Origin of the sequence: Aquirhabdus parva, from assembly GCF_003351745.1 — a bacterium.
GTDB lineage: Bacteria > Pseudomonadota > Gammaproteobacteria > Pseudomonadales > Moraxellaceae > Aquirhabdus > Aquirhabdus parva.
The window spans coordinates 691,252-748,922 of the sequence record NZ_CP031222.1; the positions used below are offsets into that span (position 1 = coordinate 691,252).

Genomic DNA, 57,671 nt, shown 5'->3' on the forward strand with positions numbered 1-57,671 from the left:
GCACGTGCTTCTGTTGCGGGGATTAAAGCAACCCCTGAGTTGGTGAATGATCCTGTGGCGTTCCAGAAGTTCATTGATGCACAGAATCAGTTGCAAGGTTCATTATCTCGTTTGATGGCTGTGACCGAAAACTATCCGGACCTCAAAGCCAACCAGAATTTCCTCGACTTGTCTTCGCAATTAGAAGGTACGGAGAATCGCATTACTGTGGCACGTAACCGTTATATCTCTACGGTGCAGGACTACAATGTGACCGTACGTCAGTTCCCGTCCAACCTGACCGCAAAAGTGACCGGTATGCACACCAAACCCAACTTCAGTGTTGCCAATGAAGCGCAGGTTTCACAAGCCCCTACGGTTAGTTTTAGCGGATCATAACGCATGAATGCTCGCGCTTTTGCGACCTCATCCCTGATGCGGCTTTATTTGCTGTTGCTCGTCATGTTTGTGAGTATGATCGGGCAGTCGAATGCATGGGCTGCTGAAGATGATGCTGATGCCGTTATTGCAACTCAAGTCGCTAAAACAACGGCATTAAAGCCGCTTAAAGAGTTGGTTGCGACGCCATTAGCGACCACAGCTGCCAGCGCACCAGTGGCCTCCACTGCAAGTACACCTGCGGCAGTTGATGCTGGAGGTGGTTTTTTAACACTGCCTACGCTTAATGCTCCTGTGATTGATCAGGCTGGTGCACTGAGTGCTGCAGAGAATCAGCAGATTAGTGACAAGTTGCGTGCAATTCATAGCGCTGGTCGTGCCCAGGTTGGTTTGATTCTGGTCAAAACGACCCAAGGCGAAACCATTTTTGATTACGCTGGTCGGGTGTTCTCTGCTTGGAAGCTGGGGGATGCCGCGCGCGATAATGGCTTGCTGATCGTTGTTGCCGTGCAAGATCGTAAGATGCAGATTTTAACTGGTTATGGTCTAGAGGGCATAATCCCTGATGTCATCGCTTCTCGAATCATCCGCGAACAAATCACCCCGCAGTTTAAAACGGGCAATTATGCGGCGGGTTTGAATGCGGGCATTGACCGCATTGATGGTATTTTGCAACAAGATCCAGAGACCGCAAAAGCCGCGGCAGATCAATTAAAAGCGGAACAGCAAGCAATACGCTCTGGGCAACAAGGCAATGTCGTTTCGGGCAGTCTGATTTTAATCTTGTTGGTTTTGGTGGTGGTCGGTCAGTTTACGCAAATGATCTTTGGTCGAGTGCTTAATTCCACCGGACTTGCCGCAGCAGGTGTCGGCGTTGGTCTCTTTTCCGGTCTGGGGCTAGCGAGCAGTTTGTTGCTGGGCGGTGGGGTATTTATTTTACTCCTTGTCGGCATTTTACCGTTTTTGAATATTCTACTGAGCATGAGCGGTCGAGGCGGCGGAGGTTCAGGTGGAGGCGGTTATGGTGGAGGCGGTGGTTCATTTGGCGGTGGAGGCGCATCGGGCTCATGGTAACTGATGTTTTACAGACAAAATTAGATCCGAATCATGCTGTAGAGACGACCAGTTTTGTGCGTTGGTTAAAGCAGCTGTTTTACTTTCGTTGGCAAGAACGCCATCAGTTTGATGCTGCTGCACGATCAGCGATTGAACAGGCGGTCAAAGCTGCAGAGGCAGGTCATGCGGGCGAGATTAAGGTCGTGATTGAGGGGCATCTCCCTTTAAATACGGCCTTATTCCAAGGAGCAACAGGTCGTGCACGGGACTTGTTTGCATCGCTGGGGGTCTGGGATACCGAACTCAATAGTGGTGTATTGTTGTATATCAATCTTTGTGAACATCGCGTAGAAATTGTGGCCGATCGCGGCATCAATGCCAAAATTGCGCCTGATCGTTGGCTGACGATTTGCGAACGAATCACAGCTAAGCTTGGGGATAATAAACATGAGCATGGCGTGGTTTTAGGTATCGAGTTGATCGGTCACACCTTGCTTGAGTTTTATACTGTCCTTGATTCTGAAGCGGGGAATGAGCTTAGTGATGCAGCACTTTTTTTATAAAAAATAATCTGTATAAAATTTAGACATTTGATCATAATTTGCGATATTTATACCAACCAAATGGTATAAAAATAAGCTATAGTTCGATTAGTGTGATTTGTGTCACATATCTGTGGTAAATGGCGACGTCGACTGAGCTATTTCTGTTGTTTTTTAAACATATTTTTCTTTATTCCTTGTAAATCTTTATTCAGAGGTTGATGTTTCGTCATGTCCAAACTTAACTTAAGTGAATTGACTAGTATTGATGGTTTTGTTGCTGCTGCAGTTGTTGATAGTGAAAGTGGTCTTGCGTTGGCAGTTGCTGGTTCAGGAGTTGATTTAGAACTGGCTGCCGCTGGTAATACCGAAGTTGTTCGTGCGAAGCGTAAAGTTGCAAGTGCACTGAAACTGAATGATAGCATCGAAGACATTTTGATCACTCTTGGTAAGCAATATCACCTGATTCGCCCACTGGAGCGCAATGACAAGCTGTTCATCTACGTGGTACTTGATCGTAGCAAATCAAATCTTGCAATGGCGCGCCATGAATTGAAATCTTTTGAAAAAGAACTCGATTTTTCTTAATTCAATGTAAGTCAAGCAGTGAGCGTTTACTCACTGCTTTCTCCTTAAAAATTTTTCTAGTGACACTTCAAGATGAATATGCCGCAAAGTTCAGTGGATATATCAATCGTTGGTCTCAGTGTGGGGACGACCGTTACGATTCGAAATTGTCTTCGTCAGATTATTCCAAGCCATTTCGACTTGCGCTGGGTCAATCTTGCAGAGCCGACTGTTGATTTATTGATTGTGCATAGCGCATTTGCAGAGTCTGCGAATGTGTCAAAGATGCTCTCTGGGCGTCAGATTCCTAAACTAAAAATTTCTACCGAATTCGGGCAAGATGGCGTCTTTAGAAATGAAACGTTGTATTTACCGATTGCAGAATTAACTCCGCTCCAAGAGTGGCTCTATACCAAGCTCCCTAAGTTATCTTCATTGCCCGTTAGTCATTTTCTTTCGCAAAAAACTGATCAATTGATTAATCAACAGATTGATTTTTCTCTATTTGAAAAAATACATGATAAAGAAGCGGGACCAACAAAAATCCTCAGTGCAGATGGTTTGATCGGGATCGTCAATACGCGCAAAGAGCAGATATGGTTAACCAAAACAGAATCGCAAACCAATAAAGTTGATCATACTTGGCAAGTGACGTATTCGACCAATAAAGATGGCCGTGAAGTTATTGATTTTCCTAATGATTTACGCCAGTGGATTTGGCAAACCTTATGGCAGGCTGATCGTTTACTCACGCTTGCTTCACCAGAAGACTATATTCATTTGAAGTTTTGGCCTCATCCAAAGGTATCAGATCGAAAAGATACCTTACGTATGGCTGCATATTTCGAGCATGGGTATAAAGTGCGTGAGGTGGCTGAGAAAAGTCAGATTTCTTTGCCGCGCGTTCAGCATTTTGCTTCTTCATTGATTGCCGCAAACCTTGCGAAGCATTCTCTTGCCGAGTTCAGTCATTCATCAGTTGCACGGGGAGGAATGTCTGGTCGCGAAGCTTTGGGTTTACGCGGATTTTTTTCTAAATTACGACTTCGTTTAGGATTGTAGTCTTTTTTTGATGAAGATAAATTAAATATGCAACAGTACAAAATCGTATTTAGTGGTCCCATGGGCGCTGGTAAATCGCAAGCGATTGCCAGCTTATCGGATATTTCCGTTCTAACGACTGAAGTGACCAATACCGATCAGGAAGCACACCAGAAGATGCTGACGACAGTTGGCATTGATTACGGAGAGATCACTTTAGATTCGCATACCAAAATCGGGCTCTACGGTACGCCAGGTCAGCAGCGTTTTAGCTTCATTTGGCCGATTATCGCGCAAGGTGCTTTGAGTGTAGTCATTCTCATTGACCATACGGCGGCAAATCCACTGGATGATCTGCAACATTATATTCAAGCCTTTGAGGGAAAAATAAATCATCTTGTCATCGGTGTGACCCATGTTGATGAGATGCTTGAGCGTCCAGTTGCAATCTATCGGGAATGGCTGGAGAAGAACGAGCTCAACTATCCTTTGTTTACAGTGGATGCCAGACATCGTGAAGATGTTTTATTATTAGTTGAAGTGATTATTGCTTCTTTTGAAGCACGCATGAATGTTAAAGATGGGGAGTTGTTATCGTGAATGGGTTAAATGTTCCCTTGGGGAGAAAAGCCCCTCAGGTTCTGGTTCAGGCGGCGCATATTGAAATTAATGCGCTACTGAATGATCTACAAGGCATTGATAGTGTATTACTCGCGTCTACCGATGGCTTTGAGCTCACGTCAGTTCATAAAAAGCCTGACTTCGAGGCCGGTAAGTTTGCGGCGGTGAGTAGTTCGATTCTGGCACTGGTAAAGGCTTTTTTAACTGAGATCAATTTGGTCGGTTGTCAGTCGATTACACTGGATGCAGAAAACGGGAAGGCCCTGATTGTTTCAATCCCTGCGGTCGATCATCCTATGGTGATGGTGGTTATTACGGACAGTACTGTCTTGCTCGGCAACTTACTTCATAGAATTAAAGTCAGCTCACAGAAGATTGCTCAACTTGAACGGCAATATAGCGCTTGAACGCAAGCGCAATTTTTCTGGTTTGATAGAGAAGATGATTTTGTTTATTATTTAAGCAAATATTAGATTTATATTGCCAAAGAATCTCTGTACGGCTACTATCGAATTGTAAATAATATGTAAATTAATAAAAATGGTTCGCAAGCCCCTACTGAGCAGGGAGTATCAGTATCATGAATACCCTAGTGACACAAGCTGACGATAAATCTGCCGTACAGCCTTCATATTCCAAGATTTTAGAGCTAACTCCTCACACGGGTTGGGCTGCGGAGTTTTGGCAGTCTTTGACGCCGCTTAAAGATCAAGTTGCTAATCATCCTTTTTTTCAAGATATCGCCGATGGCAAAATGACCCATGAAGGGTTTAAATACGCATTGCTGAATCTTTATCCATTGGTCGGGCATTTTCCTTCTTATATGGCGCTGAACTTGGCCAAAGCGATTCGTTTTGAACAACCCGGCGTGCTTGAAGCACGTAATTGGCTGATCCGTAACATCAAAACAGAAGAGCGCCATTTGTTTTGGTATCGTGACTGGGCTGAAGGTTTTGGTGTCCCGATTTCTGCGCTCAATCACGTCACTCCGCCACCTGCAATGAATGCAGTCAACCATTTCTTATGGAATATCAATACCTACGGTACATTGGCTGAGGGTATTGCAGCGACTAATCTTGCGATTGAATGGGCCACAGGAGATTGGACCATCAAAGTCTTCAAAGGGATGCAGGCTTATGCAAATAAAGCCGGAATGACGATTGATACCCGTACACTGGCTTGGCTACGTGCGCATGCACAGTATGATGATGAGCATCCGCACGAAGCGATGGAGTTAGTGAAGCGTCTGTGTGATCACGATCCTGTACAACAAGAAAAAGCCCGTCATGCGGCTGAACAGGGTTTAGGCTATTACCATCTCGCAATTGACCATTGCTATGGCGCCATTTAACTATCTTGGCCGAGTAGATGCATACACTCATTGAGCTTCAGGTTATTCTCGCAAGCGATTTAACATCATCTGATCATCAGGCTATTCGAGATTTATGCACGCGTGCATACGGAGAGGATGTTTGGTGTGACTACGACTACCTGAATTCGGCCTATCATGTGATTGGACGGGATGGTGTAAATATTGTGTCACATGCACTCTGGGTTGACCGCTTTTTAGTGGTGGGGCAAGGGGTACCTCTTAAAACGGCTTATGTCGAATATGTTGCCACTGAGCCCACCCGACAAGGACAAGGTCTGGCCTCGCAATTACTCAAGTTTCTGATCGACTATATCCAAAATGATGAGCTGCAGTTCATTGAACCACAGGTCACCACTTCGCGTTATCAATTGGCCGCTTTATACCCTGAGGACTCAGAATTTTATGCACGTTTAGGCTGGGAGCTTTGGCAAGGGGATCTTTTTATACGCCAAGATCAACAGTTGATTGCCACACCCGATGATGAGGTGATGATTCATCGCTTGGTGACGACGCCTAACCTTTCATTAGCCGATAGTCTTTCTGCTGAGTGGCGCATTGGTGAGCTTTGGTAGTTAGTATGTGCACCATTCGGTCAATTTAACGCTATCATAGCGTTATTCATCTTGCTGTATTTTTGCCTATGCAACCCCCTGATCTTCTATTCCTCGGTTTCTTTGCCTTCTGTGCCGGATTGATTGATTCGGTGGTTGGCGGAGGTGGCCTCATTCAAATTCCTGCGCTGTTCAATGCGCTACCGAACGCCTTGCCTGCCACGATTTTTGGCACCAATAAAATCGCCGCAATTTCTGGGACGCTCTCTGCTGCATGGTCTTATGTGCGCCGTGTAAAGTTACCGTGGGCTCTGATTATCCCGGCAATGCTGGCTGCATTTGTCATGTCATTCACCGGTGCGGCGATCGTGTCTTTGATCCCAAAGTCCATTATGCAGCCGGTGGTTTTTGTTTTGCTGATCGTCATGGCGATCTATACTTTTCATAAAAAGGAATTTGGTTTATTACATACCCATTTAGTCGTGGGACGGCGAGAGAAACTACTGGGGGTTTTGTCAGGTGGCGCGATTGGTTTATATGACGGGGTGTTCGGTCCGGGGACAGGCAGTTTTCTGATTTTTTTATTCATTCGACTATTTTCATTTGATTTTCTGCATGCTTCCGCCGCGTCCAAGTTGGTCAATGTGGCAACCAACGCCGCGGCACTCTTATATTTTGTCCCAACGGGGCATGTGCTGTGGCAGATTGCACTCATCATGGCGGTGTGTAATATCATGGGCTCTCTAACGGGTACGCGACTCGCCCTGAAGCATGGGGCAGGTTTTGTGCGGGTGTTGTTTTTAGTCTTGCTGATCGGTCTGATTGGTAAGATGGGGTGGGGGATGTTGAGATAGTGGCTCCTTGGTATCTATAAGATACGCGTTTGGAAAACAGAATCGATTTTGAGTTGATGATTGCGTATGTAGCGAGACAAAGCCCAGCATGACTGGGCTTTGTCTTATAGTACGACGCTTTCGAACGGGTTTAGAAACCAGATGCTGGGCTTGTCCAGATATTCCGGAAGAAGGAGTCGATGTAGCCGACTGTGATTTTTCCGGCATTGGCTGACGTTGTAGCGGGTGGTGTGACAGTTACTTGCGTATATCCGAGTGGAATATTCGTCAGACTGTGACCCCCTCCGGCTGTTCCACTGACTGACAGGTATAAGTTGCTCGGAAGTAAGTTATTACTGGTGATCAGTGTCGTATTGGCAGAGGGCACAGTCCAACTTACGGTAAGTGGTGTACCACTTGTTGCAGAAGTAGATAGTGCGGGTGATACACTCATCGCGCTTGGGAAAATGGTTGTTGTAAGATCGGTCGAGGTGAGAGGGGGCGCAAACAGTTGGACGGGGTATGTTGCCAATATTGTTGTTTGTGTACCCGTTACATTATAAAGCGTCACCGTATAGTTTGCGGGCAGGTTAGATAGGTTAATTTGCCCGATATGAGCATCATCCATGGCATATACATTGCTATAGCAGTTCGTTGCAGGCTTGGTATTTGTACCGGCATAACTGCTGACATCGCCGTTGGCAAGCGTTAGGCTGGTTGAGCTGCCATTTTGGAAGAATAGCAGGTTGGAATCGATGCCTAGACCCGTAACTGTTGCATAGCTAATCGGCAAGGGGTTATTGCTACTGTCTTTAAACGCACCGTTATCGGTAATGTCCAATTGTAGACCGCTGCAGAGAGTATTGTTGTTGTCGCCTTCAAATGCCTTCAAATCAATCTTGGCTCTTTGCTGATTGCCTAAAATACGCCAAGAGCCAGCGCTCGTTTTATAAATAATATAGTTGTAGCGGCCTGTCGGTTTATTATTTTGTATGGCTGTGAAGCTCACCAGATATGGACTACTTGCACCTGCTGGCAGTGTTGCAAAGGAGGGTGTGCTGGCTAATACAATGTCAGTAAAAGCCAATGCTCCTCCAGTGACTTGAGTATTACTTATGGTTTTTTGCAGATATGCGGAGAGTGATACGCCGTCTTGTACAAAATTGCTTTGATCAAAAAACGCCAATAATGATGGGGATGTTGGAGTGGGTTGATTGGCAAATATCGCGGCTAAACTATTCAAAAAAGAAGCGATAGATTGCTGGTCACTGAGACTAGCGCTGCCTACTGTAGACAAGGGGGTTGTAGGGGGCGCATTGAGCGTACCACTGATCGAATTACCATTTAGCGCATTAGTGATGACTTCGGTTTTGCTCAGCGGATCAATATTGACGTGAACTGCATCGATCAATGCATCCAGCCCCGTGTGATTAACGGTAAAGGCTTGATGGAGTAAGTCAGGATTGGTTGAGGTGATGCCTAATCCAGAAAAGAGTGGCTGCAGCAGCGTATTTAGTGATTGAACGCCACTGGTGAGCGCGGTCGAGGTCAAGGCCGCAGCAAAACCGCCATTAGCAAACACGCTATGGGGATCATTGCCAAGAATATTCCCTACAACGACATCGGTGAGAGGTGTGACATTGACGGTAGCATTACCATTGGCGTAATCCGCAAAGGTGACCGCGGAATGTAAATAGTAAGTGGTTCCACCGATTTGATAACTGACTTCAATCATCCATGGTGTCGCAAACCCCTCGACTTGATCTACGGTAAATGCAAAATGTCCTTGGCTATCTACCGTAGTGCTTGCTGTTTTGGCGGGGCCAGAAGAGTCTTTGAGCGTCACCGTGGCATTCATGGCATTGGTTATGGGGCCGTTTGCAGTCGCTGCAGTGCCACTGATTAGACTGGTTTGCAAGACACTCAGGTTATTCGAGTTAGAGCCATCGCCACAGGCAGTTAAAGAGAGCGTGAGGACGCTTAGCGCTGCAATTGATCGTAAATTTAACATGATGGAGGTTCTCTATTCTGTAAGGTTATTCGGTCATTTGATCAACGGAGCTTTGGTTACAAATGACTGGTAATGGCGATAGAGGAAATATAGGTCGCAGGAGCAGAGAGTGCGGGCATCGGTGCCAAGGCGCCGTTAGAGCCGATGGAATAAACTGAGATGTTGCTGCTACCGGTATCAGTGACATAAGCAAATTTATCGGTCGGGTCTACGGCAATGGAATAAGGCGCATTGCCGACTACGGCCACAGGGGTTGAGATTGGGGATAATGCGCCATTCGAACCAATCGAGTATTCAAAGACGCCCGCAGATGTTGCCGCGTATAGGTACTGACCTGCAGGGTCGATGGTGATGCCATAGGCCCCTGTTGCTGTCATTGGAGAGGTGGCAACGGGTGATAATGTGCCGTTCGTAGTAATGGCATATTCAGAGATGAGGGAGTTACCCGTCACCAGATACACGTATTGTCCTTTGGGGTTCACAGCAATGGCGTTGGGTCGAGCTCCGGATAGATCCAGCGTGGTCAGGAGTGACAATGCGCCATTGGTTCCAATGGCATATTCTGAAATCGAATCATTGTCGCTGGCGCCATTAGCGGCATAGGCGTATTGACCTGTAGAATCAATGGCGAGTGCTGAGGGATATTCACCTGCTGGAGAGCTGGATGTTGCCGAGGGCGTTGTAGACAGAGCACCATTACTACCGATGCTATAGCTGAAGATCGTTCCCGTTGTATTGTCTGCCACAAAAGCATATTGACCCGTTGGGTCTGTTGCAATGGCGAACCCATAAGCCGATGTTGGCAACAGTAGTGTAGACGCTAAAGTAAAGGCGCCATTGTTGCCAATACTATAGTTATAGATACTACTATTGGTTGGATTGACTAAATACGCATGCCCTACCGTCGGGGCTGGAGTCGTTGTACTGTCTGAACCGCTACCACACGCTGCTAAAAACAGCGGTATGGTTAAACTCGCCAAAAGCGTTATTTTCTTGATCATTTCATTCATCCCCCCAGCGTAAAAAAGATCTAGCAGACACACTCTTAGCCGTTATTGAAGGCATCTTGAGAGGTAATCTGTATTTGAGTTTGGCAATGCATGCCAAAACTTGAGCATCCATTGTCGATGGGCTCATGCTAGAGAGGCTTTAAACGTGTACTTTGAGGGATGTGTTGCTCGATGGTTTTTTTTTAGGATGAGATTGTAAGTCTTCTAATTATCTTCACCTTCCCAATATTCCATGGTTTGAGACTGATCATAGCCTTCTTGAACCAAGCGAACCTGAATACGCCCACTGTCGGTATAGAGGGTCACTTCATGTGGGTTTTTCTCTCCAATGATGAGATAGCGGCAGGTTTTATCGCTGTGATTGATCAGTGTATGCCCTGCTTTTTGACCCGCAGGAAAGCAGACATAGTCTTCTTTTGAAAGCTCGAATGTTTTGTCGCCAAGGCGGAGAGTAAGGCTGCCTTCAAGAATATAAAGGTGCTCTTCTTCGAGCATATGGTAATGCGCAGGACCCGATTGTTTGCCTGGCTCAAGCTCCTCAAGACAGACGCCGACATGCGCCCCACCGCCAAATTTATCGAGTCGTTTGAAGCGGCTGGCAAAGCGTTGCCCATGAGAAAATTCCTCCCAAGGCGCTTCATCTGTAGAAAACGGCTCAAAAATGCCCTCGGCATTGATCGAAGAGTTTCTGTCTGCCACTGCGGTAATCTCCATCAATCTCAATCAAGGTTATAGTTTGACTTTAAATTTCATTTTGAATGGAAAGTCCATCGCACATGGCTGCCCAGAACAAAGCGCAGGCTTATATTTTGTTTTTAGTAGGACAAATGCGATGGGGTTTGTCATTTCTGGATCGGGAATTTGATAAAACTTAACGCTTTGTCCATCACCCTTTGCATCGACACTGACTGCTGCAAACAAATCACCGCTGGCCAGCACGGCACTTTGAATTCTGACAATATCATTCATAAGCGGTTTCATGCCATTTATGGGATAAGGCGGCTCATCTTGATCTCCCAGCTTTTCATACTGATTTTTTACAGAAGCAACTTCATTTGGCGTTAAATCCGCATAGCGCTTATTGAAGTCAATATCACCTATTGCAGTGACTGCAGGGATATTGGATCCTGTTGTCGGTGTTTCTTGATGTAAGGTGTATTGATCAGCAGCATTTGCCATCATGTTGATTGAGGCGGTGATGAGAAATAGAAATAAATAGGATCGAAGCAAAATAAAATCCTTTAAAAAAAGTAAAGATGGATATCAATGAGTAACAATTGTTTTGGATTAATACGCTTATATCGTACGAGAATAACCTAAATTTTCCATTAGGTTAAGTTGATTGCTTGGAATCTCGTGATGAGGATCAAGGATGGAAGCTAGCCGAGTTCTAATTCACAAAAAAAGACATGTCTTTTAATGATTTTATATTAATGTATCGGATGGTATGAAAATATGGAGTTTGATGATGAAAGCAGTTGGATATAGTCAGTCTTTACCGATCGATCATCCAGAGTCGTTATTGGATATCGAGCTGCCTGAACCACCCATTGGGGATTATGATTTATTGGTTGAGGTTCGTGCGGTATCGGTAAATCCCGTGGATACCAAGGTGCGCAAAAATGCACAACCACCCTCTGGCGAGTACAAAGTGCTGGGCTGGGATGCAACGGGTATCGTTAAAGCGGTGGGTCCTAAAGTCACGTTATTTAAACCGAATGATCGCGTGTGGTACGCAGGCTCGATTGCTCGTGCGGGCAGTAATAGTGAACATCATGTGGTTGATGAGCGTATCGTTGGTCGCTTGCCTCATAGTCTTGATTTTGCGGCGGCTGCGGCATTGCCATTGACCAGTATTACGGCATGGGAGTTGTTATTTGAGCGTCTGCAAGTGGTGGAGGGCAAGGCCGATCGCGGTCAAACACTCTTGATTATTGGTGCTGCGGGCGGTGTGGGTTCCATCTTGACGCAATTGGCAAGGCAACTTACCGGTCTTACCGTGATAGGCACGGCTTCGCGTCCAGAGACCGCAGAGTGGGTTAAAGCACTGGGCGCTCATCATGTCATCGACCACAGCAAACCGTTGTCTGAAGAATTAAAGCGCATAGGCATTCCGGAGGTGACTTTTGTCGCAAGCCTGACGCAAACCGATCAGCACTATGAGCAAATTGTCGCTGCTTTGGCACCACAAGGGCGTCTAGCACTCATTGATGATCCCGCAAAGCCTTTGGATATTATGCAACTGAAAAGGAAGTCGATTTCACTGCATTGGGAACTGATGTTCACCCGTCCGATATTTCATACCCCTGATATGATTGAGCAGCATCATTTGCTCAACCGCGTATCTGATCTGATTGATCAAGGCGTGCTAAAAACCACTTTGGGTGAAAATTTTGGCAAGATCAATGCTGAAAATTTACGCCGTGCCCATGCTTTCATCGAAAGTGGGCAGGCAAAAGGCAAGATTGTTCTTGAAGGGTTCTGATCTTGGTTTTATAGCCGTTGCATCAACTTGCAGCTTGGGGCTCGGTGCGATTATTGACGGCCTGTGAGCTGATATCACTGGCAGACCCTGCGATTGCCGACTGATAAGTGAGCGCACCATTCGTTCCGATGGTGTAGACCGAAATATTGGCTGAGTCTGTATTAGTGACATAAACGGATTGGTTGGAAGGATCAACCGCAATGGTATAGGGTGCCGTGCCAGTGGCGAGAGCTACGGGTGTCGACACTTCTGTCAATCCGCCATCCGAAGCAATACTGTATTGATGTATGCCTGTTGTTGTGACGACATAGGCATACTGTCCATTCGGGCTTATCGCCAAATCATAAGCGCCTACGGTGGATACAGGCGACTCGGCAGTAGATGCTAGGGAGAGCGTGCCATCGGTACTACTGATTGCATACGTTGAGATCAGTGTATTTCCGGTCAGGACATAGACCACTTGTTTGGTCGGATTGCTGACGATGGCATTGGGAGCGGTATTGGATAAGCTTAGAGTGCTATTGAGGCTCAATGTCCCTGTGCTATCTAGGGTGTATTCCGTAATTGAGTTATTGCTTGTACCGCTATTCGCGACATAGACAAAGCGACCTGTGGCATCAATGGTGAGTCCGATAGGATTTGCACCACTTGGTGAGTTAAGTGTGGCGACTGGAGCGGTGGACAATGCTCCTGCATCGTCAATGGTATAGGTGCTGAGTGCGCCTGTTGTATTGTTAGCAACCAGCAGGTATTTACCCGCTATATCTGATGCCAGAGAAAAGTCTGTGCCCGTGGTAGGCAGTGCAAGGGTTGATAGCAACGTGAGTGTATTCTCCGTCGTACTGCTGCTTCCTGTACTCGAATTATTTTGACGAATACTATAATCGTAGATACTGTTATTTGCAGGACTGACAAAGTAGGCATGGCCAATTGTTGTTGTTTTTGTACAGGCGGCAATAAAGAGCGGGATAGATAAGCTCACAACTAATGCAAGTTTTCTCATAGAATTCTTTCCTTACCCAGCATATTTTGATCAGAATAAGCTCCATCATAGTGGTGTTTTACATCCAGATTTTGAGTACCTCGTTATTGGATCGTATTTTTTTGCAACTGCTTTGTTATGGCTATAAAAAAACCTCGCTGTTTGCGAGGTTTTTTTGACATCATTCTTTGATTAGTAGAGTACGCGTACGCGCATGGTGCCTTCTACACTTTGCAGTTTTTCAAATGCCCGTGCAGAGTCATCATCATCTACATCCATCACGAGGTACCCGATGTCACCCTTAGTCATCAAGCTTTGTGCAGAGATATTAATGTTGTTCTGCGCAAACAAGGTGTTGACCGCAGACAATACGCCGGGGACGTTCTTGTGGATATGCAGCAGACGATGTGTGCCTTCTTGCTTCGGAATCGAAACTTCTGGGAAGTTAACCGAAGTGATGGTTGCGCCGCTATCAGAGTAGCGTACAAACTTGTCAGCAACTTCCAGACCGATGTTGGCCTGCGCTTCGAGGGTTGAGCCTCCGATATGCGGAGTCAAAATCACGTTGTCGTACTTACGCAGTGGAGACAAGAATTCTTCGTCGTTTGCTTTTGGCTCTTTCGGGAAGACGTCGATCGCAGCGCCGCCCAGATGACCACTTTCAATGGCTGCAGCCAAGTCATCAATCACCACACAAGTACCGCGTGCTGCATTGATGAAAATTGAGCCTTTTTTCATTTTGGCAAATTGTTCTGCGGCCATCATGTTATTGGTCGATGGTAATTGTGGGACGTGCAGTGAAACCACATCAGCGGTAGATAACAACTCATCCATGCTGCCCACTTGACGCGCATTACCCAAGGGCAATTTGGTGACCACGTCAAAGTAAATCACTTTCATACCCAGTGATTCAGCCAGAACAGACAATTGAGAACCAATAGAACCGTAACCGACCAAACCTAAAGTCTTGCCACGGGCTTCGTATGAGCCTTCAGCTGATTTTGACCAGCCGCCGCGATGCACCAAGGCATTTTTTTCAGGAATGCCGCGCAGTAATAGAATTAGTTGACCGAGTACCAGTTCAGCGACTGAGCGGGTATTCGAATACGGTGCGTTAAATACAGGTACGCCACGTGCGAGTGCTGCATCTAAATCAACTTGGTTGGTTCCAATACAGAAACAGCCAATAGAGGTCAGTTTGTTAGCGGCATCAAGGACTTTTTCAGTCACGTTGGTGCGGGAGCGAATACCCAAGAAATGCACATCTTTGATCGCTTCAATCAGCGCATCTTCGTCCAGCGCAGTTTTACGATAGTCAATGTTGGTGTAGCCATTTGCATGGAGCTCATCGAGGGCGGTCTGGTGAACGCCTTCGAGAAGCAAGAAACGGATTTTATCTTTTTCCAAAGAAAACTGCTGACTCATGATGTGCTCTCAAAATTAACGCAATTGGTGCTTCGCCACAAAATAGGCGGCTATGGTAACATATTACAATCTTTTATTGCTTGACCGTCCTTATAGGTTTTCATACATGAATGCGCCACAAAACAGCTTAACAACCCCAGTTTTACCGCCAGAGTTGATCACCCGTTTGCAGCAAGCTGTGGGCGAGGCGCGTGTGCACTTGGACAGCGATACCTTGAAAACTTGGGGTAAGGACTGGACCAAGCATTTCGAGCCCAATCCATCGGTCGTGGTTTTCCCAGCGAATACGCTTGAAGTACAAGCAGTGGTGAAGTTGGCCAACGAGTTTGGCATTGCCATTACCCCTAGTGGCGGTCGTACAGGCTTGTCAGCGGGTGCGGTTGCAGCCAATGGCGAGATCGTGGTTAGTCTTGATCGCATGAATAAAGTGATTGATTTCTTGCCTGCGGATCGTATGGTGCGGATTCAGGCGGGTGTAGTGACTGAACAATTACAGCAATTTGCCGAAGAGCAAGGTTTGTACTATCCCGTAGATTTCGCGTCAGCCGGTTCCAGCCAGATCGGCGGCAATATCGGTACCAATGCTGGCGGAATTAAAGTCATCAAATACGGTATGACCCGTCAGTGGGTTCTAGGCATGACGGTTGTGACGGGCAAAGGTGATATCCTTCGTTTGAATAAAGGCATGATCAAAAATGCTACTGGCTATGATTTACGTCATCTGATGATTGGTGCGGAAGGTACACTGGGTATCGTTTGTGAAGTGGACATCAAACTGGAACGTCAGCCGCAGGATTTACGTGTCTTAGTTCTGGGTGTGCCCGAATTTGCTGCGGTGATGCACATTTTACAAGCCTTCCAAAATCGTCTGGATCTGACTGCATTTGAGTTCTTTAATGAACTCGCGATTCAAAAAGTCATTGCTCACACCGGTATTCCGCGTCCGTTTGAGTCTGCATGTCCATTCTACGTATTACTTGAGTTTGAAGGTAAGTTTGAAGCGGTGGTAGATGATGCAATGCAGACCTTTGAGCATTGTATGGAGCAGGGGTGGGTGATTGATGGCGTGATGAGTCAAAATCAGAGTCAAGCCGCGACGTTGTGGCGTTTGCGCGAAGACATTAGCGAAACCATTGCGGCATTTACGCCGTATAAGAATGACATCTCGGTCTTGATTACCCATGTGCCTGCATTTATCGCGGATATAGACGCGATTGTGACCGAGTTTTATCCAGACTTTGAGATTTGCTGGTTTGGTCATATTGGTGATGGCAATTTGCATTTGAATATCTTGAAGCCTGCCAATCTGACTAAAGACGAATTCTTTGAGAAGTGTAAAGTCGTCAATAAGCATGTTTTTGAAACTGTGCAGAAATATGATGGCTCGATCTCTGCTGAACACGGGGTCGGCATGACCAAGAAAGACTATCTGCATTACACGCGTGATGAAGTGGAAATTGAATATCTACGTGAAATCAAAAAGGTCTTCGATCCGAAAGGGATTATGAATCCTGGGAAGATTTTTTAAGTTGCTTAATGCCTGCCCGTGTTGCGGCCATTTTGTTTTTGTCAATTATGGTTCATACGATATTTGCCCCATTTGTTTCTGGGAGGATGATTGGACTCAACTTCAATATCCGTTTACTGATGGCGGTACAAATCAAGTGAGTTTGGCTGTTGCCCAAATTAACTATGTTCAGTTCGCGGCATGTAGATTTGACCTGATTAAAAATGTGCGTATCCCTTTGGGAAATGAGTATTTAGATGATCGATGGTTTCCACTTTGGGCAAAAGCCATTAAGTGGAAAGGCTTTGAGATTGATCATGAGCAAAGTAGTTTAGAGCCAGATGTTTCCCCGCAATTCATCCCGTATTGGTTAAATAATTGAATTTAGGTCACTTAAATGAAACCCACTAAAATCGTCTGTGTTGGCCGCAACTATGCAGATCATGCCAAAGAACTTGGTAATGCGGTACCGAACCCTTTATCTGAGCCACCTATTCTTTTCATCAAGCCCCCAAGCAGCTTAATTGGTTTAGATGAGGGTATTACTTGGAAAGATGGACTGGGTGAGTGTCATTTTGAGTGTGAACTCTCAATCCAAATTGGACAGACGCTAAAAGATGCGGATGAAGTACAAGCCCGCGCAGCCATTTCAGGTGTGACTCTAGGATTGGATCTCACCTTACGGGATTTGCAAAATAGCCTCAAGAAACAAGGCTATCCTTGGGAGCGGGCCAAAGCTTTTGATGGCTCGTGCGTGCTTGGCGATTGGCTGGCACCGGATTTCATCACCGACTATAAGAATGCAAGTTATACCTTTAAAGTCAACGGCGAGACCCGCCAAACCGGTGAAACCTCACATATGCTGTTTGATGTGATTGGGCTGATTGCCCATATCAGCCATACCTTTACGCTAGAAAAAGGCGATGTCGTGATGACGGGTACACCGGCAGGTGTAGCGGCTCTGCACGCCGGTGATCAGTTGGAAATGACACTCGATACCCAGCTTGGCGCAGTTAGCTGGAAGACGTTTGTTCGCTAGTTGCTGATGTATTCTGAGCTCTGGCTTCACTAACGGCATCATAGACACTGCGTGGGTCATAGCAGGATGCTGGGATCTCTGGGAAATTAGCACGTTGTAAAATATCACGCAGTGGATCTTTGACACGTGCTAAGAGTAGCTTTACTTCCTTTTTCTGCATCGCATCGGCAAAGTCGCGGAGTGCTTCCAGACTGGTGCTGTCGAGGTTGGGTGACTCTTCAAAGCTGATAATCACGATTTGAGTGGCGGGTAAATTGAGCACTTGATCGTGTATCATGCCAAAGATACGTTCGGCATTGGCAAAGAAGAGCGATGATTCTGGACGTGCGATCAGCACATTCGGGAGAGTCTTTGCGTCAGGATGACGTTTAATATCCACATAATCACGAGTGTCCCCCAGTTCCCCAAGCCACGCCACCCGTGACTCTGATAAGTTGCGTAGCATCATGATTAGACTGACGCCAATCGCTGCCAGCAATCCATCCAAAACACCCAATACCAATACTGCAACGAGGGCTGAGATGACAATAATTCGATCCCGGTGCCACAGGAAATAGGGGCGGAATGTCTGCCAGCTAATGTTATGACTGACGGCATGTATCACGATTGCTGCGAGTACAGGTTCTGGTGTGTGCTCAATCCAAGGTAATAACGTCAGCACGAGAATCAACACGACGATGGCGGCAATCCAACCAGACCAACGACTTTGTGCGCCCGCCGATTCATTGGCGGATGTCGCGGAATATCCTGCACCAACAGGCATGCCCTGAAATAAACCCGAAGCAATATTAGCAATGCCAAACGCCATCAAGTCTCGATTAGGTGCAGAAGGGTCGCCATGTTGAATGGCAAAGGTACGAATGGCACCATAAGACTCGGCATATAGAATCATCACCATGGCAACCGCAAGCTCCCCAAGTCGAAGCCATTCTGTACGAGTGAGGTCTGGAATAGTCGGCATGCTGAGGCTTAGATTAATCGTACCGACAGCAGCAACGCCATGTGATGTGGTAAAACCAGAAACATCCAATGCAATCCCTGCTGCAATCACAATCAGTGCCCCGGGAACCGCGCGCCATGTCGCTAAAACTTTGAGTAGAGTCAATGCGACAACAGCGATCAATAAGCCCGTCAGATTCCACTGTGGAGAGGCGATGATTAAATCATTCACATAACGAAAAATATCAGAATGAGTTGGGTGAATGGCGATGATATTGGGAAACTGTTTAATCACAATCGTAATCGCCAAACCCACGGCAAAACCACGAAGGACGGGTTTGGCAATGAAGTTTGAAGCTTCGCCGAGTTTCGCAACCGACGCAAGGATAAAGAAAACGCCCGTCAGAATGACCAGTCCGCTGGCCAGTAAAAGACGCAGGGATAGATCTGGGCCAGCCATAGAGCTAACTGCCGCAACCAAAACGGCTGCAGATGACGACGTCGCTGAGACAATTGCAAAACGACTTGTCCCGATGAATCCATAACAAAGGAGCCCAATCAACAACGCAATGACACCCGCTTGAGGCGGCATGCCTGCAATGCCGGAATATGCCACCGCTTCTGGCAGCAGTAATCCTGCAATGGAAAGGCCAGCGACAAGATCGGCGAGACGTGAGGGGTTCGCTGCGAGGCTTTGAGTGGGGTTAGTCATGATATGCGTGGGCTATCCATTGAGGGGTTGTTCTTGTTGTGATCAATATAAATGAAAACGCCGACATCTTAAAAGTTGTCGGCGTTTTTTTCAGAACGAACGTTTTACGGCTTAATCTGGATTTGATTAAGAGCAAGCCTTGTTATGGTCAGGACGTGCACCAGCGGCTTTCGCAGCTGCTTCAGTCATATATTGACCCTGTTTGGTTTTGCCATACCAGTGTGAACCTTGGCAATGGTAGACGTTTGAATCGGTGTTGACCCATACTTGTCCAGCGCCGCCGCCAGCAGCGACCGCACCAGCAGTTACTGCAGCAGCAGGGGCAGCTTTAGCCGCTACGGTTGCTGGTGCAGGCGCTGCGGCTGGCGCAGGGGCTGCTGCAGGTTCCGTTGGTTTTTTACCGAATAATGAGAAGCCTTTCTTTTCAGGTGCTGGCGCTGCGGCGGCAGGTGCTGTCGTGGTTGTCGTTGCGGCAGTGGTTGCACCAGCTGTTGCGTACCAATCTTTGACGCCTTTATGTCCACGACATGCGCCTTTTTTGTTTGCGCCTGTGTAGTAAGTGCCATCATTACATAGACCTGTTGCACCTGCTGGAGCAGGGCCCGTTGCTGCAACTGACGTTGTTGTGGTCACAGTCGTTTTCTTCGGTAGTGCTACAGGTGCAGCGGTTGTGGTCACTGCGGCAGCTGCGGTACCTGTGCCGTACCAGTCTTTGACGCCTTTATGTCCACGGCATGCCCCTTTTTTTGCGGTGCCATTGTAGTATGATCCGTCGTTACAGAGGCCGGTTGAACCTGTTGGGGCGGTTGCTGGCGCGGCAACATCCGCTGCGTAAACACCTGTGGTCATGAGGCCAAGCATAAGTGCTGCAGATGCGAATAATGCTTTCATATGAGTTCTCGCTTTAAGTCAAATTGATTATCAAAAAATTAAGGACAGCTATAATTAACATTGGCGGAAGACGAAAGCATTGACGTGCTTGGTCATCATGACCATATCGAGATCCTAGCGCGATAATAGCTTGATGTGATTTATTTTTGTTTATGATTTACAAATAATAATGTTTGATAAATGTTCGAATTGTGCAGAAAAGTCATGATCGATACCAGCGTTCGATACCTGCCTGATGCAAGCTCATTCGTGATAATTCATCGGGTACCCAATGCTCATAGTCTGCAGTCGCGCGCATGAGAAAGTCCAGAATGGTCCAGTGCTGGCGCAGCACACGACGTAATCGATGGGGCAGCATCGGATGAAACAAGCCAAAGCGCTGGAAAAACTGGCGCGGATTCTTACGCAACCAAAGCCATGACCCCATCTCTAACGTGTAGGGAAGGAGTAGGGAACCATTGACTGTATTGGCCTTATCATACAAATAGTCCCACAGGTCACCGTGGGTAGTGTAGTGAATACTTTGTGGCTCAATTTTATAAAAATCATGCAGTGGATAATTCTGATTGAACAAGTCACAGAGTGCGACGGCTTCAGCAAGATGAGGCGGTGGCATCCGGTGTGCAGCATAGGGAAACCATAAGCGATCATTCGCGCCAAAGCCGGAATGAAGATCCATTGCCATCATGAAGTTGGCTTTTTGATGAGCCTGCATCACGCTGTCAATCAGTGCTTGGCTCTCCGGTGCCAAAGTACGACCGCGGTACCAAGGCAAGAAGCGACTGACTTTTTGCCCTGCGAGAGGCCAGACATAGGGCTCTTGCGCATCAATAGGGGCATTCCGCATCAGATCGATCCCTTTTGAGGTCGCCCGTGTTCCTTGCTGCAAGCCCGTGACATTAATCAACGGGATACTGACGATCCGCATTTTTTTGAGACGGTCTTGTAGTGAGCTATCCCAAGCAAGACAACTGAGCGTATGTTCAAGCCATGCCAAGAGGACTTGTGATCCGATGCGCTCGTTGCCATGAATACCCGCATAGAGTCCCAGAGTGGGCACTTGTTCTTCTTCGCTGCCAATGCTGAGTTCCCAGATCGGCAAACCATCGACCTCTGCCAAAATGCGTGAACGGACAAGAGGATGGGTACGAATAACGTCAAGTTGGGAGAGTTCAGCAATTTCAAACATGCTTGTGTCCAGCGCAATACAACGTTTAAAAAAAGGGTGATGTCGATACTAAACTCCAATATGACAATATACGATGACAAGATCATGAATGTTCATAAAAAAAAGACTGAGCTAAATCATTAACTCAGTCTTTTCGGTTTTCGTTAGGAGTCACTGTTGGGTTTTATTTGGTTTAGCTAACCCGTAAACCAAATAAAGCCATGGCCTCGACAGGCCCAAAACGATACGCCGTATTACAGAATTGACAATCCATTTCAATTTCATCATCCGTTGCCAAGATTTCTTCGACGGCCGCTTGGCCAACTTGGATCAGTGCTTCAATACAGCGCTCTCGAGAACAGGTGCAGCCAAATTGCAGGGGTTCTGATTCGGGTAGACGTACATCTTCCTCATGATAGAGACGGTGCAAAATTTCGCTTGCTGGCAGCTCAATCAGTTCTTTAGGGGTCATCGTCTGGGTGAGTATGGTGAGGCGAGGCCATAAATCCTCATCAACGTGCTCCTGTTCTTCATCGGAGGTGCGCGGGAGGAGCTGAATGAGAAGACCAGCGGCATGTTGACCATCACAGGCGAGAGAAATCTGGGTAGGGACTTGAGCCGACAAATCATAATACTGAGCCAAGCAAGCGGCGATCGTCTGCTCTTCAAGGGGCACTATCCCTTGATAGCGTTCGCCATCCTTGGGCTCGATATTGATAAATAAAACAGCATCCGTGAGTGCAGCAAGTGCATCGGCGCTGGTATGTAGGTGACTTAAATCAGCTTCGCTATCCCAATCAGCCAATCCGCGTAGTTCACCTTGATCGGTACATTCAGCCATGACCCATTTGAGGTCACCGCTCCCTTGAGCTTGCAAGCTCAAACGACCACTAAACTTTAATGTGGTCGCTAGAAGTGCTGCGGCCGCCAACATTTCACCCAGCATCAGTGCGATGGCGTTGGGGTATGTGCGCTGCTGCAAGATGGTCTCAAGGGCTGTATTGATATGAACAATATCGCCACGCACTGGACTGTTATCAATATAAAAACGTTGGCGATGATCGGTTGACGTCATTGGCTTCTCAAAAAATAACTGATTTAAGCGATTTAAATGGGGATGAATCCCGAAATTATCAAGATCCATCCTCGTGCGATGACCGTGGTTTATGCCCCTTTATTGGACTCTCGACGTGCGACACTGATCCGATCAGTGCGCTCGTGATGTTCAGCCGAGGCTTTTTTGCGGGCTTCACGCGCATCGCTGTCAAATAATCCTTCGAGTTCAACCATTGAAGCGCGTGCAGACTCGATGATCTTGCTTTCATCGTTATACACGGCTTGTTGTCTCTCCAGGAGCTCTTCATCGTAATCTCTGAAGATTTCGATGCTTTCTGTTGCGTCTTCTTCTTCAAAACCGAGTGCGATTAAGGATGCATGCGCCATACCGAGCGATGAGAGATAGGTTTCCCGCCATACCATGTCAACGCCGGCTTCACGTAAGCGATAGTAGTGCGTCCGATCACGCGCACGTGCAATAATTTTGACATCAGGATAGGTGCGACTGATGTATTTTGCCGTCGCAATGGATTCTTCCACATTGTCCAGTGCCAAAATAAAGAGTTTGGCATGTGCAATTCCTGCCGCCCGCAGGATTTCTGGATTATTGGGATTGCCATAATAAACGGAGTTACCAAATTTACGCACAAAATCAACTTGACGGACATCACTCTCCACGGCTGTAAATTCAATTTTATGGATGCGTAATATCCGGCCGACAATCTGACCGACTCGACCAAAACCAGCAATAATCACCTGATGCTCATTGCTGGGAATTTCATCATATTCCCGCCCCGGTTGTGCTTTGGCAAATTGCGGTTCGAGGAATTTTTCAAGTATAAGAAAGGCCAATGGCGTTAGTGCCATCGATAGCGTTACGATCAAAATCAACGGTTCTGCAATCTCTGGCGCAAGAACCTTTTGTGATACGGCAGTGTTAAAGACCACAAAGGCAAATTCACCACCTTGTGCGAGTGCCACACCTAGGCGAATACTGGTTGCGACCCGATTTCCCATTAAACGCGCAATGGATACCAGCGTTGCAAACTTAAAGAGCATTAAACCTAATGCTCCCCCAATAATAAGGACGGGTTCGGCGATAATGAGATTGAGGTTGGTACTCATACCCACCGACATAAAGAATAGTCCCAGTAATAAGCCTTTAAAAGGCAAAATACTGGCTTCAATTTCATGACGATATTCTGAGTCGGCTAAGAGTACGCCCGTAAGGAAGGCACCAAGAGCCATACTGATATTCAGTTGATCCATCAACAACGCAACGCCCAGAATAAAAAACAAGGCTACAGCGGTCAGAAGTTCATTTGCGCCACTGCTCACAATCAGTCGGAATAGAGGGCGCACAATAAAGCGACTGGCGATCACGAGACCCACAAAGACACTGATGACTTTGGCAAAATAAACTAGGTTAAACCCTTCTCCATCATCATGAAGCCCCGAGGTGCTGAGCAGAGGCAGTAGAGCAAGTAGTGGAATCACCGCAATATCTTGAAAAAGCAGAATGGCAAAGGCATCTCGCCCATGTGCACTGGCGAGTTGGTGCTTTTCACTCAGGAGTTGTAAAACGAAGGCTGTAGAAGACAGTGCGAAGCCAAAACCGATAATAAAGCTGGTACTCAGCTGACTTTTCAGGTTGATGCCAAAAAGGCTGCTATTTTTACCGCCAAAAATAAACCACACCACAAGCATTAAAATCGCGCCTGTCACCAAAACTTGTAAGCCACCTAGCACAAAGATGGGTTTACGTAGTGCCCAGAGTCTTGATGGTTGCAGCTCAAGCCCGATTAGAAAGAGCAGCATGACCACGCCATATTCGGCAAAATGCATGACGGCTTCAGTATTCCCCGCAACATTAAATCCACTGGGGCCCAGCACCACACCCGTGAGCAAATAGCCCAAGACAGTCGCGAGTCCAAAACGGCGACCCAATGGAACCAGTAAGATAGCGGCGCCTAAAAAAATGGTGGCTTGCACAAGAAGTGTCATGTATAGGCAACTCCAAAAAATCTAACGCAAATAAGAGTATTTATTAATCCTCTTTAATGATAACAAGTGTCATGCCAGCAGATTGTGGCGAAATGAAAAACGCTACAAAAAATAATAAGAATGAATAGTGTTTTCGAATGTTTAGAATGCAACTATGTTCAAAGTGGACTGGCATTTTTGATCTTATCAAAATCATGTTATATTTTTATAAAGATCAAATTTATTCTGATGCTAGAGCAATGCGAGTCAAGGACAGGCCAATTTTTTAAATAGGAATGCATGTCTTTAATGCAGTCAAATATATCGAGTGTCAGTTACTGATGAAAGAATCTGTATTACCAAGTGCGATCATCCATTCCAAATTTTTGATGTGGATTGCGCTGATTATTATCATGTTATTGGGCATTTCTTATGTGGGTTTTAAAGCCAATAAGCAACATGCTGCAAGTGCTTCGTCTCAAGACCTGACTGCCGCCGCCAGCGTGAGTAGTCCCCCCATGGTTACGCCTGCTGATCGAATATTATCGACCTTACCGCAATTAAATGTATTGGTGCCCGTTTTATACAGCACACAAATGATCTTGCCACAAATTAGTGTTCAAGATGGCAGTGCGTTATGGCAGCCTAATCAACAGCAGTTAACGATTGTGCAGGGGACTGTTCTTGCGGGTGTGGATTTGAGTGAGCTGACCCGTGCAAATCTAAACTTGTCAGCACCGGCCAGTTTACAGCTCCCCCTTGCTGAAATGATTTCGGTACATCTGGACGATGTCTCCACCTATGACATCAAAACAGGACAGAAATCAGCTGTACAGCTTGGGACTTCCATGACTGAGTCTCAATTGGAGGAGGTGCGTCAACAAATGAAGCACAATGCGTGTATGTCAGGTATTTTGCAAAATAGCAGTGAAAGTACTCGCAAAGAGGTTGAGGTGTTACTGAAGTCGATGAATATCGATATGACGGTTAATGTGACTAACCCACTGCCATGTGAAGGAACATGATGAATCGGACTGGCTTAGGACAGTTCCATTGGATCAACATCGAGTGATGCCCGTATGCCTCGTCGTTCAGGAAGGTGCATCATAGCGGGCCACCAGGGTTCGATCAGATGATGTAGTAATCTACGATGTGCACATTGAATTAAAACGTGACCCCGAAAAACGCCCGCCCGCTTCTCCATTGGTGCCGGAATAGGACCCCAAATTTCGAGTCCATTGGGGTCGTGGGGGGTGGAGATCATTTGTCCAGTTTGTTGTTGATATTCTTCTATGCCCATTTTAAATGCATGTATCGCGGCTTTTAGAAAGGCTTCCGTTTTTTCAGCATTGGGTGATTCCGCCCGAATTAGAACCGCATGTCGATAGGGCGGTAGTCTTGCTGATTTTCGATCTTGTAGCATCTCTTGGGCAAACTGCCCATAGCCTTGCCGAATGAGCGTCAGTAGCAGAGGATTTTCTGGATAACGGGTCTGAATCAAGACCTGTCCTGTTTTAGTACCACGCCCTGCACGTCCTGCAACCTGTAAGATTAACTGTGCCATACGTTCAGGGGCACGAAAATCCACACTTAAAAAACCACCATCTACATCGACGATGGCTACTAAGGTAACGTTCGGGAAGTGATGTCCTTTGGCCAGCATTTGGGTGCCGAGTAAGATTGCTGCACCGGTTTGATTGGCGCGTTGATATATTTTATCCCAACTCCCTACGCGACTCGTTGTATCGCGATCTACGCGAATAATCGGGTGATCGGGGAAGTGACCTATTAAAGTCTCTTCAAGCCTTGCAGTTCCGGCGCCTGTCGGGATCAAATTGACTGACTTACACGCAGGGCATTCGGTTGGCAAGCGACTTTGATATCCACAATGGTGGCAATGTAAATGCTGTCTCGGAGTGTAGTGCACTGTTAAGTGCGCATCACATCGTGGACAATCCGCTTGCCAACCACAGGCATCGCACAGTAAAACGGGTGCAAACCCCCGCCTATTGAGAAAAACCAAGACTTGCTCATCTGCTTTCAGCCGTGTTGCTATGGCATCTAAAAGAGGCTGGCTAAGGCCATTCTCTCTTTTTTTATTGCGTAAATCGATTAAGTGAATTCGCGCAAACTCGGCATTTCCAGCTCTTTCGTTTAAGTGCAAATGCAACAGCTTCTTTTCAGCAGCCAGATGGAGACTTTCAAGAGATGGTGTTGCTGAGCCCAGCAGGACTGGACATTTTTGATCAAATCCGCGCTTTAAAGCGACATCACGGGCATGATAGCGAAAGGTATCCTGTTGCTTATAGGAGAGGTCATGCTCTTCATCAATGATGATTAAGCCTAAATGAGGCATTGGTGTGAACACAGCCGAGCGGGTTCCGATCACAATGTTGGCGTGTCCAGTATAAGCCGCTTGCCACGCCTGTAGACGCGCCACATCACTCATATTGGAGTGCAACATGACGATTTCTGCATGAAAACGTGCTTTAAAACGATTAATCGTTTGCGGAGTTAAGCCAATTTCCGGTACCAGAACGAGAACTTGTTGTCCTGCCTCCAGTACAGGCTGCATGGCCTGTAAGTAGACTTCTGTTTTACCGCTCCCCGTCAGCCCATTTAGGAGCACGCCTTGAAATCTACCTAAAACAGCATGAATTTGGTCTATTGCATATTGCTGTTCAGGGTTGGCAAGTAATGGCATGTGTGCAAGATTCACTGGATGCTTGATCAGTTCCCGCGGTTGCATGAATGATTCGACCAGACCGCGTTTTTCTAACAACAGTAATGATGCGCGTTCAACACCCATCAGAATCAGGATGCTTTCCGGTGCACCGCGCTGATCGTGGAGATTGAGAATGTCGAATGTTTTACGTTGCTTTGGTGATCGCGATAGTTCTGCTGAATTTGCATCGGGTGCTACACGCCAATATTGGGTGAGTAAGTCAAGATGGCGCCCTTGCCTGAGTAGTGCTGGTAATGCAGCACTTAAGACTTCTCCTAAAGGATAGTGATAATAGCCTGCTGCCCAAATGAGTAAGTCTAATGTCGTTGCAGGAATAATCGGTTTGAACTCGATGACTTCCAAAATCGATTTTATTTTGTGCTCAGTAACGAAGGATTCATCCGTTTCATTTTCTTCTGAATTAAATGGCCTGGTTTGCATCACGATACCAATCAGCTCACGTGATCCAAAAGGCACACGCACACGGCAACCTGCCGTAGGCACTTGAGTGTCAGCAGGAAGTGCATAGTCAAAAAGTTCAAAGAGAGGTACAGGTACTGCAACCTGCACCAAAATAGTGCTCATAGGAATGTGGTGAAATCAGAACGCCAAGTAAGGGGTATTTTAGTCCGCGAGTTCTAAAATACCATCCATTTCCACGAGTGCACCACGGGGCAGGCTTGCCACACCGAGAGCTGCACGCGCCGGGTAGGGTTCGGTAAAATATTCACCCATAATTTGGTTGACGAGTTGGAAGTTTGCCAGATCAATCAGAAAGATATTGATTTTAGCAATATCCGCAAGTGAACCACCAGCAGCTTCAGATACTGCTTGCACATTGTCAAAAACGCGGCGAATTTGTGCTTCAATCCCCTCAACCAACTGCATGGTTTCAGGGTCTAGACCAATTTGACCCGACAAATAGACAGTGTTACCCGTTTGGATTGCCTGTGAGTATGTTCCGATAGCGGCTGGAGCAAGAGAGGTATGGATAACTCGACGCATAATCATGAGTCCTGATCGAAAAAAGAATGATGTAATGAGAACAGAAAAAGAATTCTTTTGAATGATACAGCATTGCACCGCAATCTGATGAGACTAAGGTGATGAAAGTGGGGTGATTCGTATTAGAAAAGCTACAGAGACTTGTTAGCCAATTGTGATCGTTGTGTTATGCCAAATTGCTTACTATCTCGAGTTACAAATAAATATTCAATAAAAATTAAATATTAACAGTGACTTGTTGGTATGAAGTGTTTTTTTGCATCAAAATGTGTGGGGTTGCTTAAAGTGATCTGAGCAATTATAGTCAAGTCATAAGTACTTGCTCCGATTCACTGTCTAAGTGTCGCTATCGACAAAGAACGATTATTTTTTGGGGAATAATCGACAGTTGCTGGATGGGCAAGATGCATTTTTCCTTTTAGATAGACGACTTCTTTTCCGGTTTCTTTTTTGATTACATGTTGTTGTTAGCATGTTTTTTGCTTGCTTGTGTGTTCTAAACAAAAGTAAGTAAAAATTAGTCTGGTTTTCAAATAGGTGGGTTACATCAATGATTCTTGTTCCTGTGATTATGTCTGGTGGTGCGGGTACTCGCTTATGGCCTGTATCTCGTGAGGGATATCCTAAACCGTTTATGAAGCTTGCAGATGGGCAGAGTCTCCTGATGAAGACTTATCAGCGTGCAGCTTCAGTTATGAGTACAGACTATTTAGTGACTGTAACTAACCGCGATTATTTCTTTGAAAGCAAAGATAATTTGTCACAAGTTAATTCTAAAGTTCAGTCTACTTTTTTACTTGAACCTTTTGGACGTAATACAGCACCAGCGATTGCTTTAGCAGCATTGGATATTTTAGAGAAGCAGGGACCCGAAGCAATATTACTGGTGATGTCTGCGGATCATTTGATTAAAGATGGTCAGCGTTTTGAAGATGCAGTTGCTGCTGCCGCGACTCTCGCAAGTCAAGGTTATTTGGTCACTTTTGGCATTACACCAACCGCACCAGAGACTGGTTTTGGTTATATTGAATGTGGTGATGTGCTTGGTGTGGGTTATTCTGTTGCGCGCTTTGTTGAAAAACCCGCCTTTGAAAAGGCACAACAATTGCTGGCCAGTGGTAATCATCTGTGGAATGCGGGTATTTTCTGTTTCCAAGCGGGAACTTTCTTGAGTGAGCTTGAAAAGACAGCACCGGAGATTGTAACTATTGCACAAGCCTGCCGTGCTCAGCTTGGCGACGGCGCGGTAACGTCTATGCAGGACTATTCAGCGGATATTTTTGCAAAGTTTCCCGATATTTCAATTGATTATGCATTGCTTGAACGTTCAGATAAGGTTGCGGTTATTCCATGCGATTTTGGCTGGAGCGATATTGGATCTTGGCAGGCCGTGAGTGAGTTGACTGTTGCAGATGAGACATTGAATCGTACAGTGGGGCAATCCGTGATTGTGGATTCACGTAATGTCTATGTACAGAGTCATGATCGCTTGGTTGCGGCAGTTGGGGTGCAGGATTTAGTTATTGTTGATACGCCAGATGCATTATTGGTTGTCCATGCCGATAAAACGCAAGACGTACGTAAGGTTGTCGCGCAGCTCAAAGCTTTAGGGCACGATGCATTTAAATTGCATCGTACCGTAGCAAGACCTTGGGGGACTTATACCATCCTTGAGGAAAGTTCACGTTTCAAAATTAAGCGAATTGAAGTGAAGCCTGGAGCGAGTTTAAGTTTACAAATGCATCATCATCGTAGTGAGCATTGGATTGTAGTGAGTGGAACAGCACAAGTGACCAATGGGGATAAGACGTTGCTCTTGGGTGCGAATGAGTCAACTTATATTCCAGCTGGAAATCGACATCGTCTTGAAAATCCTGGAGTACTTCAGCTCATTATGATTGAGGTACAAAGCGGGGAATATTTGGGTGAAGATGATATAGTGCGTTTTCAAGATAATTATGGACGTTGCTAATTTATGCAAGCTAATCATATTGATTCGGTGGATACAGTGGTTATTCAACGGTCGTTTTTTGAACGACTGGTTGCTTGGCTGAGGGGGAATTTTCTTTTAGCGCTTGTTGTTATCCTGCCAACATTTATATCAATTGTTTACTATGGGCTTATTGCATCCGATGTTTATATTTCAACATCGGAATATGTCGTTAGGAGTCCTCAAAAGCAACAGTCCTCTTCTGGTATTGGTGCTTTACTTCAAGGAGCGGGATTCTCCAAAGCTCAAGATGATGTCTATTCTGTGCATGATTACATGCTCTCACGCGATGCCATGTTTACCCTAGACCGCAGTATGGATTTAAAGAAAGTCTATGGTAGTAAAAATATAGATATCTTCAATCGTTTTGGGGGTTTAAGTGCAGAAAATTCTTTTGAATCATTGTATAAGTATTATTCCAAAAAAGTAACTATCGATTTGGATACAGTGTCGTCAATCTCGACTTTGGAGGTTAGAGCTTATACTGCCGAAGATGCTTGGCGTATCAACGAGCAGCTTATCGAGTTGAGTGAGGCACTAGTCAATAAAATGAATGACCGTGGGCGTATTGACTCTGTCAGATCAGCTCAGTCAGAAGTTGATAGTGCTCGTCAAGCTGCCGTTGCTGCTGCGAAAGCTTTATCTGTGTATCGTAATAATCAGGGTATTTTTGATACAGATAAACAATCTGCATTGCAATTAGAACAAGTCTCAAAGTTACAAGATCAATTAGTTACTACAATTACTCAGTTAAATCAGATAAAGGCTCTTGCTCCTAAGAACCCCCAAATACCTGTTCTTGAAAATCAAAAGGCAACACTCCTAAGTGAAATTTCCAGACAAACGTCAGGTGTGTCAGGTGGGCAGCGGTCTCTTTCTACGAAATCCCCTGAGTATGATCAATTACAGTTTAATTATGATGTCGCAGGTAAACAACTTGCAGCGTCTCTAGCAAATTTGGAAGTTGCCAAGAATGACTCTCAACGTAAACAGCTCTATGTTGAGCGTATAGTTCAGCCTAACAAGCCTGATAAAGCCATGGAGCCGAGAAGGATTCGTAATGTTTTTGCGACATTTGCTTTGGGCTTAATTGTTTGGGGTGTTCTTTCTATGCTGTTCGCCGGTATTTTGGAGCATCAGGATTGAAACTAAATCAATCAAACAATAAATTGATTGTTAAACCCTCTCTTATTAAATCCTTGGTGATTCAAAAGAGGGTAATTCATGCTTTGTTGATGCGTGAGATTCTGACTCGATATGGGCGTCATAACATCGGTTTTTTATGGTTATTTGTAGAGCCGATGTTATTTACGCTGGGTGTGACTGCGCTTTGGACGTTGTCTAAGGTCTCGCATGGTTCAAATCAACTTCCGATCGTAGCTTTTGCGATCACTGGTTATTCTTCTGTTTTACTTTGGCGGAATATGCCGAGCCGTACTGCGGCAGCCGTAGAGCCTAATCTTTCCTTGATGTACCATCGAAATGTTAAAGTCATAGATATCTATATATCTAGATTGTTTTTGGAGTTTGCTGGAGCTACGGCATCCTTTCTTATTCTTTCAATCGTCTTTTTTTCGATTGGTTGGCTGAAGTTGCCAGAGGACATTTTAGAGGTTATTGTTGGGTGGCTTATGCTTACATGGTTCGGTGTGTCTCTAGCCTTGGTTGTTGGTGCTTTGAGTTCCCGTACAGAGATTGTAGATAAACTATGGCATCCTATGTCATATCTATTATTCCCGCTGTCCGGAGCTGCTTTTATGGTGGATTGGCTCCCTCCAGCAGCTCAGAAATTTGTTCTTCTTTTGCCGATGGTTCATGGTGTGGAGATGGTCCGAGAGGGCTATTTCGGTTCTGCAGTAACAGCTCATTATAATTTGCCTTATATGGCATTTATTTGCCTATGCTTAACTGCTTTTGGGCTTACACAAGAACGAATTGTAAGCAGAAAGGTGACTCCAGAGTGATAAAACTAAATAATGTTTTTAAACGCTATCCAGTTCATTCTGGGGAAGTAACCGTTTTGGATAATATTAATTTGCAGGTGATGCCTGGCGAAAAAGTTGGAATCTTGGGTCGTAATGGTTCAGGAAAATCTACTCTTATTCGTCTTATCAGTGGTGCCGAGCGTCCAACGTCAGGTGATATTATCAGGACAATGAGTGTGTCTTGGCCTTTGGCATTTGGGGGCGCTTTTCAAGGGACGTTGACTGGGATTGATAATTTAAGATTTATATGTCGTATCTATGGAACAACAACAGAGGATAAAATTCCGTTTGTGCAGGAATTTTCTGAATTGGGGCGTTATTTAAAAGAACCTGTTAAAACCTATTCCTCAGGAATGCGTGCTCGCTTGGCATTTGCGATTTCTATGGTTGTTGAATTTGACTGTTTTTTGATTGATGAGGTTACTGCCGTTGGTGATAGTCGATTCCATGAGAAATGTCATATCGAGCTTTTTGAAAAAAGAAAAGATCGTGCGATGATTATGGTTTCTCATGATGCTGGTTATGTCAGGGAGCATTGTGATCATGCTGCAGTCATATTAGATGGGAAGTTACAATTTTTTGAGAATGTAGATGATGCATATGTCTATTATCAAGAATCGTTTGGTTGATTTATATGGGTTTTTTTTGGTACCGATTGGCTTTTAATGTAATTTCTGCTTGGTCTGCTCGTCAGCAAGTTATAGCTTTTTCCGGCTCTATAAGAAATAGAGAGATTGATGCAGATGTAAAAGAACGTCAATTGCTGATAGATGTCTCAGTGATCATCAATCACGATGCAAGAACAGGGATACAGCGCGTAGTAAGGGGGATTATGATGTATTTACTTGCATCTCCACCCAAAGGTTATTGTATTCGACCAATTTTTGCGACAAAGCGACATGGTTATCGATATGCCTCTAATTTTTTGAATCATCCGCTCAAAAATAATAAAAATAGTAAAGTACAGGTGAATGCAGGTGATATCTTTTTAGGCTTGGATCTTGCAGCTCATTTGTTACCAAGATATCAGACTCAATTAATTGATTGGAAAAAGAAAGGTGTAAGTGTACATATTGTTGTCTACGACTTGCTTCCTTTGTTACATCCAGAATGGTTTAGCAATAAAACAGTGAAGAATTTTCGGCGTTGGATTAAAACAGTAGCCATTTTTGCAGATAGCGCCGTGTGTATCTCCCAATGTGGTAAAGCTGAGTTGGAAACAATGTTGGCCGAAAAATTCGGTTTTACGAAAGATGCACTGCCAATTGGCGTTATTCCATTAGGTGTTGAGATTGATGAAAGCTTACCAAGCCATGGGTTGCCTGAGAACGTTGATTATATTTTGTCTGTTTTAGAAAAAAAACCCACTGTACTCATGGTCGGTACGATAGAGCCTAGAAAGGGTTATGGGCAAGTCTTGGATGCATTTGAGAAGCTATGGCAAGAACATCATGACATCAATTTAGTTATTGTCGGTCGTTCAGGGTGGAAAACAGAATCTCTTCAGCGTCGATTGCGCTTCCATGTTCAAAGTGAAAAGCGCTTATGGTGGTTGGATGATGCTAGTGATGAGTTTTTGAAACAACTGTATACAGTTGTTGAAGGCGTGCTTATTGCATCAGAAGGAGAGGGTTTTGGTTTGCCGTTGATGGAAGCGATTGGTCACAATAAGCCTATTTTAATCCGTGATATTCCTGTATTCCGTGAGAGTGCCGGAACGGCGGTAACTTTTTTTAGTAATGGTTCTCCGGATAGTTTAGCGATCAGTATTGCGAATTGGCTTGAGCAGATTCAAATGGGCCTAACACAGTCACATAAAGAGCCTCTTCCCTCTTGGCAAGACGGGGTCCAAAAATTGCTTACTTGTTTAAGTATTGCCTGACTCGGAGTGTGGACTGTTATTGTGTAATCGATAAATTATAATAATTTTATTTAAAACGATTATTGGTGTTTTAGTATTTTAAAGAGAGATTGAGTCATTGCTAACGATAATTAATTTGATTGAAAATAAATTATCTTGATAGTACACGTTATTTTTAAGTTAATGAATTATTTTAATTTTAGATATTTAAGAGCCTTGTGCAGGAATTATTAAGATGCCAAATGAAATTTCTATTAACGATAGATCAAAACATATATCTGGAAATATCGGGGATATTAAGGCCTTAATGAAATACGACGATCAAGAGTTCATTGAAAACGCGTATGGGGTACTTTTGAACCGTTATCCTGATAGTGAGGGACTTCGATACTATTTGGGAAGACTGCGCTCAGGAGTCCCAAAAGCAAGAATCTTACATCAGTTGCATACTTCTAGTGAAGCGCGTGAAATTGGTGTAAAGCTTCCCGGTTTAAAAGCCGAGCTGATAGCGAGTCGAATCCTACGTTTACCTGTATTAGGTGTAATACATCGTAATTTGCTGAGCAATAATCGTGTTTACCGATCATATGCTACGGTTAATGCTGATGTTATTACTGCAGTAGAACATCGTTTGAATGGTATTGTGCATCGATTCTTGGTATCAGGAGGTCAAGAAGATTCTCGCTTCGATAAATCGATAGAGGTTTTTAAACAGTTAATTGAGCAACAGGGGCAGTTAATTGAACAGCAAGGACAGCTCATTGCTCAACAAGGACAGTTGGTTGCCACAATTGCAGCTCAGAAACATACTGGGAATGAGAGGGTAGAGCTTACTTCCGTGGAGGGAGTTTCTCAAAATATTCCAGATGAGCCGCCCAAAGTGACGAATATACTATCATCCAGAGCCAGTGGGATTTTTAAGCAATTAAAAACGAAGTCGACGAGCCATTTTGAGGGAGATCGTTAATGCGTATTGTTATAGACATGCAAGGTGTTCAAGGCGGAAGTCGTTATCGAGGGATTGGACGCTATACCATTGCTTTAACACAGGCGATCATCAAGAATGGTGGGCAAGATAATGAAATTATCTTGGCTTTAAATGGAATGTTTCCTGAAAGTGTGGAGTTTATTCGAGCGATTTTCAGCCCATTATTACCAAAAAATAATATTCGTATTTGGCAGGCTCAGGCTCCAGTCTCCCAGATTGAATCGGCGAATGATAGCCGCAGGGAGGCTGCGGAGCTTATCAGGGAGGCTTTTTTAGCAAGCTTGAACCCCGATATTGTTTTGGTGAGTAGTCTTTTTGAAGGCTTCCATGGTAATGCTGTCACGAGTGTAGGCTTATTGAGTAATACGGTGCCGACTGCGGTTATTCTTTACGACTTAATTCCCTACATTAACCGAGATGTTTATTTGGCTAACCCTCTGGTTGCATCTTGGTATGACAATAAAATTGACCACTTAAGGCGTGCAGATATTCTATTTGGTATTTCTGAGTCATCTCGTCAAGAAGGAATTGGCTTTCTAGGGTTCTCGGAAGAAAGTTGTATTAATATATCAACTGCAGCCGATGAGCAGTTTCAGCCACAAAATATAGAGAAAAGCCAAGAGTTAGCGATAAGAAGTAAATATCAGCTCAAGCATGAATTCCTCATGTATACCGGGGGGATTGACCCCAGAAAAAATATTGAAGGTCTTATTTGTGCGTATGCCCAATTGCCAATATCATTAAGAAATGAACGGCAGTTGGCTATTGTCTGTGATATACAGCCACCGAGTCGTGCGGCTTTAGAGGGGTTAATTAGAGAGCAGGGACTCTCGCCACATGAGGTCATTCTGACGGGTTTCGTGCCAGAAAAAGATCTAATAGCACTTTATAATTTGTGTCAAGCCTTTGTATTTCCCTCGTGGCATGAAGGTTTTGGTCTGCCAGCGCTTGAAGCGATGGCTTGTGGTCGCGCGGTCATCGCTGCAAATACATCAAGTTTGCCTGAAGTAGTGGGTAATAAAGAAGCATTATTCAATCCTCTCGATCAAGAGGCGATGACTGCAAAGTTGTATCAAGTATTAACTGATGCGGATTTTAGATTACGGTTGCAGCAGCACGGTTTAGAGCAAGCAAAGCTTTTTTCTTGGGATACTAGTGCAATTCGTTTACTGGATGCTTTGAACATATGGTTCACTGGTCAAAGCAAAAAAATGAACTCAGTATTACCTACCAAGCGTTTAAAGTTGGCTTATGTTTCTCCATTGCCACCAGAAAGAAGTGGGATCAGTGACTACAGTGCTGAACTCTTACCAGAGCTTTCACGCTATTATGACATTGAGGTTATTGTTGAGCAGAGCGCCGTTATTGATCCTTGGGTTTCAGCCAATTGTCAAATTAGAGATTCGGCATGGCTTCGTGCGCATGCAGATAAATATGAACGGGTTTTGTATCACTTCGGAAATTCGCACTTTCATCAGCACATGTTTAGCCTGCTCAAAGAGGTTCCAGGCGTTGTTGTTTTACATGATTTCTTTTTATCGGGAATTGTCTCTCATATGGAGTTGACTGGTTATCGCCCAGACTTTTGGCGAAATACCTTGCTGTTTAGTCATGGCTATATCCCTGTTGAAAAGAGATATCATATTCCTGATATTGGGGATGTCATCTGGGAATATCCTGCGAATGCTCATGTTCTGCAGGATGCAACAGGTGTCATTGTCCATGCTGAGAACTCTCGTCGTTTATCTCAAAAATGGTATGGTCAAGATTCAGCAAAAGATTGGGCGGTGATTCCCCATTTAAGAACAGCCGTCCCTACTTTGGATAGTCAGCGGTATCGAGCGAAACTCGGGATCAGTGAAAATAGTTTTGTGATCTGTAGTTTTGGTCTGTTAGGTCCGACAAAGCAAAATCGACGTTTATTAGATGCATGGTTGGCTTCGGATTTAGCAAAAGATCCAAATTGTGTGCTTATCTTTGTCGGTGAAAATCATAATGGCGAATATGGAAATCAGTTAGTAGAAACAATCAATAAGAGCGGATTATCGAATCGTATCCGCATCACGGGTTGGACGGATACTGATGATTTCAGAAAATATCTATCTATCGCCGATCTCGGTGTCCAATTAAGAACCTTGTCTAGGGGAGAGACCTCTGGAACTGTTCTTGATTGTATGAATTATGGTCTGCCTACGATTGTTAATAGTAACGGTAGCATGGCTGATTTGCCTGATGACGGCGTCCTTAAATTACCTGACTTATATGAAGATATTGACTTAATTAATGCCCTCGAAATGTTGTGGAGTAATCCTGAGCAGCGTAGTGTGTTAGGGAGGCGAGCCCGAGAAATTATTCTAACTCAGCATAATCCTCGAAAGTGTGCGAGCCAATATGCGGTGCAGATTGAGCGAATCTATGCTGAGAAAGTGGTTAAAGTTCCAGCGCTTATTAATGCGATTTCTGAGTTGAAGGTTCCGCCAAGTGATGAGCAAGCTTTAATTGCGTTATCTGAGTCGATAGATCTCTCTATTCCTCCTCAGATTGGGGCACCGCAATTTTTAGTTGATATTTCTGAGTTAGTACGTGGTGACTCGAAAAGCGGCATCCAGCGCGTTGTCCGGAGTATTTTATTAGAGTTACTTTTAAATCCTCCAGTAGGGTTTAAGGTTGAGCCGATTTATGCAAATGGTGAGCACTCCTATTATTATGCGAGAAACTTTACCTTAAGCTTCCTTGACTGTCCTGAGACGGGACTCCCAGATGAGCCGATTAGCTTTAAATCAGGAGATGTTTTCTTAGGTTTAGATTTGCATCCATTTGTTCTGACGCATCGTAATTTTTATCAAACCTTGAGAAACTATGGTGTGGAAGTACGCTTCGTTATTTATGACTTGTTGTCAATAACGCATAGCCAATTCTTTAATGATGGTGCTGCTGAACAGTTTCATCGGTGGCTGAAAGTTTATGCTGAAAGTGATGGAATCATCTGTATTTCACAATCCGTTGCTACGGATGTTATGAGTTGGCTTAAAGTCAACGGCATTCAAAGAGAGCGGGCTTTAAAAGTGAACTGGTTTCATCTTGGTGCGGATATACAAGCATCAAAGCCCACCACTGGATTAGTCAATAATGCGGCTTCAATACTCGCAAAGATTAAAGCTCATCCTAGCTTTCTAATGGTCGGAACGGTCGAGCCACGTAAAGGGCACAAGCAGGTATTAGACGCTTTTAATGAATTATGGGCTAATAATGTTGATGTTAATTTGGTCATCGTCGGTAAATCAGGCTGGAGGATGGAAGAAACCATTCGACTGATCCGTGATCATTCTAAATTAAATCGCAGGTTATTTTGGTTAGAAAGTATCAGTGACGAATTTCTTGAGCAGATTTATGAAAACTCGAGTTGTTTAATTGCAGCAAGCTATGGTGAGGGATTTGGTTTACCACTTATTGAAGCTGCACAGCATAAATTGCCGATTATTGCGCGGGATATTCCTGTATTTCGCGAGGTTGCTGGTGCAAATGCGTCCTATTACTCAGGCCATACTGGTCAAGAGCTAGCTGCAACTATTCAAGAATGGCTAGCGCGTTATTCTATTAAAGATATTCCTTTATCGGATCATATCCCGTGGTTGACTTGGAGAGAGAGTACCTCGAATCTACTCGATATCATTGTCAACAATCAGCCTTATTTAACGTGGGAACACGACGGTATTTATCGCTATTGGGGAAGCGATGATCGTTTAAATACAGTTGTTGGAAAAGCTAAAGGTCACAGTATCTTAAGTAATTTTGAGGCGGGTTGTTTGATCTATGGTCCGTACATAAATTTATCTGCTGGAGATTATACACTTGTAGTCTTTGGCGAGTTGGGCGAAGGGGGAGCAGGTGGTGCCTATATTGATATCGCTGTTAATGGGGGCACTGTTTTATTAGAGCATAAATTCCAAGCCACTGAGGCAAGTGGTCAGATTGCCACACTTACCTTGCGATTAGAGCGGGATTATACGAGTGTTGAAATTCGAACATGGGTAACGGCGCAATCTGATATAACAATTAGTCGCATTGAGCTTTCCCCCTATGTCAAACCCATTGAATACGGCGTTGTACATTATTGTGGAAGTGATAGCCGTTTTCACACTCAAGCTGGACGGCGCGAAGGATTGGAGATTCTCAGTTCAGGCAAGTCGGGCTATCTTTTGTTTGGGTTGTATATCCCACTCAAAGCCGGGAATTATGTTGTCGTTATTGAGGGTGAAATAGCAGGCAACGGCGTAGCGGGAGCTTATTTAGATGTTGCTGTGAATGGAGGGGAGAAACTAGCCCATCAGGAAATTAGATATTTAAGTGGAACGAATAAGCTAGTTGTTTTATCACTGCACCTCGAACGAGATTATCCTGACGTAGAGGTGCGAGTTTGGGTTAATGAGTTGTCAGATATCAAAGTCAGTGATTTATTAATTTACCCGAATTTATTGAATGATGAGCAAAATCGTGTTTTGGCACATGGCTCTCGGAAGTTTTTAGCTGCTGATAGTCGTATCTACTCTCAAGTTGGGCGATACATCAACTTTGATATCTTCAGTACTGGAGTCGCCGGCTATCTCTTATATGGTCCATACCTAGCATTGCCATCCGGTAGCTATCAGATAAAAATTTACGGACGTATTGAGCAAACTAGTGACTGTTTGATTGATGTAGTGATTGATCGAGGATCTCAAGTTTTAGCTTCTAAAAAATTATCGGCTCTCTCTACAAATGGCTTACTTATAATTTTGTATGTGCAGCTAGATCATTCTGTTTTAGACATGGAAGTTAGGGTTAAAGTTGATGATCAAACAAGTATGCAACTTTCTTCGCTTGAGTTTATACCTATAGATCAGATATCGGGTACTAGGGATATAGAGCCAGAATCATTGCATGAAGAAAAAGTTGAGAAGCCGGTCGTCAGTGTCGCAAAACGTTCTTTATTTGATAAAAAGAGTAGGAAAGTTGACCCTGCACTCCAAGAAAAAGTTGTTTCAGGCGTCGAGGAGGAACAAGTCAACGAATCTAAACTTTCTTCAAACCAGGACTCTGAATTAGTATTGAATGAAAATAGCACTGATATTTCGCCATTGAAGAAAAAGTTTAGTGAGAAGTTTCTGGATTTTTTCAGATAATACTTTTTAAAATTTGTGTAATCAGGTGGATTTTTATTTCTGGCCATCATTTGAAATCAGAAAGTTAAATAACGGTATCTAACAGAAGGGTTGCTTTTATGAAAACAGCGGTTATTACAGGTATTACAGGGCAAGACGGCGCTTATTTGGCCGAATTGCTTTTGAGTAAAGGTTACAAAGTTTACGGCACATATCGTCGTACAAGCTCTGTAAATTTTTGGCGAATTGAAGAACTTGGGATCGAAAAAAATCCAAACTTACATCTCGTTGAATATGATTTGACTGACTTATCTGCAAGTATCCGTTTATTGCAAACAACGGAAGCTACCGAAGTCTACAATCTTGCAGCACAAAGTTTTGTCGGTGTTTCATTTGAACAACCGATTACAACTGCTGAGATTACAGGAATCGGTCCTGTTAACCTTTTGGAAGCTATTCGTATTGTTAACCCCAAAATTCGTTTTTATCAGGCATCTACATCCGAGATGTTTGGTAAAGTTCAAGCCATCCCGCAAAAAGAAAATACCCCATTCTATCCACGTAGTCCTTATGGCGTAGCGAAGCTTTATGCCCATTGGATGGCGATTAATTATCGTGAGTCATATGGAATCTTTGCTTCAAGTGGCATCTTATTTAATCACGAGTCACCTTTGCGTGGTCGTGAATTTGTTACGCGTAAGATCACTGATAGCGTTGCCAAGATTAAGTTAGGTAAGCTTGACGTGTTAGAGCTTGGAAATTTAGATGCAAAGCGGGATTGGGGATTTGCGAAAGAATATATCGAAGGTATGTGGTTGATGCTACAAGTGGATGAACCAGATACCTTTGTTCTGGCAACAAATCGTACTGAAACAGTACGTGATTTTGTAACCATGGCATTTAAAGCTGCGGGCATTACCGTAGAGTTTAAAGGGACTGATGTCAATGAAATTGCGGTTGATACTGCAACAGGCAAGACCGTGATGAAGATTAATCCAAAGTTTCACCGTCCAGCAGAAGTCGAATTGCTTATTGGTGATCCTGCACATGCTAAAGCTAAGCTTGGTTGGGAGCCTAAAACGACTCTGGAAGAGCTTTGTAAGATGATGGTTGAAGCTGATCTTCGTCGTAATGAACAAGGGTTTTCATTCTAATACTTGTCGATTTAAAAAGTTCTGATATGGGATGGAAATATTATGTTCATCCCAGATTCTTTGTATGATGAAACTATAAAAATTATATTCGTAATTCATGAAATGAGATTTTTTTTAATCTCCTTCCTTTTTTGATTTCTGCGATACTTAAAGTAGATCTATGACATATTCTTTTTTCAATAGCGAGTAAGATATGGTCAACAATCAAGCTGATTTACCAGAAGACATATCAACAGTGTCTTTTTTGCCAACATTTATATCGTATGCACAGAATTTTGAAGATGTCATGCTCTGGCGAGCTTTAAAAACGATTCAAAATGGTTTCTATGTCGACGTTGGTGCAAATGATCCCATTATTGATTCGGTAACGCATGCTTTTTATTTAAAGGGCTGGCGAGGAATTAATATAGAGCCTGTTGTTGCGCATTATCATGACTTGCAGACAGTTCGCCCTGAAGATGTTAATTTACAAATAGCAGTGAGTGACCATGAAGGCTTTCTAGCATTTTATGAGACTGAAATCAGGGGGTTATCGACAGCCTCTTCTCGTGTTGTTAATCAGCATAAAAAAGACGGCATTCAGATTATTAGCTATGAAGTTCCCACAAAAACACTGACGAGTATTTTGGACGTATATAGTCCAAAACAGATTCATTTTTTAAAAGTAGATGTAGAGGGATTGGAGGAACAAGTTTTAAGGGGTTTGGATTTTACTCGATATCGCCCGTGGATTTTAATCATCGAAGCGACATTGCCTAACTCTCAGGTTATGAGCTACGAAGAGTGGGATGGGTATCTTATCGAGATGGATTATCTCTTTGTTTATTTTGATGGGTTGAATCGTTTTTATCTCGCAAAAGAGCACGGAGAGTTGGCTTTTGCTTTCGAACTGCCTCCTAATGTGTTTGATTATTTTGAACAGTATCGCTTTGTTCAGTTACAGCAGGCCTATGAAGTATTGAAAACGAAGAAAATTGAGGGAGAGTAGTTTTGGCAACAGCATTGATTACAGGTGTGAATGGTTTTACTGGGCGTTATTTAGCAGAAGAATTACGTTCAGCGGGATATGATGTCGTGGGTATGGGATCTAAATCCTCTCAAGGTTCGAGTTTAAATGCTTCTTATCATTGTGATTTACTTGATAGAGATGGTTTGGTTAAGGTATTAAGTCAAGTAAGGCCAGATATCATTGTACATTTGGCAGCAATTGCTTTTGTCGCCCATGGGGATGTCGATGCAATTTATCGAACTAATGTTGTGGGTACACGTAATTTACTTGAAGCAATTGTTAAAAGCGGTCATATCCCACGTTCGATATTGATTGCAAGTAGTGCAAACATCTATGGTAATGCTCTTGTTGAACCGATAACTGAGCAAGTGGTCGCTGCGCCTGCAAATGACTATGCGGTGAGTAAACTTAGCATGGAATACATGGCCAAATTATGGTTTGAGCAATTACCCATTACGATTGTTAGGCCTTTTAATTACACTGGTGCAGGCCAGTCTATTAACTTTTTGATTCCTAAGATTGTAGACCATTTCAAACGTAGGGCTAAAACAATTGAATTAGGGAATATCAATGTGATCAGGGATTTTTCCGATGTACGTTCCGTTGTTCGCTGTTATCGGTTGTTACTAGAGTCAAATATTCGCAGTGATGTGTTTAATGTATGTTCTGGGAAAGGTCATTCTTTGCTTGATGTTTTACAAATGATGCGCGAAATTTCTGGTCATGAGCTTGATGTGCAAATAAATCCTGCCTTTGTTCGTGCAAATGAAGTACATCGTCTTATTGGGTCTCGAGAGAAATTTGATCATGTTGTTGGTCCAGTTACAGATATCCCGCTTCGTGAAACGTTGAGTTGGATGTTAAATAGTCCGTTATGAATTTAATTATAGCTGTAGATGCATTAAAACCTCCTCTCACGGGTATCGGGCGCTATACAAAAGAGTTGGTGAGTCGCATTCGAGTGTCAGAAGATATTCATCAATTAAAATACTATCTGAATGCTCGTTGGGTTGAAGAGCCATTAACCATTCCTGTTACAGGTTTAGTTAAGTATGAGTCGTTAAAAGTACCGCGTGTTCTGCGCCAATTCTATTTAGGAAAAACGGTTAAAAATTCGGTGTTCCACTCTCCGAATTTCTTTATCCCCCCTTTTGTAGAGCATGGGATAGCAACCATTCATGATCTTTCTGTGTTTAAGTTCCCTGAAACCCATCCTGCAGAGCGTGTCCGAGACTTTGAAAGAAGATTGGGTCAAACCTTAAGTGTAGCAAAACATATCATTACTGATAGTAAATCGACTCGTGAAGAGGTAATTGAATATTTTGGTTGGCCTTCTGCTCGAATCTCCGCCATTCATTTGGGTGTTCCTGAAGTTTATAAACCTAGACCTCATGTGGACATTTATGCGCAATTATTGAGCCGGTACAATCTCACTCCGAATAAATTCACATTATGTGTTTCCACGATTGAACCGAGGAAAAAAGTCGATCGATTAATACAAGCGTATGCTCTTTTGCCAATTAGGATTCGTACAGAGTATCCTTTGGTCATCATTGGAGGTAAAGGCTGGCATAGTGAGCTATTACACAAAGTGATGGAGGATGCTCAAAGAGCGGGCTGGCTATATTATCTAGGATTTGTGGATGAAGTGTATCTTCCCGCCATTTATGCGGGAGCGCGGTTGTTTGTTTATCCATCTATCTATGAGGGGTTTGGTTTGCCTATTGCCGAGGCAATGGCTTGTGGTATCCCTGTCATTGCTTCAAATCGCTCATGTTTGCCAGAAGTAACATCTGGTGCCGCAAAATTAATTAATCCTGATGATGTCGATGAATTTTCTTTAAGTCTCCAGGCTTGCTTAACTGATTTAATATGGCGAGAAAAGGCCGTCGGACAAGGACTGAATGTTGCCAAAGCATATACTTGGGATAATTGCGCACAGCAGACCTTAAAAGTTTATAAGAGAGTGGCTAATGCTATATAGTCAGTTTCGAGGATGCTTCTATATTGGGTTTAGATATTTCTAAAAGCCTAAATAACTTAGCTTTGGTAATGCGCTATAAAGGACTTCGATGCTGGCACCTTGCGGAACGATCACGCTGGTATTCGTTGAGGTCGCTACTATATTTCCTTCTACCGTGATGCTTGATACTTTACCAGCATTGATAAATACCTGCACAGTATCTCCTGTCGTATTCTGCCACTTCATAGGGGAAGCGGTTACGGAGAGTGGAGTATTGGCAATTGGGTTAAATCCAACATTGCTCCGAATTAATTTATTGGATACAGCACCTGAGTAATCTTGAATTGCGGTCTTATTACCGACGACAGTATTATCTGCAATCAGAAGAGGGCTAGTTTTTTGTGTAATACGAATTCCTGCTCCAGAGTTTGCAGGAAATCCTCCTCCAGTTCCGATAGTTGCATCTGTAATCCGTAAACCGTTAATGGGTGAATTAACGCTTAACCCATTTGCGTTACCAGAAAAAATTCCGCCTAGAAATGCAATATCACTCATTGCTCCAGACATGTTAACCCCTGAGCCTTTATTATCCATGGTATGAAGTGATTCAAAATGTAGACCATTTATGGATCCTGAACTCTGGTTTGTAATTGATACGCCATCACTCCCTGATGAAGAAGCCCAAATATTTGCAAATCTAGAGCGAACAATACTCGCACTTCCAGAAGGTGCTATTTGTATACCATGCAGTGTCTGAGTATCAAAAAAGCTATCATGTACCCAAAGACTGGAGACATTGCCCGCATCTGTAGCTGAACCTGTATGAGAAGTATAAGGGTCAACTAATAATCCGATATTTTGTTGTATAACCGATGTATTACTAATGATCAATGCTGCCGAATTTCGAACACGAATGCCAGCATAGGTTATTTCAGGCTGCTGTGCGCCTATCATAACATCATCAATGAGTTGGCTGGTATCACCGCCCTCTGCACGGATCCGAATGGAGCCTTTTGCACCACTTTGGAATCGGCCATGACGGATTCTGGCAACTTTTCCTGTCATTAATACCCCGTTGTAGTCGCCATTCATAAAGAAATCTTCGATAAACGACTCAGTGCCAGATAACACGACATAGGTACCATTGGTTTGAGGGGGGCCAGCATTAAATCCAATATCTCTAATGCCCGAGCCATAACCTGATGCGGAAAATAATATTGAATTAGGAAGTGCTGCTATGATATAGGTTGCGTTGCGACCAGCTCCACGTAGTACTGTCCCATCTCCAAGGATACCTCCTCCTTTATACAAACATTTTCCCGCAGGAATAACAATTTCTTTCCCTGAGTTTGCCTTTATTGCTGTATTAATGGCATTCGTATCGTCGCTAGAACCATCACATTTTACTCCGTAGTCACGAGCATTGATTGTATCTTGAAGCTTACTTTGTAGTGTTCTTGAGACTGCACCATTCCCTCTTTGTAGGAATCCGACTAAATTCGCGCCATTACTGGCAGCTAAAGCTCGGTTTATACCGAGATCATTCTGTTGGGATATAGGTGTCGCTTGATTAAGTATTTGGCTTGATTTCTGGCTATTGGTTGCTGTTTCTGCATTCGCATTTATGGCAATAAGGGCTAAAAACATTGTTTGGTATTTATTCATCAATATTTCCTTTTTACATGAAAGTTAGACCAAAAATATTTACAAAGTTATACAACCGACATGCTGCATTTTTTAACAAAACCTATTTACCTAATAGACTAGCCATAATCATTTGGTAACAAAAAAGGACATACAGTTAATTCAATTAGAAAAAAAACTCATTTTGCGTGTGTATACTTAATGTAACTGTATGTAAAATAAAGAATCATCCTTACTATCCAATAATTCACATGCGCCAGTTGAGTCCGAATGTAAAATTGCCTCTTTATATTGACGAGAATAAGACTGTATAGTGTCCATTGCTGCAGCTAAGGCTTTTTCATCTTTCTCTAGCAGATTGTTTAATATTTTATTTCTAAAAATAGAAATATCTGCCCCAACAATCACTCGAGTTGGCCTTTTTATATTCGGGCTTGTGGCTATGATATAGCTTAAGCTACTATCAAATACGACATGTGCTTTAGCATGGCATAGCAATCCTTTCGAAAAAAAATACTCTACTGGGAGTTTTTGATATGCAGGATTGATCCCATGCTGTAAAAAATAGTCTTCAAGAGACGAAACATCATAGCCTTTTTCACCAAGAGCGCCTCTGACCAATATGTATAAATCAGGTAAAGCTCTGGGATCATTTTTAATAATTAATCTTGTATCAGTATTTATATGCCTAGATATTGTATCAACCATACTTTGAACGACCGTACTCAGCTCAATTTCATAAGCCCCACTTCCCCAATAGCGCAAGTAAACAACTGCATATTCTGCACCGATCTCTTCTTTCTTTAATTGCGCCAAATCGGGTTCAAACTTATAAAAGTTTGCAATTTTTGCGACAGGGTCAAACACAGCATTAATAGAAAGAGTAACTTCGTGAGGGATCGCTGGATGTTGTACTGCATAGCCAAAAAATATAGCACCCTCAATTTTGTGCTTTTTACCAAGCATGACATCTACACCGTTTTTTAACCCATCCGCATAGACAAAAAGCTTGGCTTGTGGAAACTTTAATAAAATATCCCCAGCTTCTTTGAGCCAACCAAAAGAGTGAGTCGCTATTACTCTCGGTTTAAAGAATGTCGTATCTGAAAGTTTTTTTAGCTCATCGAAATGGATGATGTCAAATACCGCAACTTCTAAAGTGGCAGCTTGAGCAATTGCTGGTGCCCACTCTAGATATACAAAAACGCTACTATAGCCATATTTACCATATAAATAACTTGCGGTAGCAAGAGCAAAGGGCAACCATGCTTCTGAAGGAACGAAGATCAATGATAAAGAATGTAACTCATTCAAGTGTGAGTTGCTTTCAAAGCGAAAATCTATACCGTCGTTTTGACTACGATAACGAAGCTCTTCAGAATTATTCATTTTCTCTTGTGTGAGTTGCGATTGAAACTTTCTTAACCAGTTATTCGAATTCTCATGTGATGCTGTAAAGCCTTGGATGATCGAAGAAAAATCTTTTTCTCTGAGTCGAGATCCGTAGACGAGGAGACTGTTTGGTTCCGGTTCACGATTTAATATTCCTAAATATAAAGACTTAACAACGTAATCAGCGTACAAGTGAACTGTATTTTTCCAATGATCCTCCGCGGAAGCTTCTGAGTTTGAGTTAGCTTTAAATGTATCGACATTTAGAGCTTCAACCAATTTTTTTATCGCGGTCTCACTATTCCCAGTACTGATAATTTCAGCAATAAATGCTTGGGACTCAAGTTCATTAGGCTCTCTATTCAAAATCCCAATATAAGCATCTTTAACAATCTGCGCTGCGTATTGCGCGATAAGCGTATCCATAATTAAAACCTTTAACAGCAATATGTGTCTAAAATATAAAAATTAGTTTAATCAAAAAGTTACACAAAGGCTTAAATATAAGTTTGTGCATACGGTTACTCAAAAAAGTTAATGATTGGTTGAAAGTCAAAATTATGGCTTCTTAACAATTTTGCCATCTATGTAATAAGTGATTGACTCTAACTCAATAACGTTAGCCTATTTATATGTGATAAGTCCCTGTGTTAGTTCATCATAACTCGCTTTAAAGAGGTCGTCTAGGCTGCTTATCGTGTTGGTTCTGGCTGTTTTTATATCTAATGGCGTAGTCAAAAAAACAAAATCCTCCTCAACAGTTAGTTCGTCAGAAAGGGTTTAAAACTGTTCTTAGATCAATCTAGAGAGATCTTTTTGAGAGTTCTATTTAATACGAAATGCACGAGGATCAACGAGTAACTCTGGGAGGTACACTGCGCCTTGTAATTGGCATTTTGCAATAAGCCAGCCGCGATATCGTTTACTTAATGCCTGATCTACTGATTGAGGGTCGTTCCAGAAACTGTTCAAGTCACCTTGGTGTGTCAGACCGACAATGTTATAAATGGCTTTTCCTAAGGTTTTGACTGGAACACCCTCTTCCACGGAAGTCATGCCTACCGACGAATTCACTGTGACCGTACCCTTCAAGATGGGAAACAGAGAGGGTAGGTGAATGTCATGAACATAAAAGACTCTGCCTTGCAAATTAAATCGATGAGTTAGCGTCTTTATGAGCCCGATATAATTTCGATAAGCTCGATCTAATGGATGATGCTTAATCACCAGAACATTGTCTAGCGGTGCGTGTTCAGCAAAGCTTGCCATCGTTTCTTCAATATAAGTTTCCATGGCATGTCCACCATGTAACCATAGTTGACTGTCATTATGAACTTGTAATGGCATCAAAAAAATTCTACCGCTCCAGTTATTGCGTAGCAGATTAAGCACATCACGTTGACGCCATTTGTACCAGACCTTACGAAATCCACCAACAATCCAGCGTCGTGGTTCTGCCCAACTAATTTCGCGATGATGCTTATAGCCTGGATACTTCCACTGGAAAAGCCAAGTAATGAAGTAATACCACATGGCTAATTTAGCGCGATAAGAAAAGTGGTCAGGAATATAATGTTCGGGAGGAGGAGGAGGAGGTTCTACAGTATAGTCTTCGGGATTGCGGCTTAGCGTGGAGTGGGCATTGACACCCCAAGGTTCAAGTGTAATCCAATTTGGACGCAGGTAGCCCTCCTCGAAAACGAGAAACAGTACACCTAACCGTAAAGCAACCTCATGTGCGATACGATGGTAAATACGTGCATCGCTGAAAACCATTATGGCTTCGATCTGATATTCTTGGATCAGTTTGGTGAGCCACTCAGACCAGTCCTCTATCTTGCCTGTATAATCAATGCCCTTAGGGAAGTACCAAGTATCCCCTGCGTTAAGGTTTACTTTAGTGACAGAATATCCCGCTTGATCTAGCTTATTTGCAATGCTGTGAAAGAAAGGTCCAAATGGGCCTTGTAGCATCAAAATTTTCTTGGCTGAGCCTAATTGGTCTAGTATCATAATGATTATTTTAACTTTAGTAGGCATTTAATTTAAAGTATGCAAATGTTATTTCTTTTGTTACTTTCGTCGTAAAAGAAACCTCAGGAGCCTACGCACAAAAGGGGGAATAGTTTTTTGTTCATTGCGCCAATAAATCAACTCTTCTAGTGCTTCTTCGACAGAAATCTGTTGATGGGTTTTCCGGCTGACGTAGGTCGGGTAGAGAATGAGTGTTCCTGCAATCAATTCATCCAAAGTCAGTTGTCGTATGCGTCTTGGATGTGATTGACGATCGATAGTTAGTCCCCAACCCGCATAGAAGGGTTGACCATAGCAGAAGACGACCTTTCCCCGCAATAAGGCTTCGAATCCTGCAAGGGAGGTAATGACATGAACTTCATCCACCTGCGCCAACAGATGATCCATGGATACATCAACCACGACTTCATTGCATAATTCGCCAGCATTTAACCGGCCTTGAGTTCTTAGTCCAGCGACGACGTCTGGATGGGGTTTATAGATAATAAAGGCATCAGGGTTTGCCTGACGTACAGTGGTGAGTAGCGACAAGTTACTGCGAATATCATTGGCACCGAATTGAATGCTTGCATCACTCTCAACTTGTCCTACGACCAAAATAATCTGTCGTGCTGTGTTTGGTTTCTGCCATAGCTTGCCAGAGACATTATATTTTGTTAGTCCTGCTGTGATGAGTTTTTCAGACAAATGACGTGCGCGGCTGATGAGCCGACCATCAAAGACAGTCGTGTTTAAAATGTTTTCTATATCTGAAGGCTGGGTTGGGTCATAGTAAATACCTGTTCGATCAATAACCCATGATAAGGGCTTTGTTAAGTCCGCGCCTAAACCAACTGATCGTAGAAAACCATCTTCAAGGCGTATGATTTTGACACTTGAAGAGATTCCATCGGGAATGGGTCTATTTCCCCATAGGACTAGAGTCGCATCAGAGGGAACTTGCCAACTCCAGTAAACGAAGGCCACATGTTGATTGAGAAAGCGCCTGACGAGTGGTCTTTTCCATGGGGAAAATCCAAATGCATAAAGGATTTCATCTGAATCATGGCACATATTGGAGTGCGACTTGAACCGGAGGTGCATAATTAGACCTGATTAAGCCAAGTATCGATTTTTTTAAAATGATCTGCCCATGTTGGTAAAGTCATTGTGATGGATTTTGGGATAAGAGTGTGATTGAGCCATATTGATTCAATAGCCTGCATCCAGCCTAGGCCATCGATGGGGTCGAGATAATGAGGGGCATTGCCTACAATCTCATGAAATACAGGAAGGTCGCTGGCTAGGACGGTCACGCCTTGTTGCAATGCTTCAATCAATGGTAGCCCGAAACCTTCGGCAAATGAAGGGAAGAGCAGGGCTTGAGTATGTTGTAGCCATTGTGCAAGCTCAAGATCAGATACCTCGGATAACTCAATGACAATTCCCTTTAATTGTGGGCAACGTTCAAGCATATCAACAACCTGCTCACACTCCCACCCGCGTTGGCCAATCAAAACCAGTTTGGGCGTATTGTCGCCGTATTTTTCGATTAATTTACGCCAAACATTCAAGATCAGTAAGTGGTTTTTACGAGGTTCTATGGTGCCCAACATCATAAAGTAAGGTGCTGGAATAGGAGATGTTGTATGTAGCTGCTTAACTGCGGGGAGGATTCCAAGATGCGCGACTACACTAGGTCTCCGTTCAAGTTGGTGTTCGATCGTAAATTTATCGAGCTCATTCAACGTATCTTGAGAGTTGGTAATCACTCCCGAAGCTGTTGCAAGCATGGCTTTCATCCGTGAAGTATGCCGACTGATTTCCCCATCACGGCAATACTCAGGATGTGTGATCGGGATAAGATCATGTACCATATAGATCGGGCGAACTGGGTTTTGCTCTAACCACGTAATATAGCGCGCATGCTCCAATCCGCTATGCCCAACATTAATAAAAAAAGCATTTTCGATGGGTTTGACGTTTGTGCTGCGCATAATCTTGGTTAGGAGATGAGTCAGAAAATCTACTTGCTGATACTTACCTTTGAGCGACTTGACGTCTTGATTCAGTAAAAAAGTGCGAACGAGGGCACTGTCCTCCTGTGTGAGAACAATCCCTTTCCCACGAATATGCAAGAATGCCTGAGCATTTTCAAAGTGATCTAGGTAGGCCAAACAGACCCGGTCAACCCCAGTGGGGAGTCGACCTTTTAAGCTTCTGCCAACAATCCGCGTAATATCGAGGACGATATCCGTCATAGATATTATTTCGAGATACTGATGATAGAGGCGGCTGGATACAATACGGAGCTGACTGTTCCTAAGACAATGTCGAGGAATTTTTTGAGTTCTGCACCAGAAGCATTAGAAACATACAAGATATCTTTATTGCGCACAGGGAAGTTCTGGGCAATAAAGAAGTTTGTAGGATCTTTCATATCAATACGATAAATCACAGGTACTTTCCCCTCAGGAGTCAACACCATATTGGCTGGCTGTTGTACCAGTGCGCTCGGTGTTTCAAAGCGGAAGATAAATACACCATGTGCATCGGAACGGCTATCTTGTAACCCTCCTGCTCTTGCAACGGCTTGTGCAAGTGAGATGCCTTGAGCTTCAAAATTAATTTCCTGATTTTTATCTACTGCGCCTAGAACGGTGAAACTGAGGGGTTGGAATAAGGCAGTTACGACATCACCAGACTGCAGGACAATATTTTGTTTGGGATCGCGAATAACAGTTTGTAGAGGAAGTTCTGCAGCTTGATCATTACGGGTCAGTTGTAGTGTAACTTTGTCGATAGGATCTTTTACACCACCTGCGGCGGCAAGTGCATCTAGTATTCGTTCTCCACGTGGGGTGATAGACATGCGCGTACTTGCCGTCACATCGCCGATCACTGTTACGTTGGAGGTGTTGTTTTTTGTGGTGCGTACCAAAATCTGAGGATCATTCGCCATGCCGCGCAATTTCTTGGCAATAATTGTTTGTACTTGTTCTGGAGTCTTTCCTACAACGGAGATTTGTCCGACGAAGGGTACGCTAATTGTTCCTTTCTGGTCTACCATTTGTTCAGGTAAAACACTGGCTTTTGATCCGCTAGGACTGAGCCCAACTGCATCGGAGCCACCAAAAAGTAAGGCGGGAGGAGCTTCCCAGACTGTGACTTCAACGACATCACCAGCGCCGATGGTTAAGGATGAGGAGGTATTGGTAAGAGACGAGAAAGATTTTTTCTGCTGACTGGCGATAACTTGTCTAGCTACCGCGTCGTTGATTTCAACAATTTGAACTGCAGATGCACCAACACCATTCTTGTTATCTAATATTTTTTGTCGATTAGGCCCAGCTGCTGGTATCCAATCAGGCGATAGTGTACATCCGCTCAAGGTGGCTATCACCAGAGTCAAAGTCAATAATTTAGTGTGCGCTTTATTCATAGTAAAAACATTCATTTGAAATTGACCAAAATTAGATTCTGAGGAAGACTACCAGAGCTAAACGCTCATTATTGATAAAAAATGTTGCAATCTGTCGGGGCAGCTTGTTTATAACACATCATTGTGGATGTTTCATTTTCATGTGCAATGATCATACCTGTCTCCGGTACTTTATCGAAAAATCATTAACATGCTATTAGATCGTACAATAAAACCACGAGTTCAGAAGATTGACTTTCTAGGTACTAATTCTTTTATGCCTCACTATAAATACTGAAGCCGCTTTGTTCAAGCTTTTACGCATAAAGCGTCATCTAGAGATGACTATAAATTACATATTTTACTGATTATTAAATGTTTTAACTCATGAATGAATGAGGTTGTTGCCTTAATTATCTTGTGGTGGTGTGTAATACGGTTTGCGGATTCGCTCTTTTTTGATGAAACGATGAGCACTTAGTGCCAAGATGAGTGTGGTGGGTAGGGGCAAAGCTTCTTCAAAAATCTGTGCTGCGAGTAGCTCTGCACAGAGCGGAGCAAATGAGAACCCTTTGGAGCCTAAGCCAGTCAGTGCATAAATGCCTTGCATTTGTGAAACCTCTCCGACGATAGGCATGGAGTCACGTGGCAAAGCACGCAGACTGACGCGTCCTTGCCAAGAGTGCGTATGGGGGAGTGTGGCTGCATTTTTGGGGAATGCCTGTTTAAACAACTCTAGATTGGATTGATGCTCGCCCTCACGTAAAGTCAGATCCATATCATCCCGCATGAACGATGAACCGAGAATCAGTTTCTCTCCATCATTGACGGCATATCCTCCATAGCCCAAAGCAAAGTCTGAAGATGAGTTGGATTCTATCCAGGACATCTGTCCTCGAATTACCGTGAGCGGCGGTAATGTAGGGCATAGCCGCTCACTGTCTTTCGCGTTAGCGATGATCACATGCGTTTTTTTGGCAATGCATACCCCATTGCTGTCGAGAAGCAGCCAGTGATTGTCAGGAGACTTATGTAATGCCGCAACATGTTGTTTGACTAGAGTGACTTGTGCTGAAGACAGCACATGATCACGAATGGCTTTCGGGTTGATCACTATTGCGCGTGGCATAAACATCTGGGCATGCGGAGTAATAAGTTCCATACGAGTCTGCACGTCTTCAGGCTGAAGCAGTTGAACCATGTCATCGGGATAGTTTTTGATTTTTTCTAAATCTTCAGCACTGGCTTCAAGAAGTGCACCAGAATGAGTCACTACATTCGGAGCCCAGTAACTCCACCAGCGTGCAGTACTGAGTGCACCGAGGGTTTGCAGGTTATTACTGACCCGTTCAAGTTTCGGGAGTTTGGACAAAAGCAAAGCTTTGGGATTGCCCGATGCACCCGCTAGAGGTTCATCCTGTTCAATAAGAGTGATGGCGTACCCACGGCGTGTGAATGCATCTGCGATAGAAAGACCTGCGATTCCTGCGCCTATAACTGCGAAAGAAAGTGACTCTGATTTAACGGGCTCAGGGTTAATGATCGGCGGCTGTCCAACCATCAGATCATCGACAGCATCACCAAAGCAGAGATCTACAGTGAGGCGCTCAGATGGATAGATCAGTCGATGTATGCCTGAAATCGCAGGAGGGTACTGCGCTAGAAGTTGCTGCGCAAGATCGTCATATTCGGGATGCTCAGCCAATACCTCCTGTATCTGCTGCTGTGATAGAGGTTCTTTTGCAGTGGCAATGATATGCAAGCGGCTGAAATTATTAGGGCGGACGTGCTGCCACAGTTTCCATAGTCGTAAACAGACCATGCCGCTATCAAACGGAGATTTGCCCAGAGTTAGGCACTGGTATGAGTGCAGTTTTGAAAGTTGGGTGCCCAGTTCTTGCTCAGAGATGTGATGTTGGCTGAGCAGGTACTCATTAAGCACAGTCATATAGCAACAGATAGAATGAAACAATCCATCATTCTATCACTCACTACCAACGTCGGCTTCTACGCATAAAGTAACTGGCACAAAAATAGCCAATCAATGCACCAATCAGAATGGCAACAGCGCCATAGATAAACATTTGCGCTCCGCGATCACTTTGCAGCACTTTGACTTGGACCGTCAGATTATCGTTTTCAAGCTGTAGGGTTTGATTACGTGTCAGTGCATCACGATTGGCGATTTCCAGTTGGTTTAGTCTGGATGCCTGCGAGCTACTTTGTTTACTCAGATTTGCGAGTTGTGTTTCCAGCGTCGGCGGTTTTGGTGCAGTGGGTTTTACTGTTGCCGCCACTGATGAGGCGCCATTTGTTGCTGGTGTTGCAGCAACGCCACTTGCAGGCACTTCTGCAATCGCCCAAGTGCTCATGAAAAACATCATAAATGCAACGAGGACAGCGGCGCGTTTAGAATAGGGGGATGTGATCATTACAGGGCGTGATCTAACGGGAGTGCTCAAAAGATTCTCGCTCGAGGATTAAACAGTGGACTTGATAAAGGTCTGGATAAAAGGTTTGACAACAACAGACTCGTAAATCCCTTCAAGGACATACGGTTCTTCTGCAAGCCATGCATCCAGTGTTGCACGATCTGGAAAGTCGAGCACAAGGATACTGCCTGTAAATCCTGTTGGCGGTGTATTGTGATCGGTTGGGCATGGACCTGCAAGGATGATTTGACCTTTAGCATGCAATGCTTCTAAGCGTGCCACATGACGTGGGCGGACAATCGCGCGTTTTTCAATACTGTTAGCAACATCGGTTGCATAGACGGCAAATAATGGCATGTGTTGTGGTCCTCTATTTTTGCAATATCACGTATTAATGGATACTGAATTAATTTTGATTTTCAGGGGTCTTCAGGTGTTTACGGAGTAGAATAAACTGCCCGACCATAAAGATGATCATAATGGCCGTTCCACCAAATACTTTAAAATCGATCCAGAATTTAGGGAAGGTAAAGGCAAAGATCAGATGCAGTGTTCCGAGGAAATAAAAAAAGACAGCCCATGTGAGATTGAGTTTTTTCCAAGCAGTGCTGCTGAGCTCAAACACTTGACCCAAAAAACGTTGGACCAGTGGTATGGGGTTCTTTCCGACAATCGGGCTGAGTAAGAACGCGGTACCAAAAATCCAGTTAATGATGGGAGATTTCCAGCGTAGCCACATATCGTCACGTAGATAAAGTGTGAGACCGCCGAAAGCCAGTGTGAGCAAAAGCGTAATCCATTGGCCTTTTTCCAAGCGACCTTTTTGTAGCGCAAAGTGCAAACCATAGATGACTACACTGGCGATAATGAGCCCTTGGGTCGCGACAAAAATTGTTTGTGTTTTCGCTAAAAAAAAGAAAACCACTAAAGGCACGAAGTCCAGCAATGCTTTCATGCTACGCTTGTTCCACTGAATTAAAAGTCGAAGTATAGATGATAGTGCGTGCAGATTTACATACACATAGTTACTTTTCTGATGGGCAATTGTCGCCTGCAGACTTGGTGACGGCTGCGCATGCGGCAGACGTGTCTATTTTTGCGCTTACGGATCATGATACGGTTGATGGATTGCCTGAGGCGCGGCAGCAAGCAGCGTCCTTGGGGCTGCATTTGATCGATGGCGTAGAGCTCTCAACCCAATGGACGCGTGCGACAACCAAACGGGCGGTATCCGTTCATATTGTTGGCTTAGGCATGAAGGACTATGCGCCGCTTAATGCAGTATTGGCCGTTCAACAAACGATTCGTGCGCGACGGGCCGCGGCGATTTGTGAGAAGCTTGAGAAAATTACCAAACGTCCAGCTTGGGATGCGGTATTGGCATTGGCCAATGGACGACCGGAAGGCATTACTCGCGGGCATTTAGCGCAGTGGCTGGTCAATGAAGGGCTGGTGAGTAAACCTCAACAGGCTTTTGACCGCTATTTGGGAGAGGGGAAGTCAGCGCATGTGCCGCTTGAATGGCTCCCTATGGCGGATGGTGTCGCCGCGATTGTGCAAAGTGGTGGGCAAGCGGTCTTGGCACATCCGACGCGCAATAACCTGACTTCCACAGCCTTACGCCAGCTCCTGATTGATTTTAAACAAGCTGGTGGGCGTGCGATAGAGCTACCTGCAGTCAATGAACCACCAGCAACACGGGCAATGATGAATCGTTTGATTGCCCAGCATGAATTTTTGGTTTCGACCGCCAGTGATTTTCATGGTGCGCATATGGTCTGGCACAAGCTGGGTCATGTGCCCCAGCTTGCTGCGGGGCAAACTGGGGTCTGGGAATTGCTCTGATTTAAAAAAAGCATTGAGTTGTGCTTTTTGAAGGCTCGTTCTTTTTTCTCTTTGTGCCTACTGTAGAATAAAATTCACAGGTTGCAAGGGCTTGGGAATATTACTTTCCCCGAGGCTGCTTAGTAAGTCAATTTCAATCGCCCTCGCCATCGCATCCAGCGGTAAATCATTCTCTAGAATTCCAAAAGGCTGTTCCAACTCACTGCCTAAAGCATCTAATCCAAAAAAAGTATAAGCCAGTAATCCAACGATAACGGGGGTCAGAAAACCCAGAGTACTTCCTAAACCGATAGGGAGTAATAAACTGTATAGATAGGCAGTGCGATGGATCAGTAAAGAATAGGCAAAAGGGACTGGCGTATTGCGAATCCGTTCACAAGCTGCTTGTGTTCCAGCCATGTTGGCTACTCGCGATGAAAGTTGCTGATAGCAAATGTCACTGAGCTGGCCTGCTTTGTAGCACTCAAGGATGTCTCGTTGAATACAGAGCAAAACATAATCTGAGGGGTTGGGGTGCTCAGCATAATCATGTTGTTCTTGAGTGGGTAGCCAGCGTTCGGCAATACCCATTTGATTTTGATTACGGAGCCTTGCATTCAGGGTTTGTGTGAATCCGATTGAACGATGCAGTACCCGACGACGAACGTCGACATGGAGTAGAAGACTTTCGCGGGCAAAATTGCGCATATGAAGGATGAGCGCCCCCCATTCCTTACGTGCTTCCCACCAGCGGTCATAACAGACATTGTTGCGAAAACCCAAGAAAATAGACAGCGCAAGTCCGATTAGGGAGAAGGCAGCGATAGGCAATTCGGGGAAAATATGAGGATGGAAGTGCTCAAAGAGTGCAACGATGATTGAGAGCAAAATAACAAATAAAAGTTGCGGCGCAATCTGTGGCAGGATTGAGCCACGCCAAGAAAAAAGCATGATA

General features: G+C 44.2%; 51 protein-coding genes (2 of these 51 only partly in view). 27 read left to right on the plus strand and 24 right to left on the minus strand.

Annotated elements, in window-relative coordinates:
* The 10 genes from HYN46_RS03085 to HYN46_RS03130 all read left to right on the plus strand — a co-directional run.
* Window positions 1–378 carry the 3' portion of a LemA family protein gene (locus HYN46_RS03085; RefSeq protein ID WP_114898051.1) on the plus strand. The gene continues 231 nt to the left of window position 1, outside the view, so 378 of the gene's 609 nt are visible here — the last part of the coding sequence; the start codon falls outside the window, past its left edge; it ends in the stop codon at window positions 376–378.
* Window positions 379–381: 3 nt separating this feature from the next.
* Window positions 382–1,452, plus strand: coding sequence for a TPM domain-containing protein (locus tag HYN46_RS03090; protein WP_114898052.1), 1,071 nt, complete (start codon window positions 382–384; stop codon window positions 1,450–1,452).
* Entirely contained in the window at window positions 1,446–1,997 is a 552-nt protein-coding gene (locus HYN46_RS03095; protein ID WP_114898053.1) for a TPM domain-containing protein, read from the plus strand. The genes HYN46_RS03090 and HYN46_RS03095 overlap by 7 nt, the downstream gene beginning before the upstream one ends.
* A 210-nt stretch (window positions 1,998–2,207) precedes the next feature.
* A complete protein-coding gene (locus tag HYN46_RS03100; protein WP_114898054.1) occupies window positions 2,208–2,564 on the plus strand; it encodes a roadblock/LC7 domain-containing protein in 357 nt (118 codons plus the stop codon).
* A 72-nt stretch (window positions 2,565–2,636) separates the two neighbouring features.
* Window positions 2,637–3,605 (plus strand): hypothetical protein, encoded by a 969-nt coding sequence (locus HYN46_RS03105; protein WP_114898055.1) that lies wholly within the window; start codon window positions 2,637–2,639, stop codon window positions 3,603–3,605.
* A 27-nt stretch (window positions 3,606–3,632) separates the two neighbouring features.
* The gene (locus tag HYN46_RS03110; protein WP_114898056.1) at window positions 3,633–4,184 is read left to right on the plus strand and encodes a GTP-binding protein; all 552 of its coding nucleotides are present in this window, start codon (window positions 3,633–3,635) and stop codon (window positions 4,182–4,184) included.
* Complete coding sequence (locus HYN46_RS03115) at window positions 4,181–4,612, plus strand: roadblock/LC7 domain-containing protein (RefSeq protein WP_114898057.1); 432 nt, start codon at window positions 4,181–4,183, stop codon at window positions 4,610–4,612. The genes HYN46_RS03110 and HYN46_RS03115 overlap by 4 nt, the downstream gene beginning before the upstream one ends.
* A 173-nt stretch (window positions 4,613–4,785) precedes the next feature.
* The gene (locus HYN46_RS03120; RefSeq protein WP_114898058.1) at window positions 4,786–5,556 is read left to right on the plus strand and encodes a TenA family transcriptional regulator; all 771 of its coding nucleotides are present in this window, start codon (window positions 4,786–4,788) and stop codon (window positions 5,554–5,556) included.
* A gap of 17 nt (window positions 5,557–5,573) precedes the next feature.
* Entirely contained in the window at window positions 5,574–6,149 is a 576-nt protein-coding gene (locus HYN46_RS03125; protein WP_114898059.1) for a GNAT family N-acetyltransferase, read from the plus strand.
* 68 nt (window positions 6,150–6,217) lie between these two features.
* Window positions 6,218–6,982 carry a sulfite exporter TauE/SafE family protein gene (locus HYN46_RS03130; RefSeq protein ID WP_114898060.1) on the plus strand — a complete coding sequence of 255 codons (765 nt, stop codon included), beginning with the start codon at window positions 6,218–6,220 and terminating at the stop codon, window positions 6,980–6,982.
* Window positions 6,983–7,112: 130 nt separating this feature from the next.
* Here the strand turns inward: HYN46_RS03130 and HYN46_RS03135 are convergent, their stop codons facing one another.
* The 4 genes from HYN46_RS03135 to HYN46_RS03150 all read right to left on the minus strand — a co-directional run bounded on the left by HYN46_RS03135 (window position 7,113) and on the right by HYN46_RS03150 (window position 11,212).
* The gene (locus tag HYN46_RS03135) at window positions 7,113–8,972 is read right to left on the minus strand and encodes a hypothetical protein (RefSeq protein WP_114898061.1); all 1,860 of its coding nucleotides are present in this window, start codon (window positions 8,970–8,972) and stop codon (window positions 7,113–7,115) included.
* Between the two features lie 56 nt (window positions 8,973–9,028).
* Complete coding sequence (locus tag HYN46_RS03140; protein WP_162818074.1) at window positions 9,029–9,973, minus strand: lactonase family protein; 945 nt, start codon at window positions 9,971–9,973, stop codon at window positions 9,029–9,031.
* 213 nt (window positions 9,974–10,186) lie between these two features.
* The gene (locus HYN46_RS03145; protein ID WP_114900560.1) at window positions 10,187–10,681 is read right to left on the minus strand and encodes a cupin domain-containing protein; all 495 of its coding nucleotides are present in this window, start codon (window positions 10,679–10,681) and stop codon (window positions 10,187–10,189) included.
* A gap of 30 nt (window positions 10,682–10,711) precedes the next feature.
* A complete protein-coding gene (locus HYN46_RS03150; RefSeq protein WP_114898063.1) occupies window positions 10,712–11,212 on the minus strand; it encodes a hypothetical protein in 501 nt (166 codons plus the stop codon).
* Window positions 11,213–11,450: 238 nt separating this feature from the next.
* Between HYN46_RS03150 and HYN46_RS03155 the strand changes: the two genes are divergently transcribed.
* Window positions 11,451–12,467, plus strand: a complete 1,017-nt coding sequence (locus HYN46_RS03155; protein ID WP_114898064.1) for a zinc-binding alcohol dehydrogenase family protein — start codon at window positions 11,451–11,453, stop codon at window positions 12,465–12,467.
* Window positions 12,468–12,489: 22 nt separating this feature from the next.
* Here the strand turns inward: HYN46_RS03155 and HYN46_RS03160 are convergent, their stop codons facing one another.
* The gene (locus HYN46_RS03160; RefSeq protein WP_114898065.1) at window positions 12,490–13,470 is read right to left on the minus strand and encodes a lactonase family protein; all 981 of its coding nucleotides are present in this window, start codon (window positions 13,468–13,470) and stop codon (window positions 12,490–12,492) included.
* Between the two features lie 171 nt (window positions 13,471–13,641).
* The gene (serA, locus tag HYN46_RS03165; RefSeq protein ID WP_114898066.1) at window positions 13,642–14,874 is read right to left on the minus strand and encodes a phosphoglycerate dehydrogenase; all 1,233 of its coding nucleotides are present in this window, start codon (window positions 14,872–14,874) and stop codon (window positions 13,642–13,644) included.
* 106 nt (window positions 14,875–14,980) lie between these two features.
* On the opposite strand from serA, the gene HYN46_RS03170 reads away from it, so the two are divergent.
* From HYN46_RS03170 to HYN46_RS03180, 3 genes are read left to right on the plus strand one after another with little or no spacing between them, the layout of a single operon-like run.
* On the plus strand, window positions 14,981–16,402 hold the full coding sequence (locus HYN46_RS03170) for an FAD-binding oxidoreductase (protein ID WP_114898067.1): 1,422 nt from the start codon (window positions 14,981–14,983) through the stop codon (window positions 16,400–16,402).
* A 1-nt stretch (window position 16,403) separates the two neighbouring features.
* The gene (locus HYN46_RS03175; RefSeq protein WP_162818075.1) at window positions 16,404–16,763 is read left to right on the plus strand and encodes a CPCC family cysteine-rich protein; all 360 of its coding nucleotides are present in this window, start codon (window positions 16,404–16,406) and stop codon (window positions 16,761–16,763) included.
* A 15-nt stretch (window positions 16,764–16,778) separates the two neighbouring features.
* Complete coding sequence (locus HYN46_RS03180) at window positions 16,779–17,420, plus strand: fumarylacetoacetate hydrolase family protein (RefSeq protein ID WP_114898069.1); 642 nt, start codon at window positions 16,779–16,781, stop codon at window positions 17,418–17,420.
* On the opposite strand, the gene HYN46_RS03185 is transcribed toward HYN46_RS03180, so the two are convergent.
* From HYN46_RS03185 to HYN46_RS03210, 5 genes are all read right to left on the minus strand, one after another.
* A complete protein-coding gene (locus HYN46_RS03185; protein ID WP_114898070.1) occupies window positions 17,395–19,071 on the minus strand; it encodes a SulP family inorganic anion transporter in 1,677 nt (558 codons plus the stop codon). The genes HYN46_RS03180 and HYN46_RS03185 overlap by 26 nt on opposite strands.
* A gap of 126 nt (window positions 19,072–19,197) precedes the next feature.
* Window positions 19,198–19,962 carry a DUF3761 domain-containing protein gene (locus HYN46_RS03190; RefSeq protein WP_210009325.1) on the minus strand — a complete coding sequence of 255 codons (765 nt, stop codon included), beginning with the start codon at window positions 19,960–19,962 and terminating at the stop codon, window positions 19,198–19,200.
* 202 nt (window positions 19,963–20,164) lie between these two features.
* Window positions 20,165–21,151 (minus strand): M14 family zinc carboxypeptidase, encoded by a 987-nt coding sequence (locus HYN46_RS03200; RefSeq protein ID WP_114898071.1) that lies wholly within the window; start codon window positions 21,149–21,151, stop codon window positions 20,165–20,167.
* Between the two features lie 172 nt (window positions 21,152–21,323).
* Window positions 21,324–22,205 (minus strand): Hsp33 family molecular chaperone HslO, encoded by an 882-nt coding sequence (gene hslO, locus HYN46_RS03205; protein ID WP_114900562.1) that lies wholly within the window; start codon window positions 22,203–22,205, stop codon window positions 21,324–21,326.
* A gap of 89 nt (window positions 22,206–22,294) precedes the next feature.
* Entirely contained in the window at window positions 22,295–24,190 is a 1,896-nt protein-coding gene (locus tag HYN46_RS03210) for a monovalent cation:proton antiporter-2 (CPA2) family protein (RefSeq protein ID WP_114898072.1), read from the minus strand.
* A 320-nt stretch (window positions 24,191–24,510) separates the two neighbouring features.
* On the opposite strand from HYN46_RS03210, the gene HYN46_RS03215 reads away from it, so the two are divergent.
* The gene (locus HYN46_RS03215) at window positions 24,511–25,194 is read left to right on the plus strand and encodes a DUF4230 domain-containing protein (protein WP_162818076.1); all 684 of its coding nucleotides are present in this window, start codon (window positions 24,511–24,513) and stop codon (window positions 25,192–25,194) included.
* Window positions 25,195–25,208: 14 nt separating this feature from the next.
* Here the strand turns inward: HYN46_RS03215 and HYN46_RS03220 are convergent, their stop codons facing one another.
* Both HYN46_RS03220 and HYN46_RS03225 read right to left on the minus strand, forming a co-directional pair.
* Window positions 25,209–27,479, minus strand: coding sequence for a primosomal protein N' (locus HYN46_RS03220; protein WP_114898074.1), 2,271 nt, complete (start codon window positions 27,477–27,479; stop codon window positions 25,209–25,211).
* Window positions 27,480–27,518: 39 nt separating this feature from the next.
* On the minus strand, window positions 27,519–27,902 hold the full coding sequence (locus tag HYN46_RS03225) for a RidA family protein (RefSeq protein WP_114900563.1): 384 nt from the start codon (window positions 27,900–27,902) through the stop codon (window positions 27,519–27,521).
* Window positions 27,903–28,449: 547 nt separating this feature from the next.
* On the opposite strand from HYN46_RS03225, the gene HYN46_RS03230 reads away from it, so the two are divergent.
* From HYN46_RS03230 to HYN46_RS03280, 11 genes are all read left to right on the plus strand, one after another.
* Window positions 28,450–29,871, plus strand: a complete 1,422-nt coding sequence (locus HYN46_RS03230) for a mannose-1-phosphate guanylyltransferase/mannose-6-phosphate isomerase (protein WP_228254873.1) — start codon at window positions 28,450–28,452, stop codon at window positions 29,869–29,871.
* A 3-nt stretch (window positions 29,872–29,874) separates the two neighbouring features.
* Window positions 29,875–31,035 carry a hypothetical protein gene (locus tag HYN46_RS03235; protein WP_114898075.1) on the plus strand — a complete coding sequence of 387 codons (1,161 nt, stop codon included), beginning with the start codon at window positions 29,875–29,877 and terminating at the stop codon, window positions 31,033–31,035.
* The gene (locus HYN46_RS03240) at window positions 31,032–31,853 is read left to right on the plus strand and encodes an ABC transporter permease (RefSeq protein WP_210009327.1); all 822 of its coding nucleotides are present in this window, start codon (window positions 31,032–31,034) and stop codon (window positions 31,851–31,853) included. The genes HYN46_RS03235 and HYN46_RS03240 overlap by 4 nt, the downstream gene beginning before the upstream one ends.
* A complete protein-coding gene (locus tag HYN46_RS03245; RefSeq protein ID WP_114898076.1) occupies window positions 31,850–32,503 on the plus strand; it encodes an ABC transporter ATP-binding protein in 654 nt (217 codons plus the stop codon). The genes HYN46_RS03240 and HYN46_RS03245 overlap by 4 nt, the downstream gene beginning before the upstream one ends.
* A 5-nt stretch (window positions 32,504–32,508) precedes the next feature.
* Window positions 32,509–33,756, plus strand: coding sequence for a glycosyltransferase family 4 protein (locus tag HYN46_RS03250; protein ID WP_114898077.1), 1,248 nt, complete (start codon window positions 32,509–32,511; stop codon window positions 33,754–33,756).
* A gap of 214 nt (window positions 33,757–33,970) precedes the next feature.
* The gene (locus HYN46_RS03255) at window positions 33,971–34,702 is read left to right on the plus strand and encodes a DUF4214 domain-containing protein (protein WP_114898078.1); all 732 of its coding nucleotides are present in this window, start codon (window positions 33,971–33,973) and stop codon (window positions 34,700–34,702) included.
* Window positions 34,702–39,885 (plus strand): glycosyltransferase, encoded by a 5,184-nt coding sequence (locus HYN46_RS03260; RefSeq protein ID WP_114898079.1) that lies wholly within the window; start codon window positions 34,702–34,704, stop codon window positions 39,883–39,885. Before HYN46_RS03255 ends, HYN46_RS03260 begins: the two co-directional genes overlap by 1 nt.
* 98 nt (window positions 39,886–39,983) lie before the next feature.
* Window positions 39,984–41,018, plus strand: coding sequence for a GDP-mannose 4,6-dehydratase (gene gmd, locus HYN46_RS03265; protein ID WP_114898080.1), 1,035 nt, complete (start codon window positions 39,984–39,986; stop codon window positions 41,016–41,018).
* A 193-nt stretch (window positions 41,019–41,211) separates the two neighbouring features.
* Window positions 41,212–42,006: an FkbM family methyltransferase gene (locus tag HYN46_RS03270; protein ID WP_114898081.1), complete on the plus strand. Its 795-nt coding sequence runs from the start codon at window positions 41,212–41,214 to the stop codon at window positions 42,004–42,006.
* 2 nt (window positions 42,007–42,008) lie between these two features.
* A complete protein-coding gene (locus tag HYN46_RS03275) occupies window positions 42,009–42,905 on the plus strand; it encodes a GDP-mannose 4,6-dehydratase (RefSeq protein ID WP_114898082.1) in 897 nt (298 codons plus the stop codon).
* Complete coding sequence (locus HYN46_RS03280; RefSeq protein ID WP_114898083.1) at window positions 42,902–44,011, plus strand: glycosyltransferase family 4 protein; 1,110 nt, start codon at window positions 42,902–42,904, stop codon at window positions 44,009–44,011. The genes HYN46_RS03275 and HYN46_RS03280 overlap by 4 nt, the downstream gene beginning before the upstream one ends.
* Window positions 44,012–44,050: 39 nt before the next feature.
* On the opposite strand, the gene HYN46_RS03285 is transcribed toward HYN46_RS03280, so the two are convergent.
* From HYN46_RS03285 to ispZ, 10 genes are all read right to left on the minus strand, one after another.
* On the minus strand, window positions 44,051–45,655 hold the full coding sequence (locus tag HYN46_RS03285; RefSeq protein WP_114898084.1) for a glycosyl hydrolase family 28-related protein: 1,605 nt from the start codon (window positions 45,653–45,655) through the stop codon (window positions 44,051–44,053).
* 177 nt (window positions 45,656–45,832) lie between these two features.
* A complete protein-coding gene (locus HYN46_RS03290) occupies window positions 45,833–47,452 on the minus strand; it encodes a hypothetical protein (protein ID WP_114898085.1) in 1,620 nt (539 codons plus the stop codon).
* A 399-nt stretch (window positions 47,453–47,851) separates the two neighbouring features.
* Complete coding sequence (locus HYN46_RS03295) at window positions 47,852–49,000, minus strand: capsule biosynthesis protein (protein WP_162818077.1); 1,149 nt, start codon at window positions 48,998–49,000, stop codon at window positions 47,852–47,854.
* Between the two features lie 99 nt (window positions 49,001–49,099).
* A complete protein-coding gene (locus tag HYN46_RS03300; RefSeq protein ID WP_210009329.1) occupies window positions 49,100–50,143 on the minus strand; it encodes a capsular polysaccharide export protein, LipB/KpsS family in 1,044 nt (347 codons plus the stop codon).
* 2 nt (window positions 50,144–50,145) lie between these two features.
* Window positions 50,146–51,300, minus strand: coding sequence for a glycosyltransferase family 4 protein (locus tag HYN46_RS03305; protein ID WP_114898088.1), 1,155 nt, complete (start codon window positions 51,298–51,300; stop codon window positions 50,146–50,148).
* A gap of 5 nt (window positions 51,301–51,305) precedes the next feature.
* Window positions 51,306–52,481 (minus strand): polysaccharide biosynthesis/export family protein, encoded by a 1,176-nt coding sequence (locus tag HYN46_RS03310; protein ID WP_114898089.1) that lies wholly within the window; start codon window positions 52,479–52,481, stop codon window positions 51,306–51,308.
* Window positions 52,482–52,869: 388 nt separating this feature from the next.
* Window positions 52,870–54,408 carry an FAD-dependent 5-carboxymethylaminomethyl-2-thiouridine(34) oxidoreductase MnmC gene (mnmC, locus tag HYN46_RS03315; RefSeq protein WP_114898090.1) on the minus strand — a complete coding sequence of 513 codons (1,539 nt, stop codon included), beginning with the start codon at window positions 54,406–54,408 and terminating at the stop codon, window positions 52,870–52,872.
* 43 nt (window positions 54,409–54,451) lie between these two features.
* Complete coding sequence (locus tag HYN46_RS03320) at window positions 54,452–54,832, minus strand: hypothetical protein (protein ID WP_407640768.1); 381 nt, start codon at window positions 54,830–54,832, stop codon at window positions 54,452–54,454.
* Between the two features lie 108 nt (window positions 54,833–54,940).
* Window positions 54,941–55,249, minus strand: a complete 309-nt coding sequence (locus HYN46_RS03325) for a YciI family protein (RefSeq protein WP_114898092.1) — start codon at window positions 55,247–55,249, stop codon at window positions 54,941–54,943.
* 49 nt (window positions 55,250–55,298) lie between these two features.
* A complete protein-coding gene (gene ispZ, locus HYN46_RS03330; RefSeq protein WP_114898093.1) occupies window positions 55,299–55,847 on the minus strand; it encodes a septation protein IspZ in 549 nt (182 codons plus the stop codon).
* 38 nt (window positions 55,848–55,885) lie between these two features.
* On the opposite strand from ispZ, the gene HYN46_RS03335 reads away from it, so the two are divergent.
* Window positions 55,886–56,737 (plus strand): PHP domain-containing protein, encoded by an 852-nt coding sequence (locus tag HYN46_RS03335; protein ID WP_228254874.1) that lies wholly within the window; start codon window positions 55,886–55,888, stop codon window positions 56,735–56,737.
* 57 nt (window positions 56,738–56,794) lie between these two features.
* On the opposite strand, the gene HYN46_RS03340 is transcribed toward HYN46_RS03335, so the two are convergent.
* Window positions 56,795–57,671, minus strand: the 3' portion of a protein-coding gene (locus tag HYN46_RS03340; RefSeq protein ID WP_114898094.1) for a bestrophin family protein. Its footprint extends 29 nt past the window's final position; 877 of the gene's 906 nt are visible here — the last part of the coding sequence; its start codon lies off the right edge, out of view — the gene reads right to left on this strand; the stop codon is at window positions 56,795–56,797.

Coding starts and splice junctions, on each gene's coding strand:
- HYN46_RS03090 (WP_114898052.1), top strand. CDS start 382: ATGAATGCTCGCGCTTTTGCGACCTCATCCCTGATGCGGCTTTATTTG.
- HYN46_RS03095 (WP_114898053.1), top strand. CDS start 1,446: ATGGTAACTGATGTTTTACAGACAAAATTAGATCCGAATCATGCTGTA.
- HYN46_RS03100 (WP_114898054.1), top strand. CDS start 2,208: ATGTCCAAACTTAACTTAAGTGAATTGACTAGTATTGATGGTTTTGTT.
- HYN46_RS03105 (WP_114898055.1), top strand. CDS start 2,637: ATGAATATGCCGCAAAGTTCAGTGGATATATCAATCGTTGGTCTCAGT.
- HYN46_RS03110 (WP_114898056.1), top strand. CDS start 3,633: ATGCAACAGTACAAAATCGTATTTAGTGGTCCCATGGGCGCTGGTAAA.
- HYN46_RS03120 (WP_114898058.1), top strand. CDS start 4,786: ATGAATACCCTAGTGACACAAGCTGACGATAAATCTGCCGTACAGCCT.
- HYN46_RS03125 (WP_114898059.1), top strand. CDS start 5,574: ATGCATACACTCATTGAGCTTCAGGTTATTCTCGCAAGCGATTTAACA.
- HYN46_RS03130 (WP_114898060.1), top strand. CDS start 6,218: ATGCAACCCCCTGATCTTCTATTCCTCGGTTTCTTTGCCTTCTGTGCC.
- HYN46_RS03135 (WP_114898061.1), bottom strand. CDS start 8,972: ATGTTAAATTTACGATCAATTGCAGCGCTAAGCGTCCTCACGCTCTCT.
- HYN46_RS03140 (WP_162818074.1), bottom strand. CDS start 9,973: ATGATCAAGAAAATAACGCTTTTGGCGAGTTTAACCATACCGCTGTTT.
- HYN46_RS03155 (WP_114898064.1), top strand. CDS start 11,451: ATGAAAGCAGTTGGATATAGTCAGTCTTTACCGATCGATCATCCAGAG.
- HYN46_RS03160 (WP_114898065.1), bottom strand. CDS start 13,470: ATGAGAAAACTTGCATTAGTTGTGAGCTTATCTATCCCGCTCTTTATT.
- serA (WP_114898066.1), bottom strand. CDS start 14,874: ATGAGTCAGCAGTTTTCTTTGGAAAAAGATAAAATCCGTTTCTTGCTT.
- HYN46_RS03170 (WP_114898067.1), top strand. CDS start 14,981: ATGAATGCGCCACAAAACAGCTTAACAACCCCAGTTTTACCGCCAGAG.
- HYN46_RS03180 (WP_114898069.1), top strand. CDS start 16,779: ATGAAACCCACTAAAATCGTCTGTGTTGGCCGCAACTATGCAGATCAT.
- HYN46_RS03185 (WP_114898070.1), bottom strand. CDS start 19,071: ATGACTAACCCCACTCAAAGCCTCGCAGCGAACCCCTCACGTCTCGCC.
- HYN46_RS03190 (WP_210009325.1), bottom strand. CDS start 19,962: ATGAAAGCATTATTCGCATCTGCAGCACTTATGCTTGGCCTCATGACC.
- HYN46_RS03200 (WP_114898071.1), bottom strand. CDS start 21,151: ATGTTTGAAATTGCTGAACTCTCCCAACTTGACGTTATTCGTACCCAT.
- hslO (WP_114900562.1), bottom strand. CDS start 22,205: ATGACGTCAACCGATCATCGCCAACGTTTTTATATTGATAACAGTCCA.
- HYN46_RS03210 (WP_114898072.1), bottom strand. CDS start 24,190: ATGACACTTCTTGTGCAAGCCACCATTTTTTTAGGCGCCGCTATCTTA.
- HYN46_RS03215 (WP_162818076.1), top strand. CDS start 24,511: ATGAAAGAATCTGTATTACCAAGTGCGATCATCCATTCCAAATTTTTG.
- HYN46_RS03220 (WP_114898074.1), bottom strand. CDS start 27,479: ATGAGCACTATTTTGGTGCAGGTTGCAGTACCTGTACCTCTCTTTGAA.
- HYN46_RS03230 (WP_228254873.1), top strand. CDS start 28,450: ATGATTCTTGTTCCTGTGATTATGTCTGGTGGTGCGGGTACTCGCTTA.
- HYN46_RS03235 (WP_114898075.1), top strand. CDS start 29,875: ATGCAAGCTAATCATATTGATTCGGTGGATACAGTGGTTATTCAACGG.
- HYN46_RS03250 (WP_114898077.1), top strand. CDS start 32,509: ATGGGTTTTTTTTGGTACCGATTGGCTTTTAATGTAATTTCTGCTTGG.
- HYN46_RS03255 (WP_114898078.1), top strand. CDS start 33,971: ATGCCAAATGAAATTTCTATTAACGATAGATCAAAACATATATCTGGA.
- HYN46_RS03260 (WP_114898079.1), top strand. CDS start 34,702: ATGCGTATTGTTATAGACATGCAAGGTGTTCAAGGCGGAAGTCGTTAT.
- gmd (WP_114898080.1), top strand. CDS start 39,984: ATGAAAACAGCGGTTATTACAGGTATTACAGGGCAAGACGGCGCTTAT.
- HYN46_RS03270 (WP_114898081.1), top strand. CDS start 41,212: ATGGTCAACAATCAAGCTGATTTACCAGAAGACATATCAACAGTGTCT.
- HYN46_RS03280 (WP_114898083.1), top strand. CDS start 42,902: ATGAATTTAATTATAGCTGTAGATGCATTAAAACCTCCTCTCACGGGT.
- HYN46_RS03285 (WP_114898084.1), bottom strand. CDS start 45,655: ATGAATAAATACCAAACAATGTTTTTAGCCCTTATTGCCATAAATGCG.
- HYN46_RS03290 (WP_114898085.1), bottom strand. CDS start 47,452: ATGGATACGCTTATCGCGCAATACGCAGCGCAGATTGTTAAAGATGCT.
- HYN46_RS03295 (WP_162818077.1), bottom strand. CDS start 49,000: ATGCTACAAGGCCCATTTGGACCTTTCTTTCACAGCATTGCAAATAAG.
- HYN46_RS03300 (WP_210009329.1), bottom strand. CDS start 50,143: ATGCACCTCCGGTTCAAGTCGCACTCCAATATGTGCCATGATTCAGAT.
- HYN46_RS03305 (WP_114898088.1), bottom strand. CDS start 51,300: ATGACGGATATCGTCCTCGATATTACGCGGATTGTTGGCAGAAGCTTA.
- HYN46_RS03310 (WP_114898089.1), bottom strand. CDS start 52,481: ATGAATAAAGCGCACACTAAATTATTGACTTTGACTCTGGTGATAGCC.
- mnmC (WP_114898090.1), bottom strand. CDS start 54,408: ATGACTGTGCTTAATGAGTACCTGCTCAGCCAACATCACATCTCTGAG.
- HYN46_RS03320 (WP_407640768.1), bottom strand. CDS start 54,832: ATGAGCACTTGGGCGATTGCAGAAGTGCCTGCAAGTGGCGTTGCTGCA.
- HYN46_RS03325 (WP_114898092.1), bottom strand. CDS start 55,249: ATGCCATTATTTGCCGTCTATGCAACCGATGTTGCTAACAGTATTGAA.
- ispZ (WP_114898093.1), bottom strand. CDS start 55,847: ATGAAAGCATTGCTGGACTTCGTGCCTTTAGTGGTTTTCTTTTTTTTA.
- HYN46_RS03335 (WP_228254874.1), top strand. CDS start 55,886: ATGATAGTGCGTGCAGATTTACATACACATAGTTACTTTTCTGATGGG.